The sequence below is a fragment of the Terribium retamae genome, assembly GCF_022347545.1.
Classification (GTDB): domain Bacteria; phylum Pseudomonadota; class Alphaproteobacteria; order Rhizobiales; family Rhizobiaceae; genus Mesorhizobium; species Mesorhizobium retamae.
Window position 1 is genome coordinate 57,063 of record NZ_JAKREW010000010.1, and the last position, 56,108, is coordinate 113,170.

A 56,108-nucleotide genomic window follows, 5' to 3' on the forward strand; every position below is an offset into this window, starting at 1 on the left:
CGACTTCAACTCGACCTGCACGATTGAGCGTATGGATTCCCGAGCGGGCCCATGCCGGACCAGTATCTATCGGGCGGGGTGGCGCGAACCGAACATCGAAATCGTCAAGCTGCTCCAACCGCATCAGCCCCAAGCCGCCACCATAGGCGCTCGATCCGTTTTGTACCGGCAGCACCGGGGCATCACCGCGCCGAATAAAGGCGCCGCCGGGTCGGGTTTTCGAGTGGTCGACCGCGATGGGATTGAGGGCATGCGCGATCCAGGGGCCGCGCAAGGAGGAAGCCGAATAGACTGCCATCGTGTCCGACGCGCTGCCGTAGCCAAACTTCTCCGTTCCCAGCAACCAATAGCGCCCATCTGTTTCGAGCAGCGTCGCATCATTGAATTGTCTGCCCGTTATCAGAACAGTGTCGCGCGTCCAGCGATCTGGAAACCGTTCGGCCCGATAGAGCACAAGCTCATGCGCCGCGGCGCTTTCGGGGATCATGAAAATTTCCCCTTCGTGGGCGAATACCTGCGGGTATGAAAGGTGATGCGGCTCTTCCAGCACGACTCGGGGCACGCCGAAAGTCCCATCGCCGCCCAGCTCGGCAACGGAAATCACCCCACGGCCTGTCGCATAAGGAAACTCTTCGACAAACAGATAGCAGCGGCCATCGTGCTCGAAGACAAACGGATCAGCGTAGAACCGCCGCCCATCGTCCGGGAGGACTGTGAAGGGCGTGCCGTCGAGTCTGCCGGTTTCGGCGACGCCTGCCCCGTCGATCAGCCGATAAGCGACTTGCCAGTAAAAGGGGCGCCGCCCAAGTTTGAATTTTTGCTTCGCTCGGCACCACAAGTCCCTGAAGAAATGAGGAAGGTAGCGGCGGAGAAATTCGTCGCCTGTCGTGATCGGCGTTGGCAAATCGGCCACTGGTACGAGCTTGCCGGCCATGAAACGCGCAACGCTCTGCACGAGCAGCGAAATGGCTCCAGCGAGCAGGTCGTTGCAACTGCGGGACAGCCAGAGACGATCCCACTGCACTGGCCGCCCCCGGGCAACTGTCGTTCCATCGAGACGAACCGCAAGTTCCGGCAAACATTTACCTGCCAGTATTTCGACCACCCCCGCTGGGAAGGTATTGTGGCCGCAAAATTCGAGCGTCAAGACTGGCACGCCTGGTCTGATAGCACCGGCGGCCGGGTTGGCGGTGAGGTCGATGACAATGTCCGCAGGGCCGGAATCGCTCTCGGGCAGTGGCTCGGAAAGGCTTGCCAGCGAGGGACCGAAACGCCAGCTCTCGATCGCCAGGACAGTGTCCAATCCACGCGCAGGAGGCGTGGGTACTGGTACATGGCGGCTCGAAACCGCATGGCCAGCCGCTTTCAGACGCGCCAAAAGTTCATTTTGCCAGCGCCGAGATCCGTCAGCATGGCTGATGATTAAAATACTGGCCAAGTGAATATGTTCTTTTAAACCCCAACCCGCTTAAGCTATCCCTTGATTTGGTCTCTCCAATCAAGAGGCTAGTTTAGCAGAGCCACATGGACCGGTCACAAATCATATGTCAAGGATGAGGTCACCGACGTACTTTCCAAGATGTTGTCATCCCTGCATTGATTATTCGCAATTTCAAAGCGGGCCGTTGGTGGCCAGATTGCCGAACGAGGATTGTGCTCAATCCTGCCCACAAACGCCCACAAGGCCGAGATTGCGGATCATGTTCGACATGAGGCCAGAGGCTGCTTGGCACAAGAAGCCGATCGAAGCCCGGGCTCTACCCGCCTGGCGTAAAGCAGGCAGGTCCGACCGTCGCGTCAACGGCAAAAAGCCACGGACCGGTCGGTCGGCCTCTCTATCGAGAGCGGAGGCCGCATGAGCGCAGCGGACGGGGCATGGACGCAGCACGCCCTTCTGGCGTCACGGCGTCGCGAGTTCCTTGGAACTTCAATCCACGCGCTGACCATGGCCGAGACACTGGCCATCATCGAAGAAGCGATCCGCTTGCGGCGGCCGTTGCATCACGTGGTCGTCAACGTCGCCACAATCGTGAGCATGAGGCAGAGCGCCGAATTGCACGAGGATATTGCAGCGGCGGACATGGTTAACGTCGACGGCAAAGGCGTGCTTTGGGGCGCACGCCTCTGTGGTGTGGAGCTGCCGGAGCGCGTGGCAAATTATGACGTCATGCTCAACCTGTTCAGCCTATGCGCGGAGCGCGGCTACAAGCCTTTCCTGCTGGGCGCCGAACAACATGTTCTCGATGCGGTTGCAACGCGGCTTGCCAAAGATTATCCGAGCCTCGTTGTTGCCGGTCGGCGCAACGGTTATTTCAAGCCTGATGATGAGGCTGGCATCGTTGCGGCAATCAATGGATCGGGTGCCGACTGCCTTTTTGTGGCTATGCCCACGCCGAACAAGGAGCGCTTTCTCAAGCGCTATCGAGATGAGCTCAAGCCGAGTTTTGTAACAGGTGTCGGTGGCGGTTTCGATGTCTACGGCGGTAAGGTCGCCAGGGCGCCGGTACTCATTCAGGAGGTCGGGCTTGAGTGGGTGTTCCGCCTTGTACAGGAACCGCGACGTTTGTGGCGCCGTTATTACGATACCAATACTGCCTATGCGGGATTGTTGTTTCGGGAGCTTCGGAACCGGTGGGCACGCCGAAATGTCAGCCAATAAGGCGGCTTTGGCGACGGACTATGAATTCGGCAGGCGGGATTTGATCTTGTCGATGAATAGCATCGCCTCAGCTGGATAAAACATGCAGATCAGCGCAAAAAACGTCGCTGCTCCGGCGGTGCCACCGGCGGCCAGCGGCAGGATTGGTGGCGCATGACCAAGCAGGGCGGCGGTAAGGGCGGCGACGAGACCGGTGCTCGTAGCGATAACGACGGATTTGCCGATGTCGTGCCAAGGCACGGGCACCGGTGTGAGCCTCTGACTGATGACGATGCAGCCCACGAGGGCCACTGCTGATCCGCCCGCTAACGCCAGCGCAGCGCCCAGTTCCGCCATCGCTGGGATCAGGAGCAAGGAAAGGGCGATCGTTGCGACCGAGCCGAGTGACGTCACGATAATAAGCAGCCAGGGCCGCTTGTGTGCGTGTATCACTCCACCATAGACGAAGGTCGTGAGATTGGCGCAAAGAACGCTGAAGGCGATAAGCGGAAACAGCAGCCTGACGTCGTGATAATCCGAGGGCAGCAGCAACCGCGTGATGTCGGAGTCCAGCGCAATGAGCATCGCCGCTACCGGCAGGCAAAGGCGCATCATCAATGCCATCAACTGGGAAAGAAGTTTCGCGGACGCTTCTCGGCCTTCCTCGTCAAAGCGGCTGACCACTTCAGGAAATGCCCCCATATTGATGGCGTTGGCGATCATGTCGATCGGCTGTCGGGCCAACACGTAGATGGCTGCGAAATTCGCAACTGCGCCCGCGTCATAGTAGATCTTGAGGAATATCCGTTCCGCGCTGTTGAGCCCGAAACCGGCCAGCGCTGTCACCACCATGGGCACACCGAGGGCAAAGAACTCCTTGCGGGTAAAGCGCGACGGCCCGGTAACAACCAGTCGGAAAGCCATGACGCATGCTACGATGCCGGCGATCAGCGCACCGAGGCTCGAGCCAAGCGATACCGTCAGAAAGCTAGGCTTGAGCATGATGGCAGCGGCGACGGGAAGTACGAATTGCAGCAGGCCGCGCAGGGTTTCGAGCACCGAGTAGACAGAATGGCGCTGCTGCATCTGCAACACCGTCAGTGCGAAGCGGCCGATGGCGCCGGCGATGAGATAGCTGCAGACTGCGATCGCAAACTCGTCCCAACGTTCGGGTACGATCACTGCCGAAGCGATCACAGAAACTGCCAGGGCCAGTATCGTACTGCCAAGCAATACCTGGCCCGCGAGCACCAGGCTGCCGCGGCTGACATCGCCTTTACCGCCAAGCCGGAGCAAGGCGATGCGCAGCCAGTTGGTGACGGCGACGTCCGTCATTTCTCCGACGGTGACCACCAGGGTCAGCAGACCGTATTCGGTCTGATCGATCAGCCGCGTCATGACGACGAGCAGGAGCAAAGCCGAGATGCGCGTCAGCAGGATCGCAGGGCCATAGATGAGTGTGGAGCGTAATAGCAAAGCGTATCCCGGCAATTCACTTTCGATTAACCGTTGCTCGTCGGGAAATCCAGCGGGATATCGTCAAAGGGTGAACAGATTCAATTTGAACTAAAAGATCTCTTGTAAACCTTACTCGCAGATTTCGCGTTGGATTTGCCAGACCCGTGTTATTCAAATTCCAAACATACTGTGGCGTCTCATGCAGAATAGAAAAGTCCATGTCCTGATTGCGACGCCGGAAGGTGTGTCGGGTCAGGGCGGTATCGATCGCATCATGGCCGCTCTGCGAAAGGAATTTGAGCGGCAACAACGGGTTGATATCGACGCTCGTTTTCTGCCGAGCCGAGGTTCAGGTCCGGTTGCGCTCTCGTTCTTCTATATGAGCGGCTTCTGCCTCCGCATGGCAGTTGCTCGGCTGGTGGGGCGGGCGGACGTCGTCCACATCAACGTGTCGGACTACGGCAGCACCTATCGCAAATTGGTAATTGCGAAGTGCGCGCGACTGCTCGGCATCCCCTATGTGCTACATCTGCACGGGGCCCAATATCCGGCGTTCTGGACTGAAAGCCAGAGCTTCAAAAACCGGTGCATTCGGCGGATGTTCGAGAATGCCAGCCGCGTCGTGGTTTTGGGACGGGTTTGGCGCGACTTCATCGCGAGCCGCGCTCCAGCCGCCATCCCCAACATCGTCATCGTGCCCAACGCAGCCGAAATCCCGACGCTGCCGCATGTCGGCGGCGGGGACAAGGCCCACATCCTGTTTCTGGGTCGCATTGGCGATCGCAAGGGTGTGCCTCAATTGTTCGAAGCGCTTCATCGCATGAAGCCCCTTGAAGGATGGCGCGCTACAATCGCCGGAGATGGCGAGGTCGAGGCCGCACGAGCAAGATCGGCCGAACTTGGTCTTTCCGAGCGCATTGTGCTCCCAGGCTGGGCCGGACCCGATCAGGTCAAATCTTTGATCGCATCGGCGGATATTCTTGTGCTTCCTTCTTTTGCCGAGAACCTTCCGGTCTCCGTCATCGAGGGCATGGCCGCCGGCCTTGCGATCGTGACGACGCCAGTGGGGGCTGTGGAAGACATCATCACCAGCGAGCAATCTGGTCTGTTGGTTCAACCCGGAGATGTCGATGCCTTGGCCACGGCGTTGACCAGGCTTGTTGAGGACCAGCCATTGCGCGAGCGGCTCGGCAAGGCGGCCATGGCAGTACATCGCGAGCGATTGGAACTCACATCGTTCGTTGGTGCAATCTGCGACCTCTGGTTGGCGGCCGCTTCAAAGAGGCCATCAACCGAGCGCTGATATTTGCCCGATGGCGGTGCGGCTACGGCAGGCCTAATGCCTGCAGCAGCTTCGCGTCTGGTGCCAATGGTCCGCTAGCCGGGATGAGCGTCATGCCTTGCGCGTTGGAGTACTCCCACGCCGCCCATGGGATGCCAAACTGCTCCGCCTGTTGCCGCACCGCCGTTATATAACGGAAGCGGTCTGCTTCGAAGGCGCCCCTGCGGCCATCATCCGACATCAGGATGACGCCGAACTCGCCCATGAAGAGCCGCTGGGTTGGAATGCCATGCTCGCCGGCCCAATCCGTCGCCTGACGGAATCGGGCCTCGAGCTGACTTTGCCCCCAATTCTCCCAGAAATATTGGGCGATCCGGGGACGGGCTCTGGACAGGTTCAACTGCTGGTTAGCGGCGCTCACGCCTGCGACGTCCATTTGTGATTTAAGCGTTTCGATCACCACTTCGGGCGTGCTGGCGTCGGCAGGCCAGGGAAGGCCGGAAACGAATGCCCCGTCGGGCTTTCCGGAGCGCTGATGCGTGAAACTGTGAGGCTCATACATGTGGAAGCTGTAATAGATGTTCGGATCGTCGAAGGTGGGATCGAGGTTGATCAATCCGCCAATGCCACCGCCACAGGCGCCTGTTGCGACAATGGTGAGTTCGGTACTGACCGTGCGAATATCGCGAACAGTGGCCGTCATGATGCGCTGCCAGTCATCGGTGCTGCGCCAATCGCACGGGTCGTACGCCGGTTCGTTGAAAGGTTCGAGCGCTACCTTGTCGGTTCCAAACTTGACCAGCATGGCAGCGACCTCCACGACCATCTTGCGATAGTCGGCAACGCCCTTGCTGTCGGCGCCCCCGTTGACCATGTCGATGCTGTAGGCCGGAACCTGGGCTGCGCTATGGATGTCGAAAACCACCTTGAGGCCGGAAGCCGTGATCCGCTCCACCGCCGATGAAAGTATGTCGAGAGCCTGCTGTCGTTTGGCCCCCTGATTGGCGAGGATCGGGCCGGGATCGATGGCCAGCCGTACAAAGTCGAAGCCCATCGATCGAATGCGTGCAAACTCGGCCTCGCCACCGCCGGGCCAATCGACATCAGGCCTGCTTTCCTTGAGCCATTCCATATCGCTGCGATAGGGCGGCCACCTGTACGATCCGTCTTTCTCGACCGGCGACCAGTTGAGCCAATCGTGCAGACCAATGCCGCGTTTGAGGGACAGGGCGGCAGCTTCGGCGGTCATCGCCATGCCGAGCGTCCATATGGCAATGCACACGACCCTTAGGAAAGGTGCGCCTTTCGCAGAAACGCCTGGATGCTCCAACTCCTTGTTTTTGCGCAATTGCGGACGCAGAACGACTGCGCACTTTTGCTGCAATTGCTCGAGCATCGCTGATCTCCGCGCGTTCATCGTGTTGGCTGCATCCGAGTGGTTATTTTCGGACATTTAACTGTTGTGCTAGAATTGATCTGCTAGTGACGTTATCAGGCGTATCTTGGCCGTTGCAGCCGCCATGATCCACTTGTTGCAGGCAACATGCAGCAGATTGCGTTCGTAATTCACCGGATCGCCATTTCACGGCTGGGGAGCTGGCGCACTGATGTTTTCTGAGTTCGTCACGAAGATTGCGGAAAAACTTTCCAATATCAATCTGCCGGTTCTCGGTCTCCTTTTGGCCACCGCATTGGGCAGTGCCCTGATCGTCTACTGGCGAACCGTCGAGCATAAATCCTTCCGGGACTTCTTCGATTTCGCCTTTCCGGCAGAAGTCATCCTGCACCCGTCGGCGCGCGCAGATTTCTTGTTCTGGATCACCAAGAAGTTGATGATGCCCGTCCTGCTCATTCCTGCCGGCGTCGTATTCGTCGCCAGTGTGGGCTATGCGACAAAAGAGTCGCTCGGCTGGCTCTTCGGCATTTCGGCGCCGCTCATCAACGGGCCGGCCGGACCAGTGACGCTTATTCTGTTCACTGCGACCATGCTGATCGCCTACGACATCTCTTACTATCTGTACCATGTCGCCCAGCATCGCTTCCCGTTTCTCTGGGAACTGCACAAGGTGCATCATTCGGCGGAAGTGATGGTGGGGATAACCAAGGATCGGGTTCATCCGCTGGACGATCTGATGAACCGTGCCTGGGATGGCGTTATCCCGGGAATCTGCTTCGGCATATGGAGCGTGATTGCGCTGAATCCCGTGGAGGTCGCCGTCTTCGGCATCAATGTCTACGTCATCCGCAACATCCTGATGATGGACTTTGTCCGCCACACCCATCTAAAGATTTCATTCGGCCCGCTGGACAACATCATCCTGTCTCCGCATTGGCACCAGGTGCACCACAGCGTGAACCCCAAGCATTATGACAAGAATTTCGGCCTGCTATTCTCGTTCTGGGATCGCCTGTTCGGAACGCATTTCGTGCCCGATCCGGACGAGGAACTCAAATTCGGTCTGATGGACCGGGATGTGCGCGACTATCAATCGCTCTACGGCCTCTACATCCTGCCACTCAAGAAGATGGCAGGACACATCGTTCGATTCTTCAAAAGACGCCCCACAACTGTCGCGCAGCCGGAAGATCGTCTTCAACCATGAATGAAACCGTCGCGATCGACACTCTCGGAACGGAGCGTTTGGAGATCGTCAGCTCGGCAGATCGCCTGGCTGCCGTCGAATCCGCGTGGACGGAACTGTGGCAGCGAACCGACAGTTTGATCTTCCAAAGCCATGGCTGGATTTCGGCCTGGTGGGGCACGGTGCGCGATCGTGATCAGCGCTCGCTGCGGATAGGCCTGATCTGGAACGGCGATCGGCTGGTCGCCGTCATACCCTTGGCGATCGGAAGGCGCAAAGGCCTTCGGTTCCTCGAATGGGCCGCCACAAGCTATACGGATTACGGGGACATCCTGGTTGCACCGGAATGCTCCCAATCGGCCCTCGACCAATTGTGGGCCCGTGTATGGTCGAAAGGCGGTTTCGATATCGCCTTCATCAACCGCCTGTTGCCAGATGCGGCAGCCCAGCGGGTGTTCAAACCCGGCGTTTCCGGCGGCATCAAGCTTCGCCGCGATCATCGGGAAGAGGTCAGCTATCGTGTGGCCGGGCAGTGGGCGAACGGAGCCGAATGGCTGGCGACGCATCCGAAGAAAACCCGTCAGAATTATCGGCGTGGCCTCAAGATGCTGGAAGAGGCCGGCGAAGTGAAGTTTCGCCTGCTTGCACCTGATGAGCCGCTGGCGCCGGTGCTGGAGCGGCTATCCGTTCTCAAGCGCAGATGGCTGGTGCAGCAGTCGCTCGAATCCGATCTTTTCCAGGAAGGCGAGGCCGTGCTTGCGGCACTGGTGGACGTGCTTGCGCGCGCCGGTGTGCTTCGCATTTTTGTGATCGAGTGTAATGGCGCGATGGTCGCGGTCTCCATCAACATCGTCCAGAACGACGTTATGATGGCATTCGTCACGACCTATGATCCGGAGTTCAGCCGGGCCTCGCCGGGTATGGTCCTGATCGTGGACTACATACAATGGTCGATCGATCATGGGTTGCGGATGGTCGATTTCCTTTGTGGCGGCTACGCCTTCAAGAGCAGATTCGCAACCGAGGGTGTGACGCTCCAGTCGGTGCTTGGAGCGCGCACGCCGCAGGGCAAACTTGCTTCCTTTGCCGACCGTGTCAGGCAGAAGATCAAAAACAGGCGCGCAATCGGGTCCGAGCAGGCCACCTTGCCGGAAGAGGCGGCTTAAAAGCCGCCTGGCCGTTATTCCTATCGAGCCTTCAACAACTGGTCGATGAATTCCTGAGCGATCTTTGGCGGGTGGCGGTTGGGCGGTAGCAGCAGCAAGGTGCGGAAAAAGATCGCCGGCTCGAAGGGGCGCAGCACAAGGTTGCCGTTCAGATAAGGTTGCGCTGTCAGCGGGTTGACCATGCCGCAACCCAGTCCCGCATCGACCATCGCGCAGATGGTCGTCGAATAGGGAGTCTCCAGAACGATCTTGGGTTGGATGCCATGATCGGCGAAGATCGCCTCGGCTGCGCGCCGGGTTGTATCTTCAGGCGCCAGCGCGATGAAGGGTTGGCCATCCAGGTCCGCCGGGCGGATCACATCCTTGGACGTTAGCGTATGCCCTTTGGGGAACGCCATTTCCACCCTGTAGTCCTGGAACGCGCGGGCCTCGACGCCGGCAAGATCAATCTCGTCGGCCGCCAGGCCGACGTCGAACTGTCCCGACGCCACCAATTCCTTCACTTCGGAGGAGAGGCGAGCCTGGAAGGTGATGGCTACATCGGGATGCTTCAGCTGAAAACTCTTCAACGCCTTGGGCATGACATTGGTGCTGAGGGCCGAAAGGCTGGCGACCTTGATCTCGCCTGAGCCGAAATCGCGGATCCGGGCGGCCGCACCTCTGAGATGAACGAGTCCGGAGAAAGAGGTTTCGACCTCGTGGAAGAAGAGATTCCCTTCCGCTGTCGGCGACATCCGGCCCTTGATGCGATGAAACAGCGGGAAACCGATCACCCGTTCCAGTTCCTGGATAGCTTTGCTCACTGCCGGCTGGGAGATGCGCAATATCTCGGCGGCCCGCGAAGCCGTTCCCGTCTTCATCACCGCGTGGAAGACCTCGATCTGCCGCAGATTCATCGACATTGTATAACCTGGATGAATAATAAGAAGCAATCTTAGTATTGGACGGAATAGCTTTCAATATGTTTGGTTCGGGTCCAAATCCAAGGAATATCGACCATGAACGACCTGACCCGGTGTGTGATCACGCCAAAAGTAAAGATGGAGGGGTTTGATCCTCTGGGGCCGGCGATCCATCGCGCTTCCACCATCGTTTTCGAGAACGCGGCAGCCTACGCCAACCGCCTTGAGCGGGGGCCGGATGGCTATTCCTATGGCCTCTACGGTACGCCGACGACGCGCACGTTGGAGCGCAAGCTGTCGGAGCTCGAACGGGGCGGCCGCACGCTTCTGGTGCCGTCGGGCCAGGCAGCGAACACCATCGCGATGCTTGCCTTTCTCAGGGCAGGCGACAAGGTCCTGATCGCAGACACCGTCTACCCGCCGATGCGCGATTTCGCCGACAGCGACCTGCCCAAATTCGGCGTGACCGTCGACTATTACGATCCAACATCACCGGCGGAAGTCGAACGGCTGATCGATGAGCGCACCCGGATCGTCTGGTGCGAGTCGCCGGGTTCCACCACCATGGAGGTCCAGGATCTGCCGAAGATAGCAGAGATCGCACATCGCTACGGCGCGCTGGTCGGGTGCGACAATACATGGGCGACACCGCTGAATTTCAAGCCACTCATGCACGGTGCCGATATCGTCACGGAAGCCCTGACCAAATATGTCGCCGGCCATTCGGATGTCCTGATGGGCTCGATCTCGGTGTCGGATGAGGCGCATTTCCTGACCATCCGCTCGAGCATGGGGCGGTTGGGCATAGGTGTTTCGCCGGACGATGCGTCGCTGGTTCTGCGCGGCATGGAGACACTGGGCGTCAGGATGAAACATGCCCACGAAGGGGCGATGGCGGCGATCGACTGGCTGCAAGGCCATCTGCTTGTCGAGCGCGTACTTTACCCGGCGCTTGTCGATTGCCCCGGCCACGACATCTGGAAGCGCGATTTTCTTGGTGCAAGCGGCGTCTTCAGCGTCATCTTCGTGCCGGAGGCTGTCGAACATGTGTCTGCAGCGCTCGATGCGCTCGAAACCTTTGCCATTGGCGCGTCGTGGGGAGGAACGCGCAGCCTGGTCGCACCGATGCCAGTCAAGGTGAACCGCACTGCCACGAAGTGGATCGGCAATGATCTGGTTCTGCGTGTCAGCATCGGACTGGAAGCGCATGAGGACCTGATGGCCGATCTCCAGCGCATGCTGCGCACCATCGAAATGCGGATCGCCACCGGTCTTTCGCGCGCAGTGCCTCACTCCGCAGCACGCTGAGCCGCAGATCTCTTGTGAGAAGCGGCCGGCGTGACGCCGACCGCTTTATCGCCTGCTTGGCATGTGCAGCGGATCAGTCTGCCCACATTGCGTCAGGCACGACCACCAGCTTGCCGACGAAGTCCTTGGCCATGAAGTCGGTCTGGGCCTTGTGGAAGTCCGAGAGCCGATAGACGCCGCCGACCAGTGGCTTGATCTTCTTCTGTTCGATGTAGCGCACGATGCGGCGGAAATCCGCACGTGTGCCTTGCGAGGAGCCATGCAGCTGAAGCTGCTTCAGATACATGGTCCTGAGATCGAGCTGCACCACCGGGCCGGCGATCGCGCCGGCCGTGGTGTAGCGGCCTTCCGGTCGCAGGATGCGGAGCAGGTCGTTGAAGGCCGGACCGCCGACGAGGTCGGCGACCACGTCGACCGGCTTGCCGCCGGTCGCCTCGGCAACGGCACCAGGCAGGTCGGCGACGCCGCGTGTGATTACCTTCTCCGCACCGATGTCGAGCAGTGCCTGCTCCTTGCCCTTGCCGACCACGGCATAAGGGATGGCACCACGTGCGCGGGCCAGTTGTACGATGCCCGATCCGACACCGCCGGAAGCGCCGGTGACGAGCACGCGCTCGCCTGCTTTCAACCCGGCGCGTTCCAGCATCTGCTCGCCGGTCAGGTAAGCGCAGCAGAAGGTTGCGAGCTCGATGTCGCTGAGGTTCGTGTTCACCACATGCGCGTTCTCGGCCGGCACAAGCTGGTATTCGGCGTAACCGCCGTCGCGGCCGTGGCCCATATAGTCGATGTCAGCCAGGGAATCGTCTTCGCGGTTGTAGATGGAGAAGTCCACCATCACCCGTTCGCCGAGCCGCTTGGGGGACACGCCTTCGCCGACGGCGACGATCGCGCCCACCGTGTCGGTGCCCTGGATGCGCGGAAAGGTCAGCGTGTTGCCCTGGCGGCGCCAGGTCGAAACGGCTGCCGCATCTTCTTCCGTGCCGTAGGCGCCTTGGCGCACCCACACGTCGGTGTTGTTCATGCCGCAGGCCGTCACCTTGACCAGCACTTCGCCGGCGGCAGGTTTCGGCATCTGTACGTCGGTGCGGTAGACGAGCTTCTCGAGCCCGCCATGGCCGGTCAACAGCACAGCGGCCATGGTGTCGGGCAAAGGTTTAGCAATCGCATTCATGATCGGGTCTCAGATCCTGGAAAATACGGTCTTCACCGCATCCGCCGTCTTCTCGACGATGGTGTCGGCTTCCTGCCTGGTCAGGCACAGTGGCGGCGCGAAGCCCAGTATGTCGCCCTGCGGCATTGCGCGGGCAATGACACCGCGTTCCAGCAGGGCTGCGGCTACCTGCGGCCCGATCTTTTCGGAAGCGTCGAAGAAGACACGTCCGTCGCGGTCCTTGACGAATTCCACCGCCGCCAGCATGCCTTCACCGCGCACTTCACCGACATTTTTGTGGCCGCCGACCGCCTTGCTCAGTTGCTGGTTGAGATAAGCGCCGGTTTCGCCGGCATTCTCCACCAGACCCATCTCGTCGATGAGCTCCAGATTGGCGACGCCGGCCGCCGCGCAGATCGGATGGGCAGAATAAGTCCAGCCATGGCCGATCGGACCGAGCTTGTCGGAGCCTTCCACCAGCACCTTCCACATCTTGTCGCCGACGATCACGCCGGAAAGCGGCGCATAAGCCGAGGTCAGTCCCTTGGCGATGGTGATGAGGTCGGGCTTCATGCCGTAATGGTCGGAGCCGAACATCGAGCCCAGCCGGCCAAAGCCGGTCACCACTTCGTCGGCCACCAGCAGGATGTCGTATTTGGCAAGCACCGCCTGGATCTTCTGCCAGTAGCCGGCAGGGGGCGGTACGATGCCACCGGTGCCGAGCACGGGCTCGCCGATGAAGGCAGCGATCGTTTCGGGACCTTGCGCGAGGATCAACGCTTCGAGCTGGTCGGCGCAATATTGCGAAAACTGTTCTTCGGACTGCGAGCGGTCGGCGCGGCGATAATAGTAGGGCGCTTCCGTGTGCAGGATGGGCGCGCGCGGCAGGTCGAAGGCGTTGTGGAAGCCGGCAAGGCCGGTCAGCGAACCGGTCATCACGCCCGAGCCGTGATAGCCCCGCCAGCGCGAGATGATCTTCTTCTTCTCAGGCTTGCCGCGGACGTTGTTGTAGTACCAGATCAGCTTGATGTTCGTTTCGTTGGCGTCGGAACCCGACAGGCCGAAATAGACGCGCGACATGCCTTGCGGCGCGCGATCGATGATCATCTTGGCCAGCCGGATCGAGGTCTCGGTGCCGTGGCCGACATAGGCGTGGTAGTAGGCAAGGCTCTTCGCCTGCTCGGCAATGGCGTCGGCGATCTTCTGGCGACCGTAGCCGACATTGACGCAATAGAGGCCGGCGAAGGCATCGAGGCTCTTCTTGCCGGTCGTATCCCAAATCGTCACGCCTTCGCCCCCGGCCATGACGCGGTTCGGCATTTCGCCGCGCGCATGCATCCCCATATGGGTCGAAGGGTGGAAGAAGTGATCGCGATCCCAGGTGGCGAATTCGTTGGATTGCTGCAGCATGTCGTCTCCTTTTTGTCTCAGCCGCCGGCTTATGCCAGGTCGAAGCAGATGTATTTGAGGTCGGTGAAGGCTTCGAGGCCGTGGCGCGAGCCTTCGCGCCCGAGGCCGGATTGTTTGATGCCGCCGAAGGGGATGGGCGCGCCGGTGATCTTGACCCGGTTGACGGCCACCATGCCGTATTCAAGCGCGCTTGCCAGCCGGCGCTGGCGCGCGCCGTTCTCGGTAACGGCATAGGCGACAAGCCCGTATTCGGATGCATTGGCGCGGGCGACGATTTCGTCTTCGGTGTCGAAGGGCGTGATCGCCGCCACCGGGCCGAACGTCTCCTCATGCATGATCAGCGCATCGTCGGAGAGGTCGGCCAGCACGGTCGGCTGGTAGAACAGGGAGCCGGCCGCATCGCGCTCGCCGCCGCAGAGCAGGCGCGCGCCTTTGGCGATGGCATCCTTCACCTGTTCATCGACTTTCTTCACTGCCCGCTCATGCATCAGCGGGCCGATGTCGCTGTCGCCGGCAAGGCCGGCGCCCACCTTCAATTCTGCGACCCTTTCGGTGAAGGCTGCGCAGAATCGGTCGTAGAGCGGCCGTTCGACATAGATGCGGTTGGCGGCGAGGCAATCCTGCCCCGAGGTAGCGAACTTAGCATCGATCGCGATCTTCACAGCCTTGTCGACGTCGGCATCGGCAAAGACGATCAGTGGTGCATGCCCGCCCAGTTCCATCACCAGACGCTTCATTGTCGGTGCGCATTGCGCGGCGATCAGCCGGCCGATCTCGGTCGAACCGGTGAAGCTCATCGCCCGGACACGCGCATCGGCGCAAAGCTCACCGACGATGGTGGCAGCATCGCCGGTGACCACGTTGAAGACACCAGCGGGCACGCCGGCGCGCTCGCCAAGCTCAGCCAGGGCAAGCGCCGAAAGCGGGGTCTCGGAGGATGGATGGGCAACGATGGTGCAGCCGGCGGCAAGTGCCGCCGCCGCCTTGCGCGTGAGCATGGCGGAAGGAAAATTCCACGGCGTCACCACGCCGACGACGCCGAGCGCCTCGCGGCGCACGGCCATCTCAGCGCCGGGCAGATGGCTGGTGACGGTCTCCACATTCAGCCGTTTCGCTTCCTCGGCATACCATTCGACGAAGGAGGCGGCATAGTCGATTTCGCCGAGTGATTCCTGCAGCGGTTTGCCTTGCTCAAGCGTCATCAGCAGAGCGAGATCGTCCTTCGCTGCGACGATCAACTCGAACCATTTGCGCAGGATGTTCGACCGCTGCTGCGGCAGCAGGGCTTTCCAGCTGGGCAGGGCGCGGGCGGCCGCGTCGACGGCCTTGCCTGTCTGGGCGGCATCAAGGGCAGCAACCCAGGCCAGGTTCGCGCCAGTGGCTGGATCGGTCACCTCGAAGCCTGCGGCGACATCGCTCGCGGTCCAATGCCCGTCGACATAGGCATGCTCGCGATAGAGCCGCCGGTCGATCAGGCCATCGAGCGCTTCATGGCGCTGCTGGCGGGCGAAATGGGCGTGAGCGGACATGACAGGCCTCCGTGTCGATGCCTGCAGTCTAGGGACGGTGACGCGAGAGAAAGACCATTCCGCATGCGTCTGGCGGAGAGTTTCTCTCTTCTGGCGGGATGGAATAGAGAGTTTAGTAAGCCGCGCCCGGCGATAGAGAGGGCCTGGATAAGTGGTGGCTCAGTCGCTCGCAAGAAGCTCGGGCAACGGCAGTACGGCCTCGTCTTTCACCGTTTTGATGACGATGTAGGTGAAGTAGCGATCGATGCCGAGTTCGCGTTCAAGCAGCGCATCGACCAGGCGCTGGTAGGCGTCGATGTCGGAGGTCATGACCTTGAGCAGGTAGTCGACGCCACCGCCCACTGACCAGCAGGCGACGATCTCGGGAATGTCGCGGATGGCGCGCTCGAAACGTTCGAAATCGGCCTGCCTGTGGGCACCCAGGGTCACTTCCATCAGCACGGTGGCGATGGGAGCGATGGCGCGCATGGCGATGCGGGCGTGATAGCCTGAGACGATGCCGGCCTTTTCCAGCTTCGCCAGCCGCATCCAGCAGGGCGTCGGCGACAATCCCACTTGCTCGGCCAGCGCCAGCTTGGTGATGCGCCCGTCGCGCTGGATGGCGTCGAGGATCTTCAGATCGATCGCGTCGAGTTTCAGTCCGGTCATATTCGTTGCTTTTCCTGTCGCCAACACCATGCCGGTGCATGATTCCGATTGTCAATTGCACTGATTTCGATCTCTAATGAAGTCATGACATTGTGGCGCCCCGATCCGGCGTTGATCCGCCGTCCTGCTTACCTATCGCTGGCCGACCAGTTCGCGCGCGCCATTCATGATGGCCGGCTGGCGAATGGCGAACGGTTGCCGACGCATCGAGCGCTGGCGGACGAGCTGAAACTGTCGGTACAGACGGTCAGCCGTGCCTACGAGGAATTGATCCGCCGCGGACTCATCGCCGGCGAAATCGGTCGCGGCTCCTTCGTGCAGACGCAGCGGCGGGAGCCGGACCCACCCTATCTGCCGGAGCGTCCGGGCGAAGTGATCGACCTGTCGATCCTGAAACCGGTCTGCGAGCCGATGCATCTGGAGAAATTGAAACAGGCGCTCGGCTGGCTGGCCGAGACGCTGCCGGCGAGTTCCGCACTGTCGTTCCGGCCGAACATGGTGTTTCCGCGCCATCGCGCGGTGGCCGCCGAATGGCTGAAACTGTGCGGTCTGGAGGCTTCTCCGCAGAACATTACCCTTACCAACGGGGCGACCGCCGGTATGACGGTGGCGCTGATGAGCGTTGCGCCGCCTGGCTCGACCGTGGTGACCGAAGCGATCGGCCATCACACCCTGGTGCCGCTGGCGCGCTATCTCGGCTTCCATCTGGAAGGCCTGCCCATCGACGACCATGGTATCCTGCCCGAGGCGCTGGATCAGGCCTGCCAGCTTGCCGACATCCGTGCCGTCTTCGTGCAGCCTTCGGTCATCAATCCCACCGCGACCTTGATGGGCGGCATACGGCGCTCGCAGATAGCCGAAGTGGCACGCAAGCACGACATCGCCATCATCGAGAACGATGTGCTGGGCCCGTTGCTGGAGGATCGCCCGCCGCCGGTCGCCTATTTCGCGCCGGAACGCACCCTCTACGTGACCTCGTTCTCCAAGATCACCGTGCCCGGCCTGCGCATCGGCTATCTTGCAGCGCCTGACCGCTACGTCGCGGCGGTGGCGAACCGGCACCTCGTGTCGAACTGGATGGCCACGCCCATGGTCGCCGAGATCGCCAGCAAATGGGTGGCGGACGGCACCGCCATGGAACTGGTGCGCTGGCAGCGCGCCGCCGTCCGGCGGCGCCATGACATTGCGGCCGAGACCTTGGCCGGGGTTGAGTTTCGAGCGCACAACGACGGGCTGCATCTGTGGCTGCCGCTGCCGGAGGACCGGGCTGAGGAGGGGTTCGTGGCCCAGGCGCGGCTGCAGGGTGTGGCGATCGCGCCCGGTGCTTCGTTCCGTATCTCCGAAGCTCCGTGGCATCCAGCCGTACGCATCTCGATCGGGTCGACCACCGAGAGCGAGCTCCGCACCGGCCTTGGCGTCGTCACGCGCCTATTGCTCAGCGACCCTGAACATCTTCTGCTGGCAATCTAGCCAATCCTGCCCGAAAATCGGGCAGAATTGGAAAAATTGTCATGATATTATTTTGGCAATTGACATGATTTTGTTGCTTCCCCATCGTTAGGAGAGAACGAGTTCTCCAACACGGGGATAGACGATTGGCCGCGCCCATCATCAAGATCGACGCGATTTCGAAGAGCTTCGGGGCCTTCAAGGTGCTGGACGGGCTTTCGATGCAGGTGATGCCCGGCGAGAAGCTGGCGCTGATCGGTCCATCGGGGTCGGGCAAGACCACGATCCTGCGCATCCTGATGACGCTCGAGCGCATCGATGGCGGTCACATCGAGATCGAAGGCGAGCAGCTCTATCACATGGAGCGCGAGGGTGTGCTGGTGCCGGCCAGCGAGCGGCATCTCGCCAGGATGCGCCAGAAGATCGGCATGGTCTTCCAGCTCTTCAACCTGTTCCCGCACAAATGCGTTCTCGATAACGTCACCCTTGCGCCAATGCTGACCAAGGGTATGCCGCGTGCCGCCGCCGAGAAGCGGGCGATGGAACTGCTCGATATGGTCGGCCTGGCCGACAAGGCCAAGGCGATGCCCGCGCAGCTCTCAGGCGGCCAGAAACAGCGTGTGGCGATCGCCAGGGCATTGGCTTTGTCGCCCAAGATCATGCTCTTCGACGAAGTGACTTCGGCGCTCGATCCAGAACTGGTCGGCGAAGTGCTGAACGTCATGCGCAAGCTCGCCGCCGAGACCGACATGACCATGCTTCTGGTCACGCACGAGATGGGTTTTGCCCACGATTTCGCAGACCGGGTGCTGTTCTTCGACCGCGGCAAGATCGTGGAAGAAGGCAAGCCCGACGACATTTTCCGCCATCCTAAAGAGGAGCGAACACAAAGCTTCCTGAAGAAGATCATCGCGGCAGGACATCGCGTCTGATCGCGGAGGAAAGTGAACGATGCCGCGCAAGCGGCAAGACGACGACCAACAAAAACCGAAAAAGATGGAGCTGGGAACAAATGAGGAAATTCGCAACCACGGCAGCTATCGCCAGTTTCGCGCTGGGTGTTTTGGCCGCCACCACCGTCGGCAGCCGCGCTGACGACAGCAAGCTCGAACAACTGAAGAGCCAGGGGTTTGCTCGCCTGGCCATCGCCAACGAGCCGCCCTATACGGCGGTTGCGGCCGACGGCAAGGTTTCCGGCGCCGCTCCGGACGTCGCACGCGAGATCTTCAAACGGCTCGGCGTGGCTGACGTCGCCGCTTCGATCTCCGAATATGGCGCGATGATCCCTGGCCTGCAGGCCGGACGTTTCGACGTGGTGACTGCAGGCCTGTTCATGAAGCCCGAGCGTTGCGCTGCCGTCGCGTATTCCGAGCCGGTGCTGTGCGACGCCGAAGCCATGCTGGTGAAGAAGGGCAATCCCAAGGGCTTCAAGAGCTATGAGGATGTTGCCAAGGACACGGCTGCCACCATCGGCGCGCCGGGCGGCGGCACCGAGGAGAAGCTGGCGCTGAATGCCGGCGTCCCGCGCGAACGTGTCATCGTGGTGCCGGATGGCCAGAGCGGCATCAAGATGTTGCAGGATGGCCGCATCGATGCCTATTCGCTGCCGGTGCTCTCCATCAACGACCTGATGAAGAAGGCCAACGACCCGAACCTTGAAGTCATCGCGCCGGTGCAAGGTGCGCCGGTCTATTGTGATGGCGCTGCCTTCAACAAGAAGGACACTGCACTTCGCGATGCCTTCGACGTCGAACTGGCGAAGATGAAGAAGTCCGGCGAGTTCGCGAAGATCATCGAGCCTTATGGCTTCTCGGCTAAGGCGGCGCTTTCGACGTCGCGCGAAAAGCTCTGCGCGGCCAAGTAAGCGGTTTTCCTTCTTCCCGTTCATGGGGAGAAGGTGGCCCGAAGGGCCGGATGAGGGCTGTGACAGTCTCGAAAGTCTGGTGCCGCCCCTCATCTGCCTGCCGGCATCTTCTCCCCATGAACGGGGAGAAGAAAATCGCCACACCGTTTTCGTCAACCGGAAGACCCGATGATCGACTGGTCCGGATATCTCGACCTGATTTTGCAAGGAGCGCTGGTCACCATCAAGCTGACGCTGATGGGATCGGTGCTGGCGCTCATCATGGCGTTCCTGGCGGGGCTTGGCCGGTTGTCGCGTTTCTTCGCAGTGCGTGCGCTGGCCACTGCCTATATCGAGTTCTTTCGCGGAACCTCGATCTTCGTGCAGCTGTTCTGGGCTTACTTCGTGCTGCCCATGCTCGGCTTCGAACTGACGCCGCTGCAGGCTGGCGTGCTGGCGCTCGGCCTCAATGTCGGAGCCTATGCGGCCGAGGTCGTGCGCGGTGCCGTCCAATCGATCGGCAAGGAACAGTATGAAGCCTGCACGGCGCTCAATCTCGGTCGTTGGCAAGGCATGCGCCATGTCATCCTGCCGCAGGCCTTCCTGGTTATGCTGCCGACCTTCGGCAACAATGCCATCGAACTGCTCAAGGCCACCTCGGTCGTGTCGCTGATCTCTCTGGCCGACCTGACGTTCCAGGCACAGGTGGTGCGTGCCCAGACCGGAAACACGCTGGTGCCGTTCGCCGCCATCCTCATCATCTATTTCGTGTTGGCGATGCTGATTTCCTGGGGCACGCGCAGCCTGGAGCGCCGTCTGTCGCGCGGTCTCGACGGAGTGCGCGTCTGATGGAATGGGATTGGGCTTTCGTTCGCGAGATCATGCCGACCCTCCTCGAGGGCGTGAAGATCACCATTCTTGCCACTATCCTGGGGTCGGCGCTGGCGGCAGCGCTCGGGCTCGCCATCGCACTTCTGCGGCGTTCGGAAAATCGCATCGTCTCGCGCACGGTCGGCTTCCTCGCCGAATTCATCCGGGGCACGCCGCTGCTGGTCCAACTGTACTTCATCTTCTACGTACTGCCGGATTTCGGCCTGTTGCTGCCGCCGCTGACAGCGGGTGTCATCGGGCTTGGCCTGCACTACGGCACCTATGCGGCCGAAGTCTATCGCGCCGGCATTGACAACGTGCCGCGCGGACAATGGGAAGCGGCCAAGGCTTGTAACCTCAATGCCCGCCAGACCTGGATGCACGTCATCCTGCCACAGGCGATCCCACCGATGATCCCGGCGCTGGCCAATTATTTCATCGCCATGTTCAAGGAAACGCCGCTGCTTTCCGCCATCACGGTGCTGGAACTGATGAACCAGGCCAAGAGTGTCGCCAACACCTACTACCGCTATGTCGAGCCCATGACTCTGGTCGGCGTTTTCTTCCTCATCATCAGCCTGTTCTCGGTTGTGTTGTTGCGGTGGCTGGAGCGGCGCTACGGCAAGGTGGAGAGATAAGCATGGCACCCGATATCCGCCTGTATCCGGATCGCCCGGCGCTGGACCCGCGTCCGCTTGAAAAACGCGTCGGCCTGATCATCCTGGCGACAGATCACACCACCGAACCGGACTACCGGCGCATGGTGGCGAGCGAGCGCATCGGCGTCTATGTCGCCCGTGTCGCCTACGCCAACCCGACCACGCCGGAAAACCTGCGCAAGATGCAGCCGGCCCTGACCGAAGCGGCGGCCCTCATCCTACCGGACGAGAAGCTGGACGCCATTTGCTACTCCTGTACCTCGGCCTCGGTGGTCATCGGCGATGCTGAGATCGAGATCGCCATTCAGGCCGCCAGACCCGGAGTGACGGTGGTGACGCCGCCGATGGCGGCCATGCGAGGTCTCGAGGCGCTAGGCGCCAGGACGATCAGCGTGCTCACGCCCTATACGGTCGAGACCAGCCGGCCGATGGCTGAGTATTTTGTCCGTCACGGTTTCAACATCGCGTCCTTCACCTGCCTTGGCTTCGACGACGACCGCGAGATGGCGCGCATCGCGCCTGCGGCGCTGGTCCAGTTGGCGCGCCAGGCCATGCATCCGGATGCGGACGCGTTGTTCGTGTCCTGCACTGCGTTGCGTTCAGCGCTCGCCGCTGTGGCGATCGAGGAGGCCATCGGTCGCCCTGTCGTCACGTCCAATCAGGCGACCGCCTGGAATTGCCTGAGGCTCTGCGGCGACGACAGTGCCCATCCGGAATGCGGCCGGCTGATGACCAGCCCATTGCCGCGCGGCTGATTGCCATGGGTACAGTCACTCTCCAGCATATCCTTGCCGCGCGTGATCGTATCGCGGACATGATTGCGGCAACGCCGGTGGTGGTTTCGACGAGCCTGTCGGAACGCCTCGGTGTCCCGGTGCACCTCAAGCTCGAGCATCGCCAGACGACCGGCAGCTTCAAGCTGCGCGGCGCTTCCAATGCGATCGCGTCGCTCGATGCCGAAGACAGGACGCGCGGCGTCATCGCCGCCTCGACCGGCAATCACGGTCGCGCGCTCAGTCATGCGGCAAAGCTGGAAGGCATGCGTGCCGTCATCTGCATGTCGAAGCTGGTGCCGGCCAACAAGGTCGAGGAGATCCGTCGCCTTGGCGCCGAGATCCGTATCGTCGGCAACAGCCAGGACGATGCCCAGGTCGAGGTCGACCGGCTGGTGACACAGGAGCGACTGGTCATGGTGCCGCCCTTCGATCACCCGGCGGTGATCGCCGGGCAAGGCACGCTCGGGCTGGAGATCGTGAGCGCCGTAGCCGACGTCGACACCGTACTGGTGCCGCTGTCCGGCGGTGGATTGGCCGCGGGCATCGCTGCGGCTGTGAAGGGTGCCAAGCCGAACACGAGGATCATCGGCATTTCGATGCAGCGCGGCGCGGCCATGAAAGCCAGCCTCGATGCCGGACGGCCAGTGCAGGTCGAGGAGATGCCGACCCTGGCAGACTCGCTCGGCGGCGGCATCGGCTTGGACAACCGGCTGACCTTTTCGATGTGTCGCGATCTGCTCGATGACGTCGTGCTGCTGTCGGAAGCAGAAATCGCTGCAGGTATCGCCCACGCCTATGGGCAGGAACGCGAAATCGTCGAAGGCGCCGGTGCCGTCGGCATCGCGGCGCTGCTAGCCGGCAAGATCAAGCCGCGAGGGCCGGTCGTATCCGTGCTCTCCGGCCGTAACATCGATATGGGCCGGCATCGCGACATCGTGTGCGGAAAAGAGGAGCTGGCGGCATGAGGCCAATGACCATCCTCACCGAGACGGATCTGCGTCGTCTCGTGAAGCTCGATCTCGAGGCCGTGGCGTGCGTGGAAAATGCCTTCCGCGCTCTTGCGACAGAGCAGGTGGCGATGCCGCCGATCCTCAGGCTCGACATTCCCGAGCATCGTGGCGAAGTCGATGTGAAGACGGCCTATGTGCCCGGCATCGACGCGTTCGCCATCAAGATCAGTCCAGGGTTCTTCGACAATCCCGCGCTTGGCCTGCCGAGCACCAACGGGCTGATGGTTCTGCTGTCGGCGAAAACCGGGGTGACCGAAGCGCTTTTGATCGACAATGGCTATCTCACCGATATCCGTACTGCCGCGGCCGGTGCGGTAGCAGCGAAACACCTTGCTCGGCCGGATGCCGCGAAAGCCGCCATCTTCGGCGCCGGCATGCAGGCGAAGCTGCAACTCGAGGCACTGAAGCTGGTGCGGCCGATCTCCGAAGCCCGCATATGGGCGCGTGATGCCAAAAAGGCAGAGGCTGCCGCCGGCGAACTGCGGGAGCGCCTGGGCATCGACGTGCGTGCCGAGCCCGATGCGGCGGAGGCGGCCGCGGGTGCCGACGTCATCGTGACGACGACACCGGCAACCGAACCATTGATCCATGCCGGCTTCGTTTCAGCTGGACAGCACATTACGGCCATGGGGTCCGACGCCGAGCATAAGAACGAGATCGCCCCAGCCGTGATCCGCATGGCCGATCTCTACGTCGCCGACAGCGTCCGGCAGACCCGCCGCCTCGGCGAACTGCACCATGCCATCGATGCGGCGGTGATGGCGGCGGACGCCGAGGTCACCGAACTCGGCCAGATCATTGCAGGCCGCAAGCACGGCCGGCGCACTGCCGCCGATATCACGCTTGCCGATCTCACGGGCACTGGTGTGCAGGACACTGCCATCGCCACGCTCGCGCGCGATCGGGCGAGGGCGGCGAATGCTGGAACAATCTTTGAAAGCTGATGCCGGCCCCGAAAGAGGGCAAAACGAGGAAACTGGAAGAAATGCAGCCAAATTTGAAGTTTTCGCGCGAGGAGTATGCGGAGCGACTCGCAAAGACACGCGCGGCCATGGAGGCCAAGGGCGTCGATGTTCTGATTTGTTCGGACCCTTCCAACATGGCCTGGCTGACGGGTTATGACGGCTGGTCTTTTTATGTGCATCAGGCAGTAATCGTGCCGCCGCATGGCGAGCCGATCTGGTACGGGCGCGGGCAGGATGCGAACGGCGCCAAGCGCACCGCCTACCTGAACCACGACAACATCATCGGCTACGCCGACCATTATGTGCAGTCGACCGAACGCCACCCGATGGACTATCTCGCCGGCCTGCTCGCCCAGCGCGGCTGGGATGGCAAGCGGATCGGCGTCGAGATGGACAATTACTGGTTCTCGGCCAAGGCCTTCGCGTCGCTGCAGCAACACCTGCCTAATGCCCGCTTCGTCGATGCGACCGCACTGGTCAACTGGCAGCGCGCGGTCAAGAGCGCGACCGAGATCGATTATATGCGCAAGGCCGCCCGCATCGTCGAAGCGATGCATCAGCGCATTGTCGACAAGATCGAAGTCGGCATGCGCAAATGCGATCTCGTTGCCGAGATCTACGATGCCGGCATTCGGGGCACCGATGGCTTCGGCGGCGATTATCCCGCAATCGTGCCGCTGCTACCCTCGGGCGAAGATGCCTCGGCGCCCCACCTCACCTGGGACGACAAGCCGATGAAGGCCGGTGAGGGCACCTTCTTCGAGATCGCCGGCTGTTATCACCGCTACCATTGCCCGCTGTCGCGCACCGTCTTCCTCGGCAAGCCGACGCAGGCCTTCCTGGACTCTGAGAAGGCGACGCTCGAAGGTATGGAGGCCGGCCTGGCAGCAGCAAGGCCCGGCAACACTTGCGAAGACATCGCCAACGCCTTCTTCGCCGTGCTGAAGAAGTACGGCATCGTCAAGGACAACCGCACCGGTTATCCAATCGGCATCTCCTATCCGCCGGATTGGGGCGAACGCACCATGAGCCTGCGCCCCGGCGACCGCACCGAGCTCAAGCCCGGCATGACGTTCCATTTCATGACCGGACTGTGGCTGGAGACGATGGGGCTGGAGATCACTGAATCGATCCTGATCACCGAAACCGGGGTCGAGTGCCTGGCCAACGTGCCGCGCAAGCTGGTGGTGAAGGACTGACGATGTCACGGCCTTCTCCGATTTCTCCCACGGTCGATTTCGACCGTGGCGGCGTGCAGCATGGATTCCTGCGCTTGCCTTACAGCCGCGACGACTCCGCCTGGGGTTCGGTCATGCTCCCGATCTGCGTGGTGAAAAATGGCAGCGGCCCGACGGCGCTGCTCACAGGCGGCAATCATGGTGACGAGTATGAGGGGCCTTTGGCGCTCTACGAACTCGCCCGTACGCTCGACCCGAAAGATGTTTCCGGCACGGTGATCATCGTGCCGGCGATGAATTATCCGGCTTTCCGGGCCGGCACGCGGACCTCGCCGATCGACAAAGGCAACATGAACCGCAGTTTCCCTGGCCGTCCCGACGGCACGGTCACGGAGAAGATCGCCGATTATTTCCAGCGTGAATTGCTGCCGCGCGCGGATGTCGTCTTCGACTTCCATTCCGGGGGGCGCACGCTGGATTTTGTGCCCTTCTGTGCCGCCCATATCCTGCCCGACAAGAAACAGGAGGCCCGCGCCTTCGCGGCGGTTGAGGCCTTCTCCGCACCCTTTTCCATGAAGATGCTCGAGATCGATGCGGTCGGCATGTACGACACCGCGGCCGAGGAGATGGGCAAGGTCTTTGTCACCACCGAGCTCGGCGGTGGCGGAACTTCACGTGCCGAAACGGTGCGGATCGCCCGGCGCGGCATCCTGAATGTGCTGCGTCATGAAGGCATTGTTGATGGTGCGGTCGAAAAGACTCGAACTTCCTGGTTGGACATGCCGTCCGGCGATTGCTTCTGCTTTGCCGAGGAGGACGGCATGATCGAGACGATGGTCGATCTCGGTGAGCCGATCGAAGCTGGTGCCGTCGTCGCGCGCATCCATTCGACTGGCCGTACCGGACAGGCGCCGCAGGAGATCAGGGCGAAGATTTCCGGCCTGCTGACAGCCAGGCACTTCCCCGGCCTGGTGAAGGCCGGCGATTGCGTGTCGGTGATAGCTGTCGTCGTGGAATGAACTAAGACGGCGCGCTTACTGTTCCGGGCAACGCCTCGCAGACCAAGAGAAGCCGGCCACAGATCGGGCCAGCATCTCTCCGAGAGCGGGACTTAGCTCACGCCTTGCCTTTGGGTTTGCGTTTCATGCCCGGCTTGCGGCCGAGACCGAGTTGCTTGGCAAGAGCCGACCGCCTTTCAGCGTAAGCGGGCGCCACCATCGGATAATCGGCGGGCAGGTTCCACTTCGCCCGGTATTCCTCCGGTGTCAGTCCGAGACCGGAAAGATGCCGTTTCAAGGTACGGTACTGCTTTCCGTCTTCAAGGCTCACCAGATAGTCGTGGGTGAGCGATTTCCTGACCGAAACCGCGGGCTTTCTCGCCTCAACAACAGGCTCGGCTGGGGGCTGCCCGAGCCGGGCCACACTATGCGCAACGCTTTCAATCACGCCCGGCAGTTCCGATACCGGCAGCGGATTCTTCGTGACATAGGCGCTTACGATCGCTGCAGTGAGTTCGGTTATCAATTCATTTGAAGGTTTGGTTTCATCAGTCATTGGTGCATCCCCGCGCATTAACCCAATGCTTGCCTAGCCGAGAAACTTTCATTCCGATAGGTGGCCGATAGGTGGAATGCCTCGGAAATTGGGCGAAAAGACCGGCGATCGACCAACGTTTCGCGGTTTAGCTTGCGATCTGGCTGGTGGCACGATCGGCAATCGTCGCGCCCGTTCCGGCATCGACAGACGCAAGGCTGACCTCGTAACCCCATAACCTTTTGACATGGCGCAGCGTGTCGTCACGGCTTTTGTCCTCAAGAAGGACGCCGTTCTTCACCTTGTGCTGCAGCCGCAGGTGGCGGTCGCCGAGCAGATCGACATCGACGACCTGTATGTCCGGTCTATTCGCGCCGACTTCGTAGCTATGCGCGAGTGCGGAGCGGATTTTCTCGTAGCCTCGCTCGTTGTGGATGGAGGCCACCTTGTAGTTGGGTTCATCCGCGCAATCGGCCAACAGGAAAAACCGCCATTTTCTGATCAAGGCCGGGCTGAGAAACTGGCGAATAAACGACTCGTCACGATGGTCGGCCCAGGCATCGAGCAATACCCTTCGCCAATCGCCGCTTCCTGCGATATCGGGGAACCAGTCGCGATCTTCCTGCGTCGGCTCTGTCACGATGCGCTTGATGTCCTGCATCAGGTCGAGTCCAAGCGCATAGGGGTTGATGCCGGAAAAGCGAGGATCGTCGAAGCCCGGCTGGAAGACCACGTTCGAATGGTTGCTCAGCATTTCCAAAAGCGCGCCTTCGCTGATGCGGCCACGGTCGAACAGCATGTTCATCAGCGTGTAGTGCACGAAAGTCGCGCAACCTTCATTCATCACCTGGGTCTGCCGCTGCGGGTAGAAATACTGCGCAATGACCCGCACGATTCGGATGATCTCGCGCTGCCAGGGCTCAAGGGCCGGACTGTTCTTTTCCAGGAAATAGAGAAGGTTCTCTTCCGGCAGGTTGAGTTTCTTTTTCCGCTCGGCCTGATTCTGGTCTTCGCTGCTTTCCCGCGAGTTCGGCAGTGTGCGCCACAAATCGTTGTAGGACCGCTCTTCGTATTCCAGCCGTTCACGCACTTCTTTGCGTTGCTGCTCCGAAGACAGCTTGGGCGGACGCTGATAGCGGAACACGCCTTGCTCTTTCAGCGCGTGCGCCGCGTCCAGGATCTCCTCGACGGCTGCAAGGCCATGGCGCTCTTCGCAGCGGGCGATGTAGTCCTTTGCAAAGTCCAGGTAGCTGAGGATCATCGCAGCGTCTGTCCACTGGCGGAACAGGTGATTGTTCTTGAAGAAATGATTGTGGCCGAGCGCGGCATGGGCGGTGACCAGCGCCTGCAAGGCCATCGTGTTTTCTTCCATGAGATAGACGATGCAGGGATTGGAGTTGATGACCAATTCATAAGCCAGCCCGCGGCCGCCTTTGCGGTAGAGCAATTCCTGATAGAGGAAATGCTTGCCGAACGACCAGTGGCGGTACATCAGCGGCATGCCGACCGATGCGTAGGCATCCAGCATCTGCTCGGATGAGATGATCTCCAGCTGAGTTGGATAGACGTCCAGCTGAAGTTCCTCGACGGCGACTTCCTCGATTGCTTCGTAAACCTGCGACAGTTTCCTGAAATCCCAGTCGGAACCCGAAAAAAGCAGGCGCGCCTTGCTGGCTGGCATGGCCTGTACCTCCTAGGTACTCTTGCCGACCGTCGGCTGTTTGGTGAAAAGCTTCCGGAAAACCGGATAGATGTCGGCCGCCTTGGCGATGCGGCTCATCTGAAAATTGGACCATTGGCTGGCGACGTTGCTGTAAGCCTGCCAGAGCGATGTCCCATTTTCGGTCGCGCCGAAAATCTCGCTTTCGCGTTCGTCGATGATTTCGATATAGGCGAAATACTGACACAGGCGCATCAGTTCACCATCCAGAAGCGCAATGCAGCGCTCGGAATCGGACACGAAATTGTCTCCGTCGGAGGCCTGCGCGGCATAGATGTTCCACTCGCTTACCGGATAGCGTTTTGCGATGATGCGATGCATCTCTTCGAGCGCTGTGGAGACAACGGTACCGCCGCTTTGGGTCGAATAGAAAAAGGTTTCCTCGTCCACCTCATGCGCTTCGTGGGTATGGCGGATGAAAACGATCTCGGTGCGTTCATAACGGCGCTGCAGGAAGAGGTGCAGCAGCACGAAGAAGCGCTTGGCCAGGTCCTTCTCCCGCTCTCCCATGGAACCTGACACATCCATTAGGCAAAACATGACCGCACTGGCATTCGGCAGCGGTTGAGGTTCGAAACGGTTGAAGCGGATATCAACCGGGTCGACATAGGCGATTTTCTTTTGGCGGCGTTTGAGGCGCTCAAGTTCTTCGCTGAGGGCGATTATGCGCTGGAGGGTGTTATGAGAGGGGGGCACGGCTCGCAGCGATGCCAGTTCCTGTTCGACCGCCTCGACATCCTCGCGCTTCGGGCGCCTGAGGGCGATACGGCGGCCATAACTGTTGCGCATCGTGCGTCCGACATTGATGTTGGTCGGCGCGCCGCTCTGGGCGAAACCGGCGCGGCGCGACTTGAATGCGACGATCTCCTTGAGACTGAGCTTGACCAGATCGGGAAGTTCGAGGTCTTCGAAGAAGAGATCGAGAAATTCCTCACGCGAAAGCACAAAGCGAAAATCGTCTTCCGAAGGCGTGTCTCCCGGGGCTGGTGATCCGAAGCCGCCTTGGGCTCGCTTCGGGATCAGATCCCCTTCGGCGAATTGCTTGTTGCCGACCAGCACGCGCTCGCGGCGACCGCTGTTCCTCGCTTCGTCGAAGTTTGGCTCGCTCGTGCCCCTCTTGGGGATCGGTACGGTGTGCTCGGCATCGACCTCGGCGATCCGGCGGCTTCTGATTTCGTCGCGAACATTCTGCTTGAGCTCGTCGCGCGCGCGTCTTAGGAAGCGTTGCCGATTGGCGAGGCTTCTGTCCTTCGGGTTCAGTCGGCGATCGATAAAGATCGGCATGGAACCATCCTGGCCTTCACCCGGCCTTGTTGACCCTCATGTACCAATCGACCAGCCGGCGCACCTGCCGCTCGGTGTAGCCGCGTTCCACCATTCGCTGCACGAATTCGTTATGGCGCTTCTCGGTGACGCTGTCCTGCTTCGACCCGAAGCTGATGACCGGCAACAGATCCTCGACCTGGCCGAACATGCGCTTTTCGATCACTTCGCGCAGCTTCTCGTAGCTGGTCCACGAGGGATTGCGGCCATTGTTGCGGGCGCGCGCGCGCAGCGTGAACTTCACCACTTCGTTGCGGAAGTCCTTGGGGTTGGCGATGCCGGCGGGTTTCTCGACCTGCGACAACTCGTTGTCCAGAACCTCCCGGTCGAGGATCTGTCCGGTGTCGGGGTCCTTGTAGTCCTGGTCTTCGATCCAGGCATCGGCATAGGCGATGTAGCGGTCGAACAGGTTCTGGCCATACTCGCTGTAGGATTCCAGATAAGCCTTCTGGATCTCGTGGCCGATGAATTCCGCGTAGCGCGCGGCAAGTTCCGACTTGATGAATTCCAGGTAACCCGCCTCGGTCTCCTTCGGAAATTGCTCCCGCTTGATCGCCTCTTCCAGGATGTACATCAGGTGGACGGGATCAGCCGCCACCTCCTTGGTGTCGTAGTTGAAGGTCTGCGACAGGATCTTGAAGGCGAAGCGCGTCGAGACGCCGGTCATGCCTTCGTCGACGCCCGCGGTGTCACGATATTCCTGGACGGATTTCGCCCTTGGATCGATCTCCTTCAGATTTTCCCCGTCATAGATGCGCATCTTTGTGTAGAGAGGCGAGTTGTCGTGCTCTGCAAGCCGCGTCGAGACCGAGAAGCGGCTTAGGATATCGAGCACCTCCGGAGCGCAGGGGCTGTTGGCCAGCTCGCTTTCGCGCAGCAGCTTTTCATAGATCTGCCTCTCCTCGGTCACTCTCAGGCAGTAGGGCACCTTGACCACCAGGATACGGTCGAGGAAGGCTTCATTGTTCTTATTGTTCTTGAACTGCTGCCACTCCGATTCATTGGAGTGAGCCACGATGATGCCTTGATAAGGGAAAGAACCGAAATTCTCGGTGCCGTTGTAGCTGCCTTCCTGGGTCGCGGTCAGCAGCGGATGCAACACCTTGATGGGTGCCTTGAACATCTCGACGAATTCCAAGAGACCTTGCGTGGTGCGGTTCAGACCGCCGCTGTACGAGTAGGCATCCGGGTCCGACTGGCTGAAGTTTTCGAGCTGTCTGATGTCGACCTTGCCGACCAGGGCCGAGACGTCCTGATTGTTCTCGTCCCCAGGCTCGGTCTTGGCAATGGCGATCTGCCGCAGCCTCGATGGCATCAGTTTGACGACGCTGAATTTGGAGATGTCACCGGACATCTCGTCGAGACGCTTGGCCGCCCATGGCGAGATCAGGCCGTTGAGCCTGCGCCGTGCGATCCCATATTTGTCTTCCAGCAGGTCGCCCATGCGGTCAGGGCTGAAGAGCCCCAGTGGCGACTCGAAGACCGGGCTGATCGCGTTGCCGACCTTCAGTGTGTAGATCGGGCGTTGCTCCATAAGCTTTTTCAGCCGCTCGGCGAGCGAGGATTTGCCGCCACCGACAGGACCCAGGAGATAGAGGACCTGCTTGCGCTCTTCGAGACCTTGGGAGGCATATCGGAAATAGCCCGCTATGCGTTCGATCGTATCTTCCATGCCGTAGAAATCGGCGAAGGATGGATACACCTTGATGGTGCGGTTCGAGAAAATCCGCCCGAGTCGTTCGTCCTTGCTGGTATCGATGAGATTTGGCTCGCCGATCGCCTCCACCATGCGTTCCGGGGCGCTGGCATACATGGATTTATCTTCGCGGCAGGCCAGCAAATATTGCTGGATGCTGATCTCCTCTTGCGCCGCGCTCTTATAGATCTCCGAAAAAAGATCGAAGACGTCCGCCTGAAGTTCAGTCATGGCATTTCGTGCCTCTGGTTATGCGAAGCTGGCCGATCGTTTCGTATGTATTCAACTGCGAGGAGGCCCTGCTGGTTCCTCACTGTGTGATGATTGATGCACAAATATTGAGAGCCGCTCGATCTGGCCCGAACATCCGCTTGCCTGACTGCCGCAATCTTCGCGAGAGGAGCCGCCGACCGCGGGATGCCAGAGGCGATACCTTCCGGAGTTTAATATTGACCGACCGGTCGGATTATGTAACTGTCAAGCTTCGCCAAGGGGGAGTTGGCGAGGTCTGGAGGAGATGACGTGACCCAATCTGGCCCGCTATTGGCCGACACGCTGTTGTCAGCGCTGTCCGACGGAGTCATGACGCTGACACTCAATCGTCCGGACAAGTTGAATTCCTTTAATCCGGAATTGCACGAGGCCCTGCGTGCTGCCTTGGAGCAGGCGCGAAACGATGCGGCTGTCCGCGCGATTCTGCTGACCGGTGCCGGTCGCGCATTCTGTGCCGGCCAGGACCTTGGCGATCGCGACCCCCGCAAGGCAACCGAGGCGCCCGATCTCGGACACACGATCGAGACCTTCTACAACCCATTGCTACGCCTGATCCGATCACTGGACAAACCCGTCATCTGCGCGGTCAACGGCGTCGCCGCCGGCGCGGGTGCCAACATCGCGCTCGCCTGCGATATCGTGCTTGCGGCCAAATCGGCCAAGTTTATCCAGGCCTTCTCGAAGATCGGCCTTGTCCCCGATTCCGGCGGCACCTGGACTTTGCCCCGGCTGCTGGGCGAAGCACGCGCCAAGGCGCTGGTGCTGACCGCCGAACCTCTGCCGGCGCAGACCGCAGCCGAGTGGGGCCTGATCTGGAAAGCGGTGGACGACGACCAATTGATGCCTGAAGCGACTGCCCTGGCGAAACGCCTGGCCGCCGGTCCCACCTTCGGCATCGGCCTGACCAAGCAGGCCATCCATGCCAGTGCCGCCAATACGTTCGACCAGCAGCTCGACCTCGAACGCGACCTGCAACGCATGGCGGGCCGCAGCGCCGACTACGCCGAAGGCGTCGCCGCCTTCCTCGACAAGCGGGCGCCGGAGTTCAAGGGCAGATGACGATCAATATGAGCGATCCGCAGGCCGTCGCGACCGCCTCGGCCGAAGCGATGTGGCGGGACGATCGCGCTTCGCGACTTCTCGGCATGGAACTGGAGCACGTCGCGCCCGGGGAAGCGACGGTCTCCTTCACCGTGACCGACGCCATGACCAACGGCCACAACACCTGCCATGGCGGTTATATGTTCACGCTTGCCGACTCGGCCTTTGCCTTCGCCTGCAACAGCTACAACCAGCGCGCGGTGGCGCAGCATTGCTCCGTAACCTTCGTTGCGCCGGCCTTTCTTGGTGACCGGCTGACGGCGCGCGCCCGCGAGGTGTCACGTTCCGGGCGCAACGGCATCTACGACATTGCGGTGACCAACCAGAATGGCGAGCGCATCGCGGAATTCCGCGGTCACTCGCGCACAGTCAAGGGAACACACCTGCCGCCGTCAGCATGAGCGACGCGCATCGATTCAGGATGCGCCAGTCCACAATCTGGGAGGATTGAATGGAAGACCTGTCTCCGCGCCCGGGTGATCTGGAGCCTATCGAGATTGCCTCGCGCGATGAGATTTCCGCACTTCAGCTCAAGCGGTTGAAGGCGACGCTCGGTCATGCCTACCGCAACTCGCCGCATTACAAGGCGAAATTCGACGCAGCCGGGGTCCATCCTGACGACCTGAAAACGCTATCGGACCTTTCGAAGTTCCCGTTCACCGTCAAGAAGGACCTGCGCGACACCTATCCGTTCGGCATGTTCGCGGTGCCGCGCGAGAAGCTGGCGCGTGTCCACGCTTCCTCCGGAACCACCGGCAAGCCAACCGTCGTCGGTTACACCAGGAACGATATCGACATGTGGGCGACCTGCGTCGCCCGCTCCATTCGGGCATCGGGCGGCCGGCCCGGCGACATCTGCCATGTCGCCTATGGCTACGGCCTGTTCACGGGCGGCCTCGGTGCCCATTACGGGGCTGAAAAACTCGGCTGCACGGTGGTTCCTGTCTCGGGTGGCATGACCGAGCGTCAGGTGGCCCTGATCGAGGATTTCAAGCCGCGTATCATCATGGTGACGCCGTCTTACATGCTGTCGATCCTGGATGAGTATCGGCGGGTCGGCATCGACCCGCGTACCTCATCGTTGGCGGTCGGCATCTTCGGCGCCGAACCCTGGACCAACGCCATGCGCGAGGAGATCCAGAGCGATTTCGACATGCATGCCGTCGACATCTACGGGCTGTCGGAGGTCATCGGTCCCGGCGTGGCCAATGAGTGCGTCGAGACCAAGGACGGTCTGCATGTCTGGGAGGATCATTTCTATCCGGAAATCATCGACCCCGAGACGGGCGAGGTGCTACCGGATGGTGAGATGGGTGAGCTGGTCTTCACCTCGCTCACCAAGGAAGCGCTGCCGATCATCCGCTACCGGACGCGCGATCTGACCCGCCTGTTGCCGGGCACGGCGCGCTCGATGCGGCGCATCGAAAAGATCACCGGCCGCTCCGACGACATGATGATCCTGCGCGGCGTCAATGTCTTCCCGACCCAGATCGAGGAGCAACTGCTCAAATGTACTGGCCTCGCGCCGCATTTCCAGATCGTGCTGAGCCGCAGCGGCCGCCTCGATGACATGACGGTTCATGTCGAGGCCATGCCGCATGCCGTGGAAGCCGCCCAGCGCGCCGCTTCCGCCAAAGAACTTGCGCACCACATCAAGAGCGTGGTGGGTGTGAGCACGAAGATCGTGGTCGGTGACCCCGATTCGGTCGAGCGTTCGGCTGGCAAGGCGAGGCGGATCATCGACAACAGGCCTAAAGTTTGATGCGCCGGACAAAGAGATAGGAAGATGGCAAGGACGAGAGCTGCGGATTTCGACGAGAAACGGCGCAGCATTCTCGATAGCGCCGCCGCGGTCTTTGCCAAGCTGGGCATGGAGCGCGCCTCGATGGCGCAGATCGCGCAGGAGAACAACGTCTCCAAAGCGCTGCTCTACCACTACTATCCGAGCAAGGAGCTGTTGCTGTTCGATATCGGCCGCACCCATCTGGTCGAGCTCGAACAGGCGATCCTCGAAGCCGACCGCCCCGAGCTGGAGCCACGGCAGCGCCTGCGTCACCTGATCGGCGGGGTGCTGGAAAACTACCGCACGGCCGCCAATTTCCACCATGTCCTGCTCAACGGAACGGGGTCGCTGTCCGAAGTGCAGAAGACCGAACTGCAGCAGATGGAACGTCGCATCGTGAAGGCGTTCTCCGATGTGCTCACCGACATCAATCCCGAGCTCGGCAAGGCGCGTGCCGGCGTCACGCCCATCACCATGTCTCTGTTCGGCATTCTCAACTGGGCCTATACCTGGTTCAAGCCCAGCGGCGCGCTCAACCGGGAAGGTTATGCGGACATGGTGACGTCGTTGTTTCTCGATGGCGTGACTTCGCTGAAATAGGTTGGTGCGTCCTTCGAGGTTCGCCCTGATAGGATTACGCTCATTTTCCACCCGCCTGCGGGCTCGCGCCTCAGTATGAGGGAGGCTGGTGCGGCACAACGGTCCTCGTCCTGAGATGCTCGCCCGCGACACGCTGGAAGAATAGCGAAAACTCAGGCGGGCGAGCCTCGAAGGACGCACCAATCATGCTGCCTGCTTCATCTCCGCCTTGGCAAGCAGTGCGACTACCCGCGCCTTGACCCTGGCAACCGCTTCGTCCTTCACCGGCCCATAGCCGCGAATATCCATCGGTGCCTTCGCCAGCTCTACGAGTTCGGCCGGCGACTGAGTGGAGAGCCGCGCCATGATCTGGTCGATCAATCCCTGATACCAGCCGATCAGTTCCCGCTCCATTCGGCGTTCGGCGGTATAGCCGAACGGATCGAAGGCCGTGCCGCGCAATCTCTTCATCCGGGCCATGACACGCAACGGCATCTGGATCCACTGGCCGAACTGACGCTTGCGAGGCCTGCCGCGCGCATCCTTTTCGCCGCCCATGAACGGCGGCGCGAAATGGTAGTTGACCTTGTAGTCGCCATCGAACTCGCGCTTGAGCTCGGCAAGGAAGCCGGTCTGCATGTGCAGCCGTGCCACCTCATACTCGTCCTTGTAGGACATCAGCTTGAACAGCGAGCGTGCAACGGCATCCGTCAGGATTTCCGAGCCGAATGGCCGCTCGGCATTGCGAACGCGGTCGACTGTTGCGCGATAACGCTGTGCCCAGGCCCGATCCTGATAATCGACGAGGAACTCTTCGCGCCGCGCAATCACCTGGTCGAGGCTTTCGCTTGCCGCGGTCGGCTGCTCGGCCATCAGCGGGCTCGGGTCGGCCGCAGCCAACCTCCCGGCGGCGAAGGCCTGTTTGTTACGGTCGACGGCAACGCCATTCAGCTCGATCGCCCGTTGCAGGGCGTCGTGTTCGACCGGCACAAGGCCACGCTGCCATGCAAAACCGAGCAGGATGATGTTGGCGAAGACGGCGTCGCCGAACAGCCGCTCGGCAAGCGCGTTGACGTCCAACGCACGCACATTGTCGGCTCCGGCCACGCGCTCAATTTCCTTCAACCGGCGTCGCGTCGAAAGATCGGCGTCGCGCAGCCGCACGATGTCACCCGTCGGCATTTCCGCCATGTTCACCACCGCCTGCATGCCGGCCCGGAAGCAGCCTGAAGCCTTCGGCGACGATGACACCACGATGTCACCGCCTATCAGGGCATCGGCAGCACCCGCATCGATGCGGACCTGGTTGATTTGCGCAGGTGTGGCCGCAAGCCGGATGAAGGACAGCACCGGGCCGAATTTCTGCGCAAAACCGGTGAAGTCGAGCACCGAACTGCCTTTGCCTTCCAGATGCGCGGCCATCGAGATCAGTGCGCCCACCGTTACCACGCCGGTGCCGCCGACACCGGTTACGAGAAGATCATAGGGATGATCCAGCGTGGGAAGGTTGGGAGAGGGAAGGGCCGCAGCGCGAGCGCCGAAATCCTCGCTGCTTGCCTGTCGCTTGCGCCGCACCGCGCCTTCCACGGTCACGAAGCTCGGGCAAAAGCCGTTCACGCACGAGAAGTCCTTGTTGCAGTTGGACAGGTTGATCTTGCGCTTGCGGCCGAACGGCGTCTCCTTCGGTTCGATGCTGAGGCAATTGGACTCGACCGAACAGTCGCCGCAGCCTTCGCAGACCAGATCGTTGATCCAGGCGAAGCGCTTGGGGTCTTCCATCGTGCCGCGTTTGCGCCGCCGCCGCTTTTCGGTGGCGCAGGTCTGCTCGTAGATGAGCACCGAGACGCCCTTCACCTCGCGCAGGTCGCGCTGGACGGCATCGAGTTCTGACCGATGGTGCAGCGTCACTCCGGAAGGAAATGCCGCGATGCTGAACTTGTCCGGCTGGTCGGAAACCAGCGCGATGCGTTCCACGCCTTCGGCGCGCACTTCCTGTGCTATGGCCTGGACGCTGATCGGACCGTCCACCGGCTGGCCCCCGGTCATGGCGACCGCATCGTTGAACAGGATCTTGTAGGTGATGTTGGCCTTTGCCGCGATCGCCTGGCGGATGGCCATCGAGCCGGAGTGGTAATAGGTGCCTTCGCCGAGGTTCTGGAAGATGTGACCCTTACCGGTAAACAACGAGGACGCTGCCCAGTTCACGCCTTCGCCCCCCATCTGGATCAGCGACGTCGTTTCGCGGTCCATCCAGCTTGCCATGAAATGGCAGCCGATGCCGGCCAGCGCCTTGGAGCCCTCCGGCACCTTGGTGGACGAATTGTGCGGACAGCCCGAGCAGAAATACGGCGTACGTGCCGCACCCGGCACCTGGATCAGCCGTTCGGATTCCGGGACCAGTGCTGCTGCGCGGGCGAGCAGGCGCAGGTTCGGAAACACCATGTCCAGGCGCTTGGCCACGATCGGTGCCAGCATCCGCGGCGACAGTTCGCCGATCCAGGAGATCAGTCGGTTGCCGTCCTCGTCACGTTTGCCCACCATCGAATGCGGCTTGTGGCCCGGATAATCGTAGAAATATTCCTTAAGCTGGCTCTCTATGATGCCTCGTTTTTCCTCGACGACGAGGATCTCCTTCTTTTCCTTCACGAATTCCAGCGCGTCGCGGCGCGCTAGGGGCCACACCATGCCGACCTTGTAGATGTCGATGCCGAGCTTGCGGCAAGCCCCTTCGTCCAGTCCGAGCAGCCGCAGCGCTTCCATCAGGTCGAGATGGGCCTTGCCGGTCGTGACGATGCCGAAGCTGGCATTGGCGATGTCGTAGATGCGCCGGTCTATCGGGTTTGCTTCGGCAAAGGCATAGACGGCCATCTTCTTGGCCTCCATGCGTTCTTCGATCTGCGGCCCGGGCAGGTCGGGCCAGCGATAGTGCAAGCCGGTCGGTGGCGGCGTATAGTCAGGTTGCCGGAACTCACGGTCCGCGACGATTTCCACCGACTGGCCACTCTCAACGGTTTCCGAGATTGCCTTGAGACCGACCCACATGCCGGTGAAGCGCGACAGCGCATAGCCATATTCGCCGAAGGACAGATATTCCCCGACTGAAGAAGGGTTCAGCGTCGGCATGAACCAGGCCATGAAGGCGACGTCGGACTGGTGCGGCATGGAAGACGAGACGCAGCCATGGTCGTCGCCGGCTACCACCAACACGCCGCCATGCGGCGAGGAACCATAAGCGTTGCCGTGCTTCAGCGCGTCGCCGGCGCGGTCGACGCCCGGCCCCTTGCCGTACCACATCGAAAACACGCCTTGGACCGTCCGCTCCGGATTGGTCTCGACCTGCTGCGAGCCGAGCACGGCGGTGGCGGCAAGGTCTTCATTCACGGCCGGCAGGAATTCGATGCGGTGCTGTTTGACCAAGTCATTTGCTCGCCACAGTTCGAGGTCGACGCCGCCGAGCGGCGAGCCACGATAGCCGGAAACGAAGCCGGCCGTGTTCAGACCGCGTTCCTTGTCGCGCCGGGCCTGATCGAGCGTGATGCGGACCAGCGCCTGCGTGCCGGTGAGGAAGACGCGGCCGTCCTTCTTCGTGTAGCGGTCGTTGAGATTGTAGTCGGCAAGCGAGGGGGCAACATCAGCCACGGCCGGGATCTCCCGAAAGGGTACCATCCGATCCAGTTTACGCTTGCTGCTTGAAATATCTTGCCAGTCTTACCCTGATTTGCTCACGATATGGGTAATTTAACCGAAATCGGATATAAGTTCGGTAGAATTGACCGATGGACGGAGTTCTTATGCATCTCGCCGAACCGGACAGGATTCTCCTGCGGCTGCTGCAGCAGGACGCGCGGATCTCCAACCAGGAACTGGCGGAGAAAGCGGGTATGTCGGCATCCGCCTGCTGGCGGCGGGTCAGGTCGCTGGAAGAGGCCGGCATTATTTCCGGCTATGGCGCCGTTGTCGATCCGATGAAGGCCGGCCTGAATTTCTCGGCCGTGGTGCATGTCATGTTGTCACGGCACGAGGCGGATCATCTCGCCACCTTCGTCTCACGTGTCGCGGCGCGGCCGGAGGTCCTGGAGTGTTTCTCGACAACCGGCGAGGCTGACTACCACCTGCATGTCGTCTGCCGCGACAAGGACGCCTATAACGACTTCCTCGAACATTTCCTGTTCAGGCTGCCCGGCATTGCGCATGTGCGCACCAATCTGGTGCTCAAGGACATCAAGGTGCACGGGCAGGTGCCGGTTTAGGCCTGCTGCGGCCAGGTCTTCGCCACCATGGTCAGCACGTCGTACTGCGCGACCACCTGCGTTTCCTGGTTGGTCACCGTGCAGTCCCAGCGCACCTCGCCATAGCTCTCGGTCTCGCGCGGATTGATCTGCTTGGCCGTCAGCGTCACCTGCAAAGTGTCGCCCGGGTTGACGGGTGTGAGGAAGCGCAGCGAATCCACACCGTAATTGGCGAGCACCGGGCCTGGCGCCGGGTCGACGAACAGGCCGGCGGCGAACGATACGATCAGATAGCCATGCGCCACGCGGCCCTCGAAGAACGGGTTCGCCTTGGCCGCTTTCTCGTCCATATGGGCGTAGAAGGTATCACCGGTGAAATTCGCGAAATGCTCGATATCCTCCAGCGTTACCGTGCGGGTGTCCGTCACCAGCTGGTCGCCGATCTCCAGTTCGGCAAGTGACTTGCGGAAGGGGTGCATGGTGTCGTGCTTGGCTCTCGCACCATGCATCCAGCGACCGGTGATTTCCGAAAGCAGCCAGGGCGCCGCCTGCACAGCCGTGCGCTGCATGTAGTGCTTGACCGAGCGCATGCCGCCGAGTTCCTCCCCGCCGCCGGCGCGGCCAGGTCCGCCATGCACGAGCACCGGCAAGGGCGAGCCGTGGCCGGTCGACGATTTCGCACTGGCGCGGTTGCCGATCATGACACGGCCATGCCAAGGCCCCAGCGCATGCACTGTATCGCGCGCGAATTTGGGGTCGTTGGTGAAGACGGATGCCACCAGGCTACCCTTGCCCCGCCGCGCCAGCGCGGCGGCTTCCTCGGCGGTTTCATAGGGGATGATGGTGCTGACCGGTCCGAAGGCCTCCACGTCATGTACGGCCCTCGCGCCATCCGGCCTGTCGCAATAGAGCAGCACCGGGCTGAGGAATGCGCCGGCTTCGGCATCGCCCGAGGTGACATTCGGCTTGTCCGGATCGCCGGCGACGATCTCGGCGTCGCCTTGCAGGTCCTTGATGCGCGCACGCACCTCGTCGCGTTGCGCCAGGCTCGCCAGCGGCCCCATCTTGATGCCTTCCTCGCCGGGATTGCCGAGCGGGGTCTTGGCGAGGCGTTCGTCCAGCGCCCTGATCAACGCCTCGACGCCGGAGCGAGGGGCGATCACCCGGCGGATTGCCGTGCACTTCTGACCGGCCTTGGCGGTCATCTCGCGGGCCACCTCCTTGACGAAAAGATCGAATTCCTCGGTGCCGGCAACCGCATCGGGTCCGAGGATCGCCGCATTGAGCGAATCCGCCTCCATGGTGAAGCGCACGGAGTTCTCGACGATCGTCGGATGCGCTTTCAGCTTGCGCCCGGTCGCGGCCGAACCCGTGAAGGTCACGACATCCTGGCAGTCGACATGGTCGAGCAGGTCCCCGACCGAACCGCTGACAAGCTGCAGCGCGCCTTTGGGCAAAATGTCGAGATCGATGATGCGGCGTACCATCAGCTCGGTCAGGTAGGCTGTCTGGCTGGCCGGTTTCACGATTGCCGGCATGCCGGCAAGCAATGTGGGAGCGAGCTTTTCCAGCATGCCCCAGCAGGGGAAATTGAAGGCGTTGATGTGGATCGCCACGCCTTCCAGCGGCGTCAGGATATGCTGGCCGGAAAACGTGTTGTCGCGCGACAGGAGCTCGACGTCGCCATCGACCAGCGTGCGCGTGTTGGGCAGTTCGCGCCGGCCCTTCGAGGCGTAGGAAAGCAGCGTGCCGATGCCGCCTTCGATGTCGATCCAGCTGTCGGTGCGGGTAGCACCTGTCGCCGTCGACAGCGCGTAGAATTCTTCCTTGGCTTCCATCAGCGCCTGGCCGAGTGCCTTCAGCATCAGCGCTCGCTCATGGAAACTCATCTTGCGCAGTGCCGGATTGCCGGTCTCGCGGCCAAAGCTCAGCGCCGCCTTCAGGTCGATGCCACTTGCATCGATCAGGGCCACCGGTTCGCCGGTCGCCGCATCGAGCAGCGGCACCGCTTTGCCGGCACCGCGCACCCATTGCCCGGCGATATAGGATTCCAGCTGGCGGATATTTCTCACGGGCGCGTTCATGGCTGGCTCCTCGATGGCTGTGAAAAGGCAGGCAGGGGATCAGCGCAAGCCGATATCGCCCAGCAAACCGTCGACCTGGCGCGTCCATTCCGCTGCGAGTTCCGCATTGCCGGTATGGCGCAGGCCAAATTTCTTCTGCGTGTCGAAATGCTGGGAGGCTGTGGCACCGAAGCTTGCCGCGACACGCGGCTGCCAATAGGCGATCGATGCCGCTGCGGCCGGCCTGGTGGCCTTGTCCTGCAGCAGCTTGCGCAGACCTTCCTCGCCGAGTTCCATGTGTCGGCGCTCGCGCGGCAGGATTGCCCGGAAGATGTCGCCCAGCGGCTGGTAGGACAGCCTGGAGAACTCGTCGAGCTGGATGGTGACTGCCCGGCCCATCAGCACGTTCATGACGACGGCATCGAGCCAGTCCTGCAGTGGATAATGCAGTACGGCCAGCCGCATGTCCGAACCATGGCGAGCCGCGCCCAGATCGCTGTCGCGGGCGACGCGCGCCGTCCAGGGGTGATGGTTTGCATAGCGTGAAACATCGGCGCCGAACTCGCCCATCACGGCAAGCACGCGCTCGGCATGGTCGAGTTTCTCCAGCACGATGCGTGAGGCCGCGATACGTTCCTTGATGCCGGGGCCCTGGTTGATGATGTCGGCAAAACCGGCGGCACCGGCCAGCTCGCTGTCGACGAAGGTCGCCATCAATCGCAGCAATTCGCCGCGGTAGCGCGGCGGCGCGTTTTCCGGTGTCGTCAGCTTGCCGCCCTGGGCGAGATAGTCTTCCAGCGGCATGGTTTCGGTGGCGGCGTCCGGCTCACTGGTCATAGGTCACCACCACATGGTCCGACAAAGGATGGCACTGGCAGGTCAGCACATAGCCCTGGCGCACCTCGTAGTCCTCCAGCGCGTGGTTGGTCTCCATCTCGACCTCGCCCTCCAGGACCATGGCGCGGCAGGTCGAGCAGACGCCGGCCTTACAGGCATAGGGCGCGTCGAGGCTGGCAGCCAGTGCTGCCTCCAGAAGGGTTTCACCCCTCTTCGCCATCTCGATGACGCGGGTGGAGCCGTCGAGCGTGATCGTCGCCTTGCAGGTTTCGGCCCGGGCGCCGTCCTCCGCGGTCTTGACGACATGCTTGGCGCGGCGCGGAGCGGAGGCAAACAGCTCGAACTTGATCTGGTCGTCGCGCAGCCCGTGTTCGCGCAACGATGCGGCGATAGCCAGCATCATCGGCTCTGGTCCGCAGATGAAGGCCATGTCGATGGCCGCGATGTTGACCCAACCCTTGAACAGGCGAGCGCATTTCTCGGCATCGATGCGGCCCGAGAACAGGTCGATCTCCTGCGCCTCGCTCTCCAGCACATGCACTACGTTGAAGCGGCCGAGATGGGTGTTCTTGATGTCCTCCAGTTCCTCGCGGAACATGATCGAGTTGATCGAACGGTTGCCGTAGATCAGGGTGAAGCGCGACTTGGGTTCGCGTGCCAGCGTCGTCTTGATCAGTGACAGCACCGGCGTGATGCCGCTGCCGCCGGCAAAGCCAAGATAATGCCGGCTTACTTCGGGCTGCAGCGGCACATGGAAAGCGCCCATCGGAGCCATGGCTTCCAGCGCATCGCCTGCTTTCAGTTCCTCATTGGCCCAGGTTGAAAAGGCTCCGCCATCGACACGCTTTATGCCGACCTTGAGCAGCCCTTCGTCCTTCCCTGCACAGATGGAATAGGAGCGGCGCAACTCCTCGCCGTCGAAGGTGCGGCGGAAGGTCAGGTATTGCCCTTGCGTGAAATCGAAGGCCTGTCGGTCCTCGTCGCGCGGGGCGAGTGTCACCACCACGGCGTCACGGGTTTCACGGCGGACATCGGTGACCTCGAGGGGAAAGAAGCGGGCCATCGGCGCCTCAGATGCTCTTGAAATAATCGAAGGGTTCCAGGCACTCGGTGCAGCGGTAGTGCGCCTTGCATGGTGTGGAGCCGAACTGGCTGATGCGCTCGGTTTTCACCGAGCCGCATTGTGGGCATGAGACGTTCAGTGGCTTGAGCGCGCCCGCGCAGGCCGCTGTGCCTTCTTGGGGTGGGGCGATGCCATAGGCGGTCAGTTTCTCGCGGCCCTCGGCGCTGATCCAGGCCGTGGTCCAGGCGGGCGACAGCTGCCGCTTGAGTTCGAGCTTTTCGATGCCGTGTTCGATCAGGGTCCGTTCGATTTCGAGATTGATGACGCCGGTTGCGGGGCAGCCCGAATAGGTTGGCGTCACCGTGACTTCCAGCGTGTCTCCGCGCCAAGCGACATCGCGGATGATGCCAAGGTCGATCAGCGAGATGACCGGGATTTCCGGATCCGGGATTTTTGCGAGCCACGACCGGATCTGGCTCAGGCGTGGTCGTGTGATGGTGGCGACGCTCATAGCGGCCTCACCATTTCGCGCCGGGATAGGCACGCTGCAGGAACTGCATCTCGGCCAGGATGAAACCGAGATGCTCGGAATGCACGCCGCGCTTGCCGCCCTTCTGGGCATAGCTCTTGTCGGGCGCCTTCAGCGTGGCCTCGGCCAGGGTGCGGCCGACATGCTGATCCCAAGCGGGACGCAAGGAGGCTGGTGCCGGCGCTATGCCTGCCGCTTCGAGCTCGTCGTCCAGCGCATCGCCCAGGAACATCTCGCCGGTATAGGGCCACAGGAAATCCAGCGCCGTTTGCATTCTTGCCTGGCTTTCGCGGGTTCCATCGCCCAGCCGCACGACCAGATCAGTGCTGCGCTCGAGATGATAGGCGACCTCCTTGGAGGCTTTCTCCGCGATCTCGGCAATGCGCTTGTCGCTGGAATTGATCAGCGCCTTCAGCATCGGCAGGTGCCAGGCATCGAACAGGAACTGGCGCATGATGGTGCGGCCGAAATCGCCATTGGGCTGCTCGACCAGCAGCAGATTGCGATAGCCGGAGGCATCACGCAGGAAGGCCAGCGTGTCGGCCGTCTTGCCCCGGCCTTCGATCTCGCAGGCAAGACCGAGCCAAAGCTGCGCCTGGCCGACATGGTCGAGTGCCGTGTTGGCGAGCGCGATGTCTTCCTCGAGCGCTGGCGAATGCCCGCACCATTCGGAATCGCGATGGCCGAGGATCAGGCAGTTGTCCCCCATCCGCGTTGCGAACTCCGCTATGGCTGCCGACGTGACACCCATCACATGTGTCCTACTTCGTCCGGCACGTCGAAGAAGGTCGGATGCCGGTAGACCTTGGAATTGGCAGGGTCGAACAGCGGACCTTTTTCCGATGGCGCGCTGGCCACCACATCGGACGAGCGAACCACCCAGATGCTCACGCCTTCATTGCGGCGGGTGTAGACGTCGCGCGCATTGTGGATCGCCATCTTGGCGTCCGGCGCGTGCAGGCTGCCGACATGCCGGTGGTTGAGGCCGTGCTGGCCGCGGATGAAGACCTCCCACAGGGGCCACTCGCTTGTCATGTCAGGCTCCTTTACGGTTCTACGCTGCGGCAGCCGGCGTCTCGCGGGCGGCATGCTTTTCGGCATAGGCGGTGAGCGCGTCTCGGAACCAGGCGCCGTCGTCCCAGGCCTTGCGGCGGGCTTCCAGCCGCTCGCGATTGCAGGGACCGTTGCCGGCAATCACTTCGAAGAACTCGGTCCAATCCGGCTCGCCGAAATCGTGGCCACCCTTTTCCTCGTTCCACTTCAGGTCCGGGTCGGGAATGGTAAGGCCAAGGAATTTCGCCTGCGGTACGGTCTGGTCGACGAATTTCTGGCGCAGCGCGTCATTGGAGTCTTGCTTGATATTCCACGCCATCGACTGGGCCGAGTGCACCGAGGCGTCGTCCGATGGGCCGAACATCATCAGTGAAGGCCACCACCAGCGGTTCAGCGCGTCCTGTGCCATCGCCTTCTGCTCGGGCGTGCCGTTGCACAGCACGGTCAGGATGTCGAAGCCCTGGCGCTGGTGGAAGCTCTCTTCCTTGCAGATGCGCACCATGGCGCGGGCGTAAGGCCCGTAGGAACAGCGCTGCAGCGGCACCTGGTTCATGATCGCAGCGCCATCGACAAGCCAGCCGATCGCGCCGATATCGGCCCAGGTCAGTGTCGGATAGTTGAAGATCGAGGAGTATTTCGCCTTGCCGGAATGCAGCTGGCCGTACATCTCGTCGCGGCTGATGCCGAGCGTCTCGGCAGCGCAATAGAGGTAGAGCCCATGGCCGGCTTCGTCCTGCACCTTGGCGAGCAGGATCGCCTTGCGCTCCAGTGTCGGTGCACGCGTGATCCAGTTGCCTTCGGGCAGCTGTCCGACGATCTCGGAATGGGCGTGCTGGGAAATCTGTCGGATCAGCGTCTTGCGATAGGCTTCCGGCATCCATTCCTTCGGCTCGATCTTCTGACCGGCGTCGATGCGCTCCTGAAAGGCACGTTCCTGCGGCTCCATCTCGTCCAGGCTCTTCACCTTGGCCGCATCCGTCTTGACCATCTGTGCATACATGGCGACGTCTCCTTTGCTGGGCGCGTATCAGACGCGCCGGACGATCGATGGATTGAGAGAAGTCAAATCCCCAGCGTGAAAAACGAGCGGCGCATGGCCCGACGGCGCGCACATCGCATTGCGGATGAAAGCTTCCGGCATGGGTTTCCTCCCCGTCGGATCGCCTGACTGTGTAATTCACCGACCGGTCGGTCATTTAATTGCACAGAATGGCCCGGAGATCAACCGCAAACTGCGTTTGGCCTGCCTGCCGCCGTGTTCGACTTGTCGGCGCTCGCCCCGACTGGGCTGCAATTGCGTCTGGCTGATCATTGCCTGACTTGTAGGCCGTCACTCAGGATCGCGTAGGCTTCGATGCGCGGCATTTCCAGCAGACGCGCCGGCAAATCGCGATCATTTTGCCCTCTGAAGCAGCATCTATGGTGGGCGCTGACCCTATAACACTCAATAGTTCGGCAGCGCATAGCCCCGTTTCTGCAGGTTTTCAGCTACCTTGCGCCGCGCGACGAAGAAATCCGGTGGCCGGTTGGCGCGCGAATGCGCGATTTCTTCGACCGAATAGGGTTTGAAGGGCTCGGTGAGTGAGCCTTTCGCCAGCGCCGGCACCAGCCAGTTCATCAGCGTAGCCACGTCCTTGTCATTGAGACCGGAATTCATGATGCCGGGCGCCTGCGTGAGGAACGTTCGAGATTCCGCCGATTTCATAAACGTGCCGACATTGCCGGCGAGCGCCGGGATGCCGCCTACTGTTGCTGCATTGCCCTGCAGGCCATGACAGCCAGAGCAATGCAGCCTGTAGAGGATCTGGCCGCTCTCAGAAGCGCGCGCCGAACCGAGGCTGACCACGGCGACCATCGAAACGAGCAGTGCGGCGAGGGTTATTCTCATCGGCTCACTGCACCAGTTGCGACCGTGTTCCAAGAAGCGTCTTGTGATCGACTTTTTTAGCGCGCAGCGCTTCAACCTCTGTAGCGGTCAGCGGCTTGAAATCGGCCGGAGCGCTGTTCAGCTTGGCAAGGACATAATTTGCCAGCGTCGCGATCTCCTCGTCCTTGCGCTGCTTTTGCGCGGGCATGATGCCCTGATAAGTCCGTCCGGCGGCGGTCAGCTTGCCGGACAGGCCGTTCAGGATGATTTCCGGCACATAAAGGCGGCTATCCGGCTTGCCCGCCTTCGCCCATTCCGCGCCGGCCAGCGGCGGGGCCATGCCGGGTATACCTACGCCGCCCTTGCCGTGACAGGCCCCGCAGGTCTTAGTGAACAGGGCGACATCGTCAGCCAAGGCTCCGGTGGCGACCAACATCGTCAGCAAAAAAGCGATGCCGGCTTTAGCCATTGCTGTTCCCAAGGCCGACGACCGCCGCGACAGTGCAATGATAGTTGCTCTGCGTGTTGGCCATGCACCAGTTGATGTCGTTGTGCACGCCCATGCGGTAGCCGGGCCGTTCGCGCAGATTGAAGTTGCACAGGCATTTGCCGCAGGAGGCGACGCCGCAGCAGTCGTTGTAGCTGATCAGATATTCCTTGCCATCGCCCGGATTCTGGCAGGTTCCGACCCAAGTCACTGCCGACACCTGCGCATTGGGCGGGCATTGGTTGATGGTGCCGCCGCAGCAGGTGCATAGGAAGCCGTCGAGCGCGCAGTAGCGCCAGTATTCGCACTCCTGATCGGTCTTTTCCGCGGCTGCGCGGGCCGTGCCGCCGCCATCACGATCGAAGGGCAGCAGCGGCATGATCGCGCCGCCGACGGCCACCTTTCCGACGAAGGACAGGAAGGTGCGACGACCGAGCCGGTGCGCCATTTGCCGCGATCCCCGCTCCGTGACGTGGTCGATGGCACCGAAGAGTTTGTCGATCAGTTTCGACATAACGTGTCTCCCCTAATTCTAACCACGCATTGTTTAGCTACGCTGGGCGACTTCGGCTTCGATCCAGTTTTGTATCGAAGCCTGGCCGAGATCCTGCGCATTGAGAAGGCTTTCCAATTGCTCGCGTGAATTGACCAGGCCCTTGCCGCGCACTACGCCCTGCGGATCGAGCAGCACCGCGAAGGGAAGTCGATTGATGCGGTAGGTCATGCCAAGGTCGCGCGATAGAACGTATGGGAAGTCGCCGAGACCAGCGGCGCGGCGAAATTCGGTGTGTTCAAGCGCATCGCCGTCGGAGGCGATGATGATGCCGAGCTTCTGCGCTTCCGCCTGCTTCAATGATTTGAGGACCGGTAGCAGCTTCTTGCAGACCGGGCAGGTGGTCGACAGGAAGAACACCAGCGTGCTCTTCGGCGCCGGCAGCCCGAGCGTCAGCGGTTTGCCATCCAGCGTGAGCAGGTCGAAGCGCGGCGATTGTTCGCCGATCTTCGGGCCGGCGTCTGTCATCAGGGCGCCCATCGGCGCCACGCGTTCGAACAGGATGCCGACCTGTCTCGCCAGCGCGAAGACGACGATCAGGAGAACGATGACGATCGCCCACAGGACGATCACGGCTACAACCAGCGGATCCATCAGTCGTGCCCCTCATGATTGTGCTGCTCGAATGTGCGGTTGGACGCCTGCAGCCAGGACCAGTTGTCGATGAGTTTTTCGATGCCTGCGAAAAGCAGGACGGCAGAAAGGATGCCGGCGGCAGCACTCAGCCAGGCAACCGCGGTCATCTCGGCCGGAAGCAGCGAGGCCATCGCCACCACGCAAAGCACGCCGAGCACGGCGTTGCGTGCCACCAGATACCAGGACAGGCCTTGTCCGGCGCCGCCGCAACCACAGTCGATGTGTGTGTTGCCGCGCCATAGGTTGACGGCAATGGCACCAGCGTAGACGGCAAGGAGGACAAGCGCGACGCCCGCCGCGAACGGCCGGGTCGCCGGAATGATCAGGCCGAGGATCACCGCGACCTCCAGAAGCAGCAGGCCTAACGCCGCCGGCGTCAGCAGCCTGGCCGGCAACAGGCGATAAGCACCCATCGTATGCGTGAACATCGTCAGGTCCGTCGCCTTGTGCATGGCCGCGCGCGCGAACACACAGACCAGCGTGCCCGCCGCGATGACCACCAGGATCGGATGCAGCGCTGTCATGGCGGCTACCGCACCTCGACCTGGTCGGGCAGGTCTCCGCCCGAGGCTGCGACTGCCGGCGTCAGTGCGAACTCCTTGCCGGCGTCCGGCAGGTCGTAGCGCACGATTTCCGCCTTCAAGCCGTCGATCGCGAACAGAGCCGGTTTGTCGCCTTGGTTGACGGTCAGCCCGATCGCCGGCACCGATTTCGAGCGGCCGATGACCTTCTTGGCCTTGAGATCGACCGCCCAGATTTCCTCCGCGGGGTTCTTGTGGCTGCCCTCCGTGCCGTTGGAGTGCATCAACATATAGGCAATGCCGTTTTTGTCGTGCACGGTCAGCGGCTGGTAGCCGCCGGGCCTCCAGTTGCCTTCGACACCCTTGGCCACCTCGATCTTGTCGACCAGCTTGGCGGTGTCGCCCTCGACATCGATGACATAGATGTTTCCGCCATAGGACGGGAACACCCAATAGTCGCCCCAGCGATAGGCACTGGTAAAGATGGCGTCCGCGTCGGCGTCGAAGATTGCTTCCGACGGTTTCATCTCGCCGGTGCCGTCCGGTTTGACGTCGATGGTGCCGACCGTGCCGTCACCGCACAGCGTCGCGAAGCGTGTTGCGGTCTTGGCCGAGGGGAAGATGCCGTAGCAGCCGGGATTGGGGATGTCGCCGATCTGCTTCTTGGCCGCCAGGTCCACGATCGTCACGGAGGTGGCGGGTGTCGCATTCTGCACGAAAAGATATTTCATCTCGGCCGAGGGTTGGAACAGCGAACGATAGTTCAGTGCCTGCGCCCTGTTGTTCGAGATCGGGATCTCTTCCTTGAAGGTAAGATCCTCGCCGGAATAGACTTCGACGAAATCAGAACGTTCGCCCCGGGTGGTGCGCGACAGATGCGATGTCGCGACATAGATGTCCTTCGAGCCTTGGGGAAACTGCGCCATGCCCAGGCTGCCGGTGCCGATGATGCCGATCGGCTTCAACGTCTTGGCATCCATCACATAGATGCGCCCGTCCACCACGTGATTGAGCGCAAGATCCATGGAAAAGAGCATTTCGGTGCCGGCCGTGATCTTGACGTTGGTGATCTCCTCCGGCTGGATTTCCTTGGCTGCCTCCTGGGCGTATGCAGGCAAGATCGCCGTGCTGGCCAGCATGGCCGCCGCGAACAGACCCAAACGCATTGGTGATCCTCCCCTTTGCTCGTTCCTTCCCATGCCTGCCGTTCGTTTCACGCCGCAGCCATGCCGTTTCAGGCAAGGTATGGTGTTAAGCTGGAAGTGGCGAAAAGGATCGCTGCCGCGGATGCCATCGATGAAGGTTCATCCTGGCGCGCTTCTTCGCCAGGCAACCTCTCCCGCGGCCTCGTTCCGCATCTCCCAGGGCAGCAACAGGCTCTCGATCTCGACTTTGCATCGCCACCTCGGCGGCCCGCTTGACAGAACGCGCCAAAATGCAGGCGCTCCAGCTTTCAGAGATGCCTTTCCCGGGTGCGATAGTCGGCAGGTGTCTCGCCGACCTGGCTTCTGAAATTTCGCGAGAAGGCACTGGGCTCGCTGTAGCCGAGTTGCAGCGCGATCGTCGTCAGCGGGATGTCAGTCGCCACCAGCATGCATTTGGCGATCTGGATGCGCACCTTGTTGCGGATGTCGAGGAAGTTCACACCGCATTCCGCCAGCCGGCGCTGGAAGGTGCGCAACGAGACACCGAAATCGGCGGCGGCGTGTTCGACATCGGCGTCGAATGCGCGCGCCAGTGCCGCGCTCATCCATGCCTGCAGGGCCGTGACCAGGTCGACTTCCTGTTGCAGCGCTGAACGGTTCTCCTGAAGTTCCTCCTCGGCCCTTGCGTTGGCGACGGGGTCGGCACCCGGCACGCTGTGCTCGAGATAGGTGGCAGGAAAATAGATCGCGTTGCGTGATCGGCCGCTCTGTACGGCACAACCGAAATAGCTGCGGTAGGCATCCACATCCCTGGAGCAGTCATGCTCCAGGTCGACATGGGAAATGGTCCGCCGCGGCCCGATAATATCGGTCAGCATCTTATGCTCGAGCGCGACAGTGAAGTCGGCGTCCTGATGGCGCAGCCGCACGGTTGGGTCGGAGATCGAATAGCTTAATCTGGCAAGCTCGCCCGACACGTCGAGGCGCGCCTCGGTATTGCTCTGCAGGCTGGAGAAATAGCTGGTGAATTTCGAGAAGGCCCAACCGAGAGTGGGCGCGGTGAAGAAGACCGTGGCAATGGAGCCGAGCGCTGGCAGATTGTAGCTGCGACCGAGCTTCAGGCCGAATGTGATGTCACCTTTTTCGCGTGCCGCGGCCTCCAGAATGGTCGTGAAGATCGCGAGTGGTGTGCTTTCACTGCTTTCTGCAAGGCTTGAGCGTGTTAGCCCAAGCCTTGCCAATATGCTTTCCGGTTCCTGGCCTTTATTGGCCAGTGCGTCGAGCAACAGCGTCGTTGCCCGTGGCGCGATCGTCCCGCTTCCCTGCATCCCGCACCTCCAGAGCGTTCCGTTTTTCACGGAAACGCGGAAACGCTCCAACTTTTGTTTTCAAGCAATTCCGGACGGAAAACCGCTACGCACTTTTCCTCGAATTGCTCCAGTCACGGTCGCCAGGGGCATGTCCCTCCCATGCCCCTGGTGGGATTTACGTCGGAATTGTTGGTTTGCTGCCTGGACCTGTCAATTGCCTTGAAGTCGAACATGCCCTTTGCCGGCCAAGGCACTAGCTTGACCTCCGTTCCGCCTGGGAAACGAGCTTATGAAGCTGCGTGCGAAGTGGCTGCAGAGGCTGGCTGGCCATGCCGGCAGGGTAGGGCTTTTGCTGCTGGCTGGCGGCGCGGTGGTGCTTCTGTGGCAGCCGACCGAAGCAGCATGGTGGGCGGCACGGCTCCTGGGCGTCGCCGCTCTGCTGCTGATCTCTGGCACGCTTTTCCTGCGCCCGGCCTACGGGCAACGTCCATGGCACAGGCTCTTCGGCTGGGCCGCCCTGGCCGCACTCGGCGGACATGTCGTCGTCACCACCGGTTTCCAACCTGTCTTCTGGCGTTGGCTGACTCCCGCAATGCCGCTCGAGATTGTCGCAGGCATCATCGCGCTGCTGGCCTTCCTCATGGTGCTGCTCGTGCAGAGGTCCCGAACGCTGCGGCGGCGATTGGGACCTTTCTCAAGCCTGTCCGTTCATCGAACTGCGGGCTACTTGCTGATTGCAGCTGCCTGCACTCACATAACGCTGGTGGCCGGCATGGCCTTCTCCGCGGCGGTTGGCTTTCTTTCCGGACTTGCCTTCCTGCTGGTCGAAGGTCTGCTGCGAGAGCGCCATGTTGTGCGACTGGCAGCCACGCTTGCCTTGTTCATCAGCGCAATCGCCTGGCTGGCGATAGGCTCGATGGCCGAGACACGGCTGGCCGGCCTGCGGCAGGCGCCCATCGATCATGCGCGCTTCCTGCATACGGACCACACGGGCCTGGCATGTGCCGGCTGTCATCACAACTTCGTCGATCGCACCGGCACCGAGAACTGTCTCAGCTGTCATAAGCGCCTCTCGGTTTCGGAGGCCTCCCGGATCGACAGTATGTTCCACGCATTCTGTTCCGAGTGCCACCGTGCGGACAATCGGGCCGGCAGGAAGTTCGGCCCGATTGACGATTGCAACGGATGTCACGGCGGATGAGGGCGGATTGTTCTGTCGGCACGCTGGTTAGCCGCGTGGCGGCTCAATCAGGAGGCCGAAAACTTCGAGATGTCCGTAAGCGTGCGTGCGACTTCCCGCGAAAAATGCTGCCGCGGAGCGATGATACGGTCCTGTGCTTTTGCGGCCTTCATGAAGGCGCCGAACGCTGCGCGAGGACTGCACTCGCCGTCTTCCGCGCGTTTGATCAGGTCCACTGCCTGTTGATAAGCCTCGCAATCCTTGTCTGGCCAGGAGCGGCGCATGGCGTCGGCCATGTCCCTCACGTTGCGGATCATGAACTTGCTACCGCGTGCGGTTCTGAATCTTACCGGCGTGAAACAAGCCATAGGCGAATTTCCTCCTCTTCTGACAGGGTGTCGGTATAGTGGCGATAAGACACCATCGCTCGCTCCGGGTCCTGTTCGATCTGTACTAGCCAAAGTTGAAAAGCCATTCGGACAGTGCCCGTTCCAACACAGTATGTTTCGTTGTCACATACTCTGTTCAGACAGGGGCAGAGCCTCAGCCAAGTCCGGAACGCCACCCGCATTCGCGCATAACGACCCGTTGCGGGAATTCGGGTGGGAATCGTAAGGTTATTGCTGTTCATTCCTTGCAGAGCAGGCTTCAGCAAAGCGCCGCAGGATCAGCGGCCAGCCTTGTTCCGACTGCATCGCCTCACGATACTGTTCGGCACCGGCGCCATGGTTCGAAAAGCCTGTGTGGCTTAGCGTCACGCGTGTGCCGCCGACCCTTGGCGCAAAGGTCACTTCGACCTTGCTGGCCTTTGATGGATCGGGAACGGGCTCGCGATTGGGGCCAACCTGCCAGGTGAAAACAATGCGCCCTGGTGGCTCGATTTCGAGGACACGCCCGAAATCGCATCGAAATCCAAGCGGTCCGACTTCAGTGCAAAATCCCCCGGGCTCATTGCCAATGATCATCTCCCGGAGCGTTTCGCCGGACCATGAATAGTGTTTCGGCCACCAGTGGCCCATGTTCTGTGTGAAATGCAGAAATGCATCGCGCGGCTCGGCCGCGACGTCGACCTCTATTGAAATCGAGCTGTTGAAGGTCATGAACGCCAATGCAAAACGGTGCCCGGAGGTTCCCGAAACTGTGCCACCCGCGCGCGTCAACGACGCGTCTTTTGGAACGATCGACGTCTCCTTCCGTTCGGGTTTCGAAGCAGGAGAAAATCCATGAAGACCTTCCTTCTTGCTGCCATTGTCGCGTTGACGGCCACGGCGGCATCAGCCCAATCCGCTACGGAAAAGACCGGCGTGAATACACTGCTTGGCGTCGCTCCATCGACAGAGGACTTTGTCAAGAAGGCAGCAACCAGCGACCTGTTTGAGATTGCGACGAGCAAGCTCGCTGCGGAGCGCGCTGACCCGACCACCAAGGAATTCGCCGAGCAGATGGTACGCGATCACGAACGAACCAGCAGCGAACTGAAACAGCTGGTGGAAAACCAAGCAATCAACGTCGTTATTCCGACCGACATGACGGATAGCCAGAAAGAAGCGCTCGGCGAGCTGCAGGGGCTGCAGGGGCAGGAGTTCAACGACCGTTATCATGCCGATCAGGTGAAGGCGCATGCTGATGCGGTGGATCTGTTCCAGCGCTATGGCGAGAAAGGCGAACAGACCGCGATCAAGACCTGGGCTGCCAATATCATGCCGGCGCTACGTCACCATCTCGATATGGCCAAGGGGTTGAACAAGTAACATTGCGGCTCGCGATGCGTGCGGGTCCGCTCAAGTTCTCCAGGGGAGCCGCTTTGGCGTCCGGCAGCTCGTCCCGGAGCCCAACAACTGCCGGGACAAAAATCGGAACGCCGCAGGCAGGGTCGCGTTGACCCCGGTAACTTCAAGCCCTGTAATCCAAAGCGAGGAGGCGTGAATGCAGGTTCGACGCACGGAAATCACAACGCAGGTCGATCCCGGTGATGTGTACGGCTACCGCGTGCGGTTTCAGGGTACTGAGGGGCAATCCATTACGGTGGCCTTCCGCTCCGAGCGCTGGTTTGATGACGATGATGAGGTGAAACGACAGGCGATGGCGATGATGGCGCATACAGTCTCCACCCCTGGCCCGCTGAATGCCTATGACGCCCCCAGCAATGGCGATATCGCGACCGAGGTCGACACAGCGGAACAGCCGGCGGGCGGAGAGGTGGAAGAAGAGGACGATGACAACCCCTACCAGGAAAGCGATGAGGCGTTGCCCGACGATGCTGAGGAAGCAGCAATCAGCCGCAATCCTTCCCGTGAGGGAGGCCGCTTCGACGAGACCTGAAGGAAGCGGTTAGGCCTGTCTTCAAGTTGCACAGGGAGGAGTTGATGGCACCTCGCGCACTCTGGAAAGGCGAACTGAAGCTCGCTGACATCGAATGCCCGGTGGCACTCTACGCCGCGGCCTCGACCTCGCAACGCGTTTCATTTCACATTGTCAATCGCAAGACGAGTAACCGGGTTCGGCGTGAATATGTCGATGAGGAGTCAGGCAGGGCGGTCGACGATGACGACCAACTAAAAGGTTTCGACCTCGGCAACGACACGTTCGTAACCGTCGAGCCCGACGAGGTCGCCGAGCTTGTTCCGGCGAGCGACAAGACGCTTTCGGTGACCCGCTTCGTCAAATGTGCCGATCTCGATCTGCTATTCTTCGATCGTCCCTATTATCTCGGTCCAGATCGTGATGCCGATGAAAAGTTCGCGCTCATTCGTGACAGCCTCGCGGCTGAGAATGTCGTTGCGCTGGCTGAAGCGGTGCTGTTTCGAAGGCTGCGCACTGTGGCAATCCGTGCCGACGGCAACGGACTATTGGCGAACACGCTGCATTTCGACCACGAAATCGCTTCGCCGGAAAAAACCTTTGCCAAGGTTGCGGAGTTCAAGATCAAGAAGGAGATGTTGGACCTCGCCAAGCACATCATGAAATCAAAGGCGGGCATATTCGACCCCGCGCATTTCGATGACCGCTACGATGCAGCCTTGGCGGAGTTGATCAAAGCCAAGATCGCCGGGCGCGAGATCAAGCCGCCGAAACGCAAGCGCGAAGGCAAGGTCATCGACCTGATGGATGCGTTACGGCGCAGCGCCAAGGGCGAAGGAGCCAAAAAAAGCGAGGATGGCCGATCCGCTCGGCGCAAGGCGGGGTGATGCATTCCGATCAGCGGTTTTCGGTTATGACCGGATGCGCCTGCGTGTCGGATGCAGTTCGAATTCAGGAACTGGACTGGCGATGGGGTATTGCGCCATGCTGGCTTTCACGGCCTGTGCGGATATGGAAGCGGTCATGATTGTCGGGAACAAGCCATGAAGTCAGCCGAATCACCGAAATCCACCGTCAAGCTTACCCATCCTGATCGCGTTTATTGGGAAGATGCCGGTGTCACCAAAGCGGGGCTCGCTGACTACTACTCTGGTGCGTGGCAGCGCATAGCGCCTTTCATAACCCGGCGACCGCTGGCTTTGCTGCGTTGTCCGGAGGGCACGGCCGGCCAGTGCTTTTTCCAGAAACATGCCTGGCGGGGGCATGCCGAGGAAATCCTTACCGTCCAGGATCCGAACGACAATTCCGAGGAGCCAATCCTTGTGATCGATAGCTTCGATGGCCTGATGGGGCTTATCCAGGCAGGAACGCTCGAGATCCATCCGTGGCAGGCATCGCTGTCCGACCTCGAGCACCCTGACCAGATCGTCATGGATCTCGACCCCGGCGAGGGAATCGCATGGCAGGATTTGATCGACTGCGCACGGGAAGTCCGCGCGCGTT

At 61.3% G+C, this 56,108-nt stretch carries 54 protein-coding genes (2 of these 54 cut by a window edge); 25 read left to right on the forward strand and 29 right to left on the reverse strand.

Annotated features, from left to right (window positions below; genetic code table 11):
- Positions 1-1,147, reverse strand: partial view of a glucosamine inositolphosphorylceramide transferase family protein gene (locus L4923_RS12755; RefSeq protein WP_275448386.1) — the 5' portion only. The gene continues 17 nt to the left of window position 1, outside the view; the window shows 1,147 of its 1,164 coding nt (coding positions 1-1,147); it begins with the start codon at positions 1,145-1,147; its stop codon lies off the left edge, out of view.
- A gap of 708 nt (positions 1,148-1,855) precedes the next feature.
- Here L4923_RS12755 and L4923_RS12760 point away from each other — a divergent pair.
- On the forward strand, positions 1,856-2,659 hold the full coding sequence (locus L4923_RS12760) for a WecB/TagA/CpsF family glycosyltransferase (protein WP_239365487.1): 804 nt from the start codon (positions 1,856-1,858) through the stop codon (positions 2,657-2,659).
- An 18-nt stretch (positions 2,660-2,677) separates the two neighbouring features.
- Here the strand turns inward: L4923_RS12760 and L4923_RS12765 are convergent, their stop codons facing one another.
- A complete protein-coding gene (locus L4923_RS12765; protein WP_239365490.1) occupies positions 2,678-4,114 on the reverse strand; it encodes a lipopolysaccharide biosynthesis protein in 1,437 nt (478 codons plus the stop codon).
- Between the two features lie 181 nt (positions 4,115-4,295).
- Here L4923_RS12765 and L4923_RS12770 point away from each other — a divergent pair, with 181 nt between their 5' ends.
- Entirely contained in the window at positions 4,296-5,399 is a 1,104-nt protein-coding gene (locus L4923_RS12770; RefSeq protein ID WP_239365492.1) for a glycosyltransferase family 4 protein, read from the forward strand.
- 22 nt (positions 5,400-5,421) lie between these two features.
- Here the strand turns inward: L4923_RS12770 and L4923_RS12775 are convergent, their stop codons facing one another.
- The gene (locus L4923_RS12775) at positions 5,422-6,633 is read right to left on the reverse strand and encodes a glycoside hydrolase family 5 protein (protein WP_239365494.1); all 1,212 of its coding nucleotides are present in this window, start codon (positions 6,631-6,633) and stop codon (positions 5,422-5,424) included.
- A 352-nt stretch (positions 6,634-6,985) separates the two neighbouring features.
- Between L4923_RS12775 and L4923_RS12780 the strand changes: the two genes are divergently transcribed.
- Together L4923_RS12780 and L4923_RS12785 are read left to right on the forward strand one after the other, a co-directional pair.
- The gene (locus L4923_RS12780; RefSeq protein WP_239365496.1) at positions 6,986-7,981 is read left to right on the forward strand and encodes a sterol desaturase family protein; all 996 of its coding nucleotides are present in this window, start codon (positions 6,986-6,988) and stop codon (positions 7,979-7,981) included.
- Positions 7,978-9,126, forward strand: a complete 1,149-nt coding sequence (locus L4923_RS12785; RefSeq protein WP_239365499.1) for a GNAT family N-acetyltransferase — start codon at positions 7,978-7,980, stop codon at positions 9,124-9,126. Before L4923_RS12780 ends, L4923_RS12785 begins: the two co-directional genes overlap by 4 nt.
- 20 nt (positions 9,127-9,146) lie before the next feature.
- Here L4923_RS12785 and L4923_RS12790 read toward each other — a convergent pair whose 3' ends face one another.
- Complete coding sequence (locus tag L4923_RS12790) at positions 9,147-10,028, reverse strand: LysR substrate-binding domain-containing protein (RefSeq protein WP_239365502.1); 882 nt, start codon at positions 10,026-10,028, stop codon at positions 9,147-9,149.
- A 96-nt stretch (positions 10,029-10,124) separates the two neighbouring features.
- On the opposite strand from L4923_RS12790, the gene metC reads away from it, so the two are divergent.
- On the forward strand, positions 10,125-11,336 hold the full coding sequence (gene metC, locus L4923_RS12795; RefSeq protein ID WP_239365504.1) for a cystathionine beta-lyase: 1,212 nt from the start codon (positions 10,125-10,127) through the stop codon (positions 11,334-11,336).
- Positions 11,337-11,409: 73 nt separating this feature from the next.
- Here metC and L4923_RS12800 read toward each other — a convergent pair whose 3' ends face one another.
- From L4923_RS12800 to L4923_RS12815, 4 genes are all read right to left on the reverse strand, one after another.
- Positions 11,410-12,507: an alcohol dehydrogenase family protein gene (locus L4923_RS12800; RefSeq protein ID WP_239365508.1), complete on the reverse strand. Its 1,098-nt coding sequence runs from the start codon at positions 12,505-12,507 to the stop codon at positions 11,410-11,412.
- A gap of 9 nt (positions 12,508-12,516) precedes the next feature.
- On the reverse strand, positions 12,517-13,896 hold the full coding sequence (locus L4923_RS12805; protein ID WP_239365511.1) for an aspartate aminotransferase family protein: 1,380 nt from the start codon (positions 13,894-13,896) through the stop codon (positions 12,517-12,519).
- Positions 13,897-13,925: 29 nt separating this feature from the next.
- Positions 13,926-15,425: an NAD-dependent succinate-semialdehyde dehydrogenase gene (locus tag L4923_RS12810; protein ID WP_239365514.1), complete on the reverse strand. Its 1,500-nt coding sequence runs from the start codon at positions 15,423-15,425 to the stop codon at positions 13,926-13,928.
- Between the two features lie 159 nt (positions 15,426-15,584).
- Positions 15,585-16,073: an Lrp/AsnC family transcriptional regulator gene (locus tag L4923_RS12815; protein WP_239365516.1), complete on the reverse strand. Its 489-nt coding sequence runs from the start codon at positions 16,071-16,073 to the stop codon at positions 15,585-15,587.
- Between the two features lie 84 nt (positions 16,074-16,157).
- On the opposite strand from L4923_RS12815, the gene ehuR reads away from it, so the two are divergent.
- From ehuR to doeB, 10 genes are all read left to right on the forward strand, one after another.
- Positions 16,158-17,543 (forward strand): MocR-like ectoine utilization transcription factor EhuR, encoded by a 1,386-nt coding sequence (gene ehuR / locus L4923_RS12820; protein ID WP_239365518.1) that lies wholly within the window; start codon positions 16,158-16,160, stop codon positions 17,541-17,543.
- A 125-nt stretch (positions 17,544-17,668) separates the two neighbouring features.
- Positions 17,669-18,454 carry an ectoine/hydroxyectoine ABC transporter ATP-binding protein EhuA gene (gene ehuA / locus L4923_RS12825; protein ID WP_275448387.1) on the forward strand — a complete coding sequence of 262 codons (786 nt, stop codon included), beginning with the start codon at positions 17,669-17,671 and terminating at the stop codon, positions 18,452-18,454.
- 80 nt (positions 18,455-18,534) lie between these two features.
- Complete coding sequence (ehuB, locus tag L4923_RS12830; protein ID WP_239365521.1) at positions 18,535-19,386, forward strand: ectoine/hydroxyectoine ABC transporter substrate-binding protein EhuB; 852 nt, start codon at positions 18,535-18,537, stop codon at positions 19,384-19,386.
- Positions 19,387-19,554: 168 nt separating this feature from the next.
- On the forward strand, positions 19,555-20,214 hold the full coding sequence (ehuC, locus tag L4923_RS12835; RefSeq protein ID WP_239365524.1) for an ectoine/hydroxyectoine ABC transporter permease subunit EhuC: 660 nt from the start codon (positions 19,555-19,557) through the stop codon (positions 20,212-20,214).
- Positions 20,214-20,873 (forward strand): ectoine/hydroxyectoine ABC transporter permease subunit EhuD, encoded by a 660-nt coding sequence (gene ehuD, locus L4923_RS12840; RefSeq protein ID WP_239365527.1) that lies wholly within the window; start codon positions 20,214-20,216, stop codon positions 20,871-20,873. The genes ehuC and ehuD overlap by 1 nt, the downstream gene beginning before the upstream one ends.
- A 2-nt stretch (positions 20,874-20,875) precedes the next feature.
- A complete protein-coding gene (gene eutA / locus L4923_RS12845) occupies positions 20,876-21,649 on the forward strand; it encodes an ectoine utilization protein EutA (protein ID WP_275448388.1) in 774 nt (257 codons plus the stop codon).
- Between the two features lie 5 nt (positions 21,650-21,654).
- On the forward strand, positions 21,655-22,635 hold the full coding sequence (gene eutB, locus L4923_RS12850; RefSeq protein WP_239365530.1) for a hydroxyectoine utilization dehydratase EutB: 981 nt from the start codon (positions 21,655-21,657) through the stop codon (positions 22,633-22,635).
- Complete coding sequence (locus tag L4923_RS12855; protein ID WP_239365534.1) at positions 22,632-23,624, forward strand: cyclodeaminase; 993 nt, start codon at positions 22,632-22,634, stop codon at positions 23,622-23,624. Before eutB ends, L4923_RS12855 begins: the two co-directional genes overlap by 4 nt.
- Before the next feature lie 41 nt (positions 23,625-23,665).
- The gene (gene doeA / locus L4923_RS12860; protein ID WP_239365537.1) at positions 23,666-24,844 is read left to right on the forward strand and encodes an ectoine hydrolase DoeA; all 1,179 of its coding nucleotides are present in this window, start codon (positions 23,666-23,668) and stop codon (positions 24,842-24,844) included.
- 2 nt (positions 24,845-24,846) lie between these two features.
- Positions 24,847-25,842, forward strand: coding sequence for a N(2)-acetyl-L-2,4-diaminobutanoate deacetylase DoeB (gene doeB / locus L4923_RS12865; protein WP_239365540.1), 996 nt, complete (start codon positions 24,847-24,849; stop codon positions 25,840-25,842).
- Between the two features lie 97 nt (positions 25,843-25,939).
- Here doeB and L4923_RS12870 read toward each other — a convergent pair whose 3' ends face one another.
- The 4 genes from L4923_RS12870 to L4923_RS12885 all read right to left on the reverse strand — a co-directional run bounded on the left by L4923_RS12870 (position 25,940) and on the right by L4923_RS12885 (position 31,326).
- Entirely contained in the window at positions 25,940-26,377 is a 438-nt protein-coding gene (locus tag L4923_RS12870; protein WP_239365542.1) for a Ros/MucR family transcriptional regulator, read from the reverse strand.
- Positions 26,378-26,504: 127 nt separating this feature from the next.
- Entirely contained in the window at positions 26,505-28,037 is a 1,533-nt protein-coding gene (locus tag L4923_RS12875) for a SpoVR family protein (protein ID WP_239365544.1), read from the reverse strand.
- Between the two features lie 12 nt (positions 28,038-28,049).
- The gene (locus tag L4923_RS12880) at positions 28,050-29,360 is read right to left on the reverse strand and encodes a YeaH/YhbH family protein (RefSeq protein WP_239365546.1); all 1,311 of its coding nucleotides are present in this window, start codon (positions 29,358-29,360) and stop codon (positions 28,050-28,052) included.
- Positions 29,361-29,376: 16 nt separating this feature from the next.
- Positions 29,377-31,326, reverse strand: coding sequence for a PrkA family serine protein kinase (locus tag L4923_RS12885; protein WP_239365548.1), 1,950 nt, complete (start codon positions 31,324-31,326; stop codon positions 29,377-29,379).
- Positions 31,327-31,677: 351 nt separating this feature from the next.
- Between L4923_RS12885 and paaG the strand changes: the two genes are divergently transcribed.
- From paaG to L4923_RS12905, 4 genes are read left to right on the forward strand one after another with little or no spacing between them, the layout of a single operon-like run.
- Positions 31,678-32,427 carry a 2-(1,2-epoxy-1,2-dihydrophenyl)acetyl-CoA isomerase PaaG gene (gene paaG / locus L4923_RS12890; protein ID WP_239365731.1) on the forward strand — a complete coding sequence of 250 codons (750 nt, stop codon included), beginning with the start codon at positions 31,678-31,680 and terminating at the stop codon, positions 32,425-32,427.
- Entirely contained in the window at positions 32,424-32,870 is a 447-nt protein-coding gene (gene paaI / locus L4923_RS12895; RefSeq protein ID WP_239365551.1) for a hydroxyphenylacetyl-CoA thioesterase PaaI, read from the forward strand. Before paaG ends, paaI begins: the two co-directional genes overlap by 4 nt.
- 50 nt (positions 32,871-32,920) lie before the next feature.
- A complete protein-coding gene (gene paaK, locus L4923_RS12900; RefSeq protein WP_239365553.1) occupies positions 32,921-34,231 on the forward strand; it encodes a phenylacetate--CoA ligase PaaK in 1,311 nt (436 codons plus the stop codon).
- A gap of 24 nt (positions 34,232-34,255) precedes the next feature.
- Positions 34,256-34,852 carry a TetR/AcrR family transcriptional regulator gene (locus tag L4923_RS12905; protein WP_239365554.1) on the forward strand — a complete coding sequence of 199 codons (597 nt, stop codon included), beginning with the start codon at positions 34,256-34,258 and terminating at the stop codon, positions 34,850-34,852.
- A 183-nt stretch (positions 34,853-35,035) separates the two neighbouring features.
- Here the strand turns inward: L4923_RS12905 and L4923_RS12910 are convergent, their stop codons facing one another.
- The gene (locus L4923_RS12910; RefSeq protein ID WP_239365555.1) at positions 35,036-38,470 is read right to left on the reverse strand and encodes an indolepyruvate ferredoxin oxidoreductase family protein; all 3,435 of its coding nucleotides are present in this window, start codon (positions 38,468-38,470) and stop codon (positions 35,036-35,038) included.
- Between the two features lie 137 nt (positions 38,471-38,607).
- On the opposite strand from L4923_RS12910, the gene L4923_RS12915 reads away from it, so the two are divergent.
- A complete protein-coding gene (locus L4923_RS12915; RefSeq protein ID WP_239365556.1) occupies positions 38,608-39,081 on the forward strand; it encodes an Lrp/AsnC family transcriptional regulator in 474 nt (157 codons plus the stop codon).
- Here the strand turns inward: L4923_RS12915 and paaZ are convergent.
- The 14 genes from paaZ to L4923_RS12985 form a co-directional block, all read right to left on the reverse strand.
- A complete protein-coding gene (gene paaZ, locus L4923_RS12920) occupies positions 39,078-41,144 on the reverse strand; it encodes a phenylacetic acid degradation bifunctional protein PaaZ (RefSeq protein ID WP_239365557.1) in 2,067 nt (688 codons plus the stop codon). The two genes, L4923_RS12915 and paaZ, sit on opposite strands and share 4 nt — an antisense overlap.
- A gap of 39 nt (positions 41,145-41,183) precedes the next feature.
- Positions 41,184-41,960, reverse strand: coding sequence for a Phenylacetic acid catabolic protein (locus tag L4923_RS12925; protein ID WP_239365558.1), 777 nt, complete (start codon positions 41,958-41,960; stop codon positions 41,184-41,186).
- The gene (gene paaE / locus L4923_RS12930; RefSeq protein ID WP_239365560.1) at positions 41,950-43,023 is read right to left on the reverse strand and encodes a 1,2-phenylacetyl-CoA epoxidase subunit PaaE; all 1,074 of its coding nucleotides are present in this window, start codon (positions 43,021-43,023) and stop codon (positions 41,950-41,952) included. The genes L4923_RS12925 and paaE overlap by 11 nt, the downstream gene beginning before the upstream one ends.
- 7 nt (positions 43,024-43,030) lie before the next feature.
- Positions 43,031-43,534 (reverse strand): 1,2-phenylacetyl-CoA epoxidase subunit PaaD, encoded by a 504-nt coding sequence (gene paaD, locus L4923_RS12935; RefSeq protein ID WP_239365563.1) that lies wholly within the window; start codon positions 43,532-43,534, stop codon positions 43,031-43,033.
- Between the two features lie 7 nt (positions 43,535-43,541).
- Positions 43,542-44,303, reverse strand: a complete 762-nt coding sequence (paaC, locus tag L4923_RS12940) for a 1,2-phenylacetyl-CoA epoxidase subunit PaaC (RefSeq protein ID WP_239365565.1) — start codon at positions 44,301-44,303, stop codon at positions 43,542-43,544.
- Positions 44,303-44,587 carry a 1,2-phenylacetyl-CoA epoxidase subunit PaaB gene (gene paaB, locus L4923_RS12945; RefSeq protein WP_239365567.1) on the reverse strand — a complete coding sequence of 95 codons (285 nt, stop codon included), beginning with the start codon at positions 44,585-44,587 and terminating at the stop codon, positions 44,303-44,305. The genes paaC and paaB overlap by 1 nt, the downstream gene beginning before the upstream one ends.
- Before the next feature lie 19 nt (positions 44,588-44,606).
- The gene (gene paaA, locus L4923_RS12950) at positions 44,607-45,605 is read right to left on the reverse strand and encodes a 1,2-phenylacetyl-CoA epoxidase subunit PaaA (RefSeq protein WP_239365569.1); all 999 of its coding nucleotides are present in this window, start codon (positions 45,603-45,605) and stop codon (positions 44,607-44,609) included.
- 444 nt (positions 45,606-46,049) lie between these two features.
- Positions 46,050-46,493: a c-type cytochrome gene (locus L4923_RS12955; RefSeq protein WP_239365571.1), complete on the reverse strand. Its 444-nt coding sequence runs from the start codon at positions 46,491-46,493 to the stop codon at positions 46,050-46,052.
- Between the two features lie 4 nt (positions 46,494-46,497).
- Positions 46,498-46,941 (reverse strand): c-type cytochrome, encoded by a 444-nt coding sequence (locus L4923_RS12960; protein ID WP_239365573.1) that lies wholly within the window; start codon positions 46,939-46,941, stop codon positions 46,498-46,500.
- Positions 46,934-47,473: a methylamine dehydrogenase light chain gene (locus L4923_RS12965; RefSeq protein ID WP_239365576.1), complete on the reverse strand. Its 540-nt coding sequence runs from the start codon at positions 47,471-47,473 to the stop codon at positions 46,934-46,936. The genes L4923_RS12960 and L4923_RS12965 overlap by 8 nt, the downstream gene beginning before the upstream one ends.
- Positions 47,474-47,506: 33 nt before the next feature.
- A complete protein-coding gene (gene mauD, locus L4923_RS12970; protein ID WP_239365579.1) occupies positions 47,507-48,106 on the reverse strand; it encodes a methylamine dehydrogenase accessory protein MauD in 600 nt (199 codons plus the stop codon).
- Positions 48,106-48,672, reverse strand: coding sequence for a MauE/DoxX family redox-associated membrane protein (locus L4923_RS12975; RefSeq protein WP_239365582.1), 567 nt, complete (start codon positions 48,670-48,672; stop codon positions 48,106-48,108). The genes mauD and L4923_RS12975 overlap by 1 nt, the downstream gene beginning before the upstream one ends.
- Positions 48,673-48,677: 5 nt before the next feature.
- The gene (locus L4923_RS12980; protein ID WP_239365585.1) at positions 48,678-49,835 is read right to left on the reverse strand and encodes an amine dehydrogenase large subunit; all 1,158 of its coding nucleotides are present in this window, start codon (positions 49,833-49,835) and stop codon (positions 48,678-48,680) included.
- Between the two features lie 287 nt (positions 49,836-50,122).
- Positions 50,123-51,142: an AraC family transcriptional regulator gene (locus L4923_RS12985; RefSeq protein ID WP_239365588.1), complete on the reverse strand. Its 1,020-nt coding sequence runs from the start codon at positions 51,140-51,142 to the stop codon at positions 50,123-50,125.
- Between the two features lie 271 nt (positions 51,143-51,413).
- Here L4923_RS12985 and L4923_RS12990 point away from each other — a divergent pair, with 271 nt between their 5' ends.
- Complete coding sequence (locus L4923_RS12990; protein ID WP_239365591.1) at positions 51,414-52,325, forward strand: cytochrome c3 family protein; 912 nt, start codon at positions 51,414-51,416, stop codon at positions 52,323-52,325.
- A gap of 47 nt (positions 52,326-52,372) precedes the next feature.
- Here L4923_RS12990 and L4923_RS12995 read toward each other — a convergent pair whose 3' ends face one another.
- Entirely contained in the window at positions 52,373-52,672 is a 300-nt protein-coding gene (locus tag L4923_RS12995; RefSeq protein ID WP_275448389.1) for a DUF982 domain-containing protein, read from the reverse strand.
- A gap of 249 nt (positions 52,673-52,921) precedes the next feature.
- Complete coding sequence (locus L4923_RS13000) at positions 52,922-53,404, reverse strand: SRPBCC family protein (RefSeq protein ID WP_239365597.1); 483 nt, start codon at positions 53,402-53,404, stop codon at positions 52,922-52,924.
- Between the two features lie 123 nt (positions 53,405-53,527).
- Here L4923_RS13000 and L4923_RS13005 point away from each other — a divergent pair, with 123 nt between their 5' ends.
- The 4 genes from L4923_RS13005 to ligD form a co-directional block, all read left to right on the forward strand.
- Positions 53,528-54,055, forward strand: coding sequence for a DUF4142 domain-containing protein (locus L4923_RS13005; RefSeq protein ID WP_239365600.1), 528 nt, complete (start codon positions 53,528-53,530; stop codon positions 54,053-54,055).
- A gap of 175 nt (positions 54,056-54,230) precedes the next feature.
- A complete protein-coding gene (locus tag L4923_RS13010; RefSeq protein ID WP_239365742.1) occupies positions 54,231-54,626 on the forward strand; it encodes a hypothetical protein in 396 nt (131 codons plus the stop codon).
- Positions 54,627-54,670: 44 nt separating this feature from the next.
- Complete coding sequence (gene ku / locus L4923_RS13015; protein WP_239365603.1) at positions 54,671-55,492, forward strand: non-homologous end joining protein Ku; 822 nt, start codon at positions 54,671-54,673, stop codon at positions 55,490-55,492.
- Positions 55,493-55,648: 156 nt separating this feature from the next.
- Positions 55,649-56,108: the 5' portion of a non-homologous end-joining DNA ligase gene (ligD, locus tag L4923_RS13020; RefSeq protein WP_343303181.1), read on the forward strand. Its footprint extends 416 nt past the window's final position; only the first 460 of its 876 coding nucleotides appear in the window; its start codon is at positions 55,649-55,651; its stop codon lies beyond the right edge, outside the window.

What these genes read in the sequence shown, in the direction of transcription:
- L4923_RS12780 (WP_239365496.1), top strand. Translation starts at nt 6,986, where the DNA reads ATGTTTTCTGAGTTCGTCACGAAGATTGCGGAAAAACTTTCCAATATC.
- L4923_RS12785 (WP_239365499.1), top strand. Translation starts at nt 7,978, where the DNA reads ATGAATGAAACCGTCGCGATCGACACTCTCGGAACGGAGCGTTTGGAG.
- metC (WP_239365504.1), top strand. Translation starts at nt 10,125, where the DNA reads ATGAACGACCTGACCCGGTGTGTGATCACGCCAAAAGTAAAGATGGAG.
- ku (WP_239365603.1), top strand. Translation starts at nt 54,671, where the DNA reads ATGGCACCTCGCGCACTCTGGAAAGGCGAACTGAAGCTCGCTGACATC.
- L4923_RS12925 (WP_239365558.1), bottom strand. Translation starts at nt 41,960, where the DNA reads ATGACCAGTGAGCCGGACGCCGCCACCGAAACCATGCCGCTGGAAGAC.
- L4923_RS12905 (WP_239365554.1), top strand. Translation starts at nt 34,256, where the DNA reads ATGGCAAGGACGAGAGCTGCGGATTTCGACGAGAAACGGCGCAGCATT.
- L4923_RS12915 (WP_239365556.1), top strand. Translation starts at nt 38,608, where the DNA reads ATGGACGGAGTTCTTATGCATCTCGCCGAACCGGACAGGATTCTCCTG.
- L4923_RS12980 (WP_239365585.1), bottom strand. Translation starts at nt 49,835, where the DNA reads ATGCGTTTGGGTCTGTTCGCGGCGGCCATGCTGGCCAGCACGGCGATC.
- ehuB (WP_239365521.1), top strand. Translation starts at nt 18,535, where the DNA reads ATGAGGAAATTCGCAACCACGGCAGCTATCGCCAGTTTCGCGCTGGGT.
- eutB (WP_239365530.1), top strand. Translation starts at nt 21,655, where the DNA reads ATGGGTACAGTCACTCTCCAGCATATCCTTGCCGCGCGTGATCGTATC.
- L4923_RS13005 (WP_239365600.1), top strand. Translation starts at nt 53,528, where the DNA reads ATGAAGACCTTCCTTCTTGCTGCCATTGTCGCGTTGACGGCCACGGCG.
- paaG (WP_239365731.1), top strand. Translation starts at nt 31,678, where the DNA reads ATGACGCTGACACTCAATCGTCCGGACAAGTTGAATTCCTTTAATCCG.
- paaC (WP_239365565.1), bottom strand. Translation starts at nt 44,303, where the DNA reads ATGGGTGTCACGTCGGCAGCCATAGCGGAGTTCGCAACGCGGATGGGG.
- L4923_RS12815 (WP_239365516.1), bottom strand. Translation starts at nt 16,073, where the DNA reads ATGACCGGACTGAAACTCGACGCGATCGATCTGAAGATCCTCGACGCC.
- L4923_RS12975 (WP_239365582.1), bottom strand. Translation starts at nt 48,672, where the DNA reads ATGACAGCGCTGCATCCGATCCTGGTGGTCATCGCGGCGGGCACGCTG.
- ehuD (WP_239365527.1), top strand. Translation starts at nt 20,214, where the DNA reads ATGGAATGGGATTGGGCTTTCGTTCGCGAGATCATGCCGACCCTCCTC.
- paaD (WP_239365563.1), bottom strand. Translation starts at nt 43,534, where the DNA reads ATGAGCGTCGCCACCATCACACGACCACGCCTGAGCCAGATCCGGTCG.
- L4923_RS13000 (WP_239365597.1), bottom strand. Translation starts at nt 53,404, where the DNA reads ATGACCTTCAACAGCTCGATTTCAATAGAGGTCGACGTCGCGGCCGAG.
- L4923_RS12965 (WP_239365576.1), bottom strand. Translation starts at nt 47,473, where the DNA reads ATGTCGAAACTGATCGACAAACTCTTCGGTGCCATCGACCACGTCACG.
- paaA (WP_239365569.1), bottom strand. Translation starts at nt 45,605, where the DNA reads ATGTATGCACAGATGGTCAAGACGGATGCGGCCAAGGTGAAGAGCCTG.
- paaB (WP_239365567.1), bottom strand. Translation starts at nt 44,587, where the DNA reads ATGACAAGCGAGTGGCCCCTGTGGGAGGTCTTCATCCGCGGCCAGCAC.
- ehuC (WP_239365524.1), top strand. Translation starts at nt 19,555, where the DNA reads ATGATCGACTGGTCCGGATATCTCGACCTGATTTTGCAAGGAGCGCTG.
- paaI (WP_239365551.1), top strand. Translation starts at nt 32,424, where the DNA reads ATGACGATCAATATGAGCGATCCGCAGGCCGTCGCGACCGCCTCGGCC.
- L4923_RS12875 (WP_239365544.1), bottom strand. Translation starts at nt 28,037, where the DNA reads ATGCCAGCCAGCAAGGCGCGCCTGCTTTTTTCGGGTTCCGACTGGGAT.
- L4923_RS12770 (WP_239365492.1), top strand. Translation starts at nt 4,296, where the DNA reads ATGCAGAATAGAAAAGTCCATGTCCTGATTGCGACGCCGGAAGGTGTG.
- L4923_RS12880 (WP_239365546.1), bottom strand. Translation starts at nt 29,360, where the DNA reads ATGCCGATCTTTATCGATCGCCGACTGAACCCGAAGGACAGAAGCCTC.
- L4923_RS12805 (WP_239365511.1), bottom strand. Translation starts at nt 13,896, where the DNA reads ATGCTGCAGCAATCCAACGAATTCGCCACCTGGGATCGCGATCACTTC.
- L4923_RS12800 (WP_239365508.1), bottom strand. Translation starts at nt 12,507, where the DNA reads ATGAATGCGATTGCTAAACCTTTGCCCGACACCATGGCCGCTGTGCTG.
- L4923_RS13010 (WP_239365742.1), top strand. Translation starts at nt 54,231, where the DNA reads ATGCAGGTTCGACGCACGGAAATCACAACGCAGGTCGATCCCGGTGAT.
- L4923_RS12870 (WP_239365542.1), bottom strand. Translation starts at nt 26,377, where the DNA reads ATGACTGATGAAACCAAACCTTCAAATGAATTGATAACCGAACTCACT.
- paaZ (WP_239365557.1), bottom strand. Translation starts at nt 41,144, where the DNA reads ATGAACGCGCCCGTGAGAAATATCCGCCAGCTGGAATCCTATATCGCC.
- mauD (WP_239365579.1), bottom strand. Translation starts at nt 48,106, where the DNA reads ATGGATCCGCTGGTTGTAGCCGTGATCGTCCTGTGGGCGATCGTCATC.
- L4923_RS12775 (WP_239365494.1), bottom strand. Translation starts at nt 6,633, where the DNA reads ATGGCGATGACCGCCGAAGCTGCCGCCCTGTCCCTCAAACGCGGCATT.
- paaK (WP_239365553.1), top strand. Translation starts at nt 32,921, where the DNA reads ATGGAAGACCTGTCTCCGCGCCCGGGTGATCTGGAGCCTATCGAGATT.
- eutA (WP_275448388.1), top strand. Translation starts at nt 20,876, where the DNA reads ATGGCACCCGATATCCGCCTGTATCCGGATCGCCCGGCGCTGGACCCG.
- L4923_RS12790 (WP_239365502.1), bottom strand. Translation starts at nt 10,028, where the DNA reads ATGTCGATGAATCTGCGGCAGATCGAGGTCTTCCACGCGGTGATGAAG.
- L4923_RS12855 (WP_239365534.1), top strand. Translation starts at nt 22,632, where the DNA reads ATGAGGCCAATGACCATCCTCACCGAGACGGATCTGCGTCGTCTCGTG.
- L4923_RS12995 (WP_275448389.1), bottom strand. Translation starts at nt 52,672, where the DNA reads ATGGCTTGTTTCACGCCGGTAAGATTCAGAACCGCACGCGGTAGCAAG.
- L4923_RS12955 (WP_239365571.1), bottom strand. Translation starts at nt 46,493, where the DNA reads ATGAGAATAACCCTCGCCGCACTGCTCGTTTCGATGGTCGCCGTGGTC.
- doeB (WP_239365540.1), top strand. Translation starts at nt 24,847, where the DNA reads ATGTCACGGCCTTCTCCGATTTCTCCCACGGTCGATTTCGACCGTGGC.
- L4923_RS12990 (WP_239365591.1), top strand. Translation starts at nt 51,414, where the DNA reads ATGAAGCTGCGTGCGAAGTGGCTGCAGAGGCTGGCTGGCCATGCCGGC.
- L4923_RS12885 (WP_239365548.1), bottom strand. Translation starts at nt 31,326, where the DNA reads ATGACTGAACTTCAGGCGGACGTCTTCGATCTTTTTTCGGAGATCTAT.
- L4923_RS12760 (WP_239365487.1), top strand. Translation starts at nt 1,856, where the DNA reads ATGAGCGCAGCGGACGGGGCATGGACGCAGCACGCCCTTCTGGCGTCA.
- L4923_RS12960 (WP_239365573.1), bottom strand. Translation starts at nt 46,941, where the DNA reads ATGGCTAAAGCCGGCATCGCTTTTTTGCTGACGATGTTGGTCGCCACC.
- L4923_RS12810 (WP_239365514.1), bottom strand. Translation starts at nt 15,425, where the DNA reads ATGTCCGCTCACGCCCATTTCGCCCGCCAGCAGCGCCATGAAGCGCTC.
- ehuR (WP_239365518.1), top strand. Translation starts at nt 16,158, where the DNA reads ATGACATTGTGGCGCCCCGATCCGGCGTTGATCCGCCGTCCTGCTTAC.
- doeA (WP_239365537.1), top strand. Translation starts at nt 23,666, where the DNA reads ATGCAGCCAAATTTGAAGTTTTCGCGCGAGGAGTATGCGGAGCGACTC.
- L4923_RS12985 (WP_239365588.1), bottom strand. Translation starts at nt 51,142, where the DNA reads ATGCAGGGAAGCGGGACGATCGCGCCACGGGCAACGACGCTGTTGCTC.
- paaE (WP_239365560.1), bottom strand. Translation starts at nt 43,023, where the DNA reads ATGGCCCGCTTCTTTCCCCTCGAGGTCACCGATGTCCGCCGTGAAACC.